At 63.8% G+C, this 55,966-nt stretch carries 62 protein-coding genes (1 of these 62 cut by a window edge); 23 read left to right on the top strand and 39 right to left on the bottom strand.

Translation table 11 applies throughout. The features are described from left to right. The 4 genes from AC1U2B_RS20090 to AC1U2B_RS20075 all read left to right on the top strand — a co-directional run. Positions 1-1,209, top strand: partial view of a TIGR00366 family protein gene (locus AC1U2B_RS20090; protein WP_480218329.1) — the 3' portion only. Its footprint begins 159 nt before the window's first position; 1,209 of the gene's 1,368 nt are visible here — the last part of the coding sequence; the start codon falls outside the window, past its left edge; the stop codon is at positions 1,207-1,209. A gap of 159 nt (positions 1,210-1,368) precedes the next feature. After that, entirely contained in the window at positions 1,369-2,565 is a 1,197-nt protein-coding gene (locus tag AC1U2B_RS20085) for an iron-containing alcohol dehydrogenase (RefSeq protein WP_480218328.1), read from the top strand. Then, positions 2,562-3,944, top strand: coding sequence for a MadS family sensor histidine kinase (locus tag AC1U2B_RS20080; protein ID WP_480218167.1), 1,383 nt, complete (start codon positions 2,562-2,564; stop codon positions 3,942-3,944). The genes AC1U2B_RS20085 and AC1U2B_RS20080 overlap by 4 nt, the downstream gene beginning before the upstream one ends. A 4-nt stretch (positions 3,945-3,948) precedes the next feature. Beyond that, positions 3,949-4,605: a MadR family response regulator transcription factor gene (locus tag AC1U2B_RS20075; RefSeq protein ID WP_480218166.1), complete on the top strand. Its 657-nt coding sequence runs from the start codon at positions 3,949-3,951 to the stop codon at positions 4,603-4,605. 95 nt (positions 4,606-4,700) lie between these two features. Here AC1U2B_RS20075 and adhP read toward each other — a convergent pair whose 3' ends face one another. Beyond that, the gene (adhP, locus tag AC1U2B_RS20070; RefSeq protein ID WP_480218165.1) at positions 4,701-5,768 is read right to left on the bottom strand and encodes an alcohol dehydrogenase AdhP; all 1,068 of its coding nucleotides are present in this window, start codon (positions 5,766-5,768) and stop codon (positions 4,701-4,703) included. Between the two features lie 92 nt (positions 5,769-5,860). On the opposite strand from adhP, the gene AC1U2B_RS20065 reads away from it, so the two are divergent. Then, positions 5,861-7,477, top strand: a complete 1,617-nt coding sequence (locus tag AC1U2B_RS20065) for a PucR family transcriptional regulator (RefSeq protein ID WP_480218164.1) — start codon at positions 5,861-5,863, stop codon at positions 7,475-7,477. Positions 7,478-7,678: 201 nt separating this feature from the next. Further along, on the top strand, positions 7,679-8,005 hold the full coding sequence (locus AC1U2B_RS20060) for a hypothetical protein (protein WP_480218163.1): 327 nt from the start codon (positions 7,679-7,681) through the stop codon (positions 8,003-8,005). A gap of 8 nt (positions 8,006-8,013) precedes the next feature. Here the strand turns inward: AC1U2B_RS20060 and AC1U2B_RS20055 are convergent, their stop codons facing one another. The 12 genes from AC1U2B_RS20055 to AC1U2B_RS20000 form a co-directional block, all read right to left on the bottom strand. Continuing rightward, on the bottom strand, positions 8,014-8,520 hold the full coding sequence (locus AC1U2B_RS20055; protein WP_480218162.1) for a hypothetical protein: 507 nt from the start codon (positions 8,518-8,520) through the stop codon (positions 8,014-8,016). 31 nt (positions 8,521-8,551) lie between these two features. Then, positions 8,552-9,550 carry an alpha/beta hydrolase gene (locus AC1U2B_RS20050; protein ID WP_480218161.1) on the bottom strand — a complete coding sequence of 333 codons (999 nt, stop codon included), beginning with the start codon at positions 9,548-9,550 and terminating at the stop codon, positions 8,552-8,554. A 213-nt stretch (positions 9,551-9,763) separates the two neighbouring features. Beyond that, complete coding sequence (locus AC1U2B_RS20045; protein WP_480218160.1) at positions 9,764-10,279, bottom strand: DUF1707 domain-containing protein; 516 nt, start codon at positions 10,277-10,279, stop codon at positions 9,764-9,766. Positions 10,280-10,355: 76 nt separating this feature from the next. After that, positions 10,356-13,415: a hypothetical protein gene (locus tag AC1U2B_RS20040; RefSeq protein WP_480218159.1), complete on the bottom strand. Its 3,060-nt coding sequence runs from the start codon at positions 13,413-13,415 to the stop codon at positions 10,356-10,358. A gap of 113 nt (positions 13,416-13,528) precedes the next feature. Beyond that, complete coding sequence (locus tag AC1U2B_RS20035; protein ID WP_480218158.1) at positions 13,529-14,008, bottom strand: hypothetical protein; 480 nt, start codon at positions 14,006-14,008, stop codon at positions 13,529-13,531. A 279-nt stretch (positions 14,009-14,287) separates the two neighbouring features. Further along, positions 14,288-15,055, bottom strand: a complete 768-nt coding sequence (locus AC1U2B_RS20030; RefSeq protein ID WP_480218157.1) for a hypothetical protein — start codon at positions 15,053-15,055, stop codon at positions 14,288-14,290. A gap of 12 nt (positions 15,056-15,067) precedes the next feature. Beyond that, entirely contained in the window at positions 15,068-15,637 is a 570-nt protein-coding gene (locus AC1U2B_RS20025) for a hypothetical protein (RefSeq protein WP_480218156.1), read from the bottom strand. Beyond that, a complete protein-coding gene (locus AC1U2B_RS20020; protein ID WP_480218155.1) occupies positions 15,634-16,194 on the bottom strand; it encodes a DUF6286 domain-containing protein in 561 nt (186 codons plus the stop codon). Before AC1U2B_RS20020 ends, AC1U2B_RS20025 begins: the two co-directional genes overlap by 4 nt. Further along, positions 16,194-16,598: an Asp23/Gls24 family envelope stress response protein gene (locus AC1U2B_RS20015; protein WP_480218154.1), complete on the bottom strand. Its 405-nt coding sequence runs from the start codon at positions 16,596-16,598 to the stop codon at positions 16,194-16,196. The genes AC1U2B_RS20020 and AC1U2B_RS20015 overlap by 1 nt, the downstream gene beginning before the upstream one ends. Further along, positions 16,591-16,761 carry a hypothetical protein gene (locus tag AC1U2B_RS20010; protein ID WP_480218153.1) on the bottom strand — a complete coding sequence of 57 codons (171 nt, stop codon included), beginning with the start codon at positions 16,759-16,761 and terminating at the stop codon, positions 16,591-16,593. Before AC1U2B_RS20010 ends, AC1U2B_RS20015 begins: the two co-directional genes overlap by 8 nt. After that, on the bottom strand, positions 16,758-17,075 hold the full coding sequence (locus tag AC1U2B_RS20005; RefSeq protein WP_480218152.1) for an Asp23/Gls24 family envelope stress response protein: 318 nt from the start codon (positions 17,073-17,075) through the stop codon (positions 16,758-16,760). Before AC1U2B_RS20005 ends, AC1U2B_RS20010 begins: the two co-directional genes overlap by 4 nt. Further along, positions 17,065-17,535, bottom strand: coding sequence for an Asp23/Gls24 family envelope stress response protein (locus AC1U2B_RS20000; protein ID WP_377042019.1), 471 nt, complete (start codon positions 17,533-17,535; stop codon positions 17,065-17,067). The genes AC1U2B_RS20005 and AC1U2B_RS20000 overlap by 11 nt, the downstream gene beginning before the upstream one ends. A 196-nt stretch (positions 17,536-17,731) precedes the next feature. Here AC1U2B_RS20000 and AC1U2B_RS19995 point away from each other — a divergent pair, with 196 nt between their 5' ends. Both AC1U2B_RS19995 and AC1U2B_RS19990 read left to right on the top strand, forming a co-directional pair. Beyond that, entirely contained in the window at positions 17,732-18,304 is a 573-nt protein-coding gene (locus AC1U2B_RS19995) for an RNA polymerase sigma factor (RefSeq protein ID WP_260937705.1), read from the top strand. Then, entirely contained in the window at positions 18,301-18,759 is a 459-nt protein-coding gene (locus AC1U2B_RS19990) for a hypothetical protein (RefSeq protein WP_083420380.1), read from the top strand. The genes AC1U2B_RS19995 and AC1U2B_RS19990 overlap by 4 nt, the downstream gene beginning before the upstream one ends. Before the next feature lie 95 nt (positions 18,760-18,854). Here AC1U2B_RS19990 and whiA read toward each other — a convergent pair whose 3' ends face one another. From whiA to AC1U2B_RS19960, 6 genes are all read right to left on the bottom strand, one after another. Continuing rightward, positions 18,855-19,817: a DNA-binding protein WhiA gene (gene whiA, locus AC1U2B_RS19985; protein WP_480218327.1), complete on the bottom strand. Its 963-nt coding sequence runs from the start codon at positions 19,815-19,817 to the stop codon at positions 18,855-18,857. 53 nt (positions 19,818-19,870) lie between these two features. After that, positions 19,871-20,197 carry a hypothetical protein gene (locus tag AC1U2B_RS19980; protein ID WP_480218151.1) on the bottom strand — a complete coding sequence of 109 codons (327 nt, stop codon included), beginning with the start codon at positions 20,195-20,197 and terminating at the stop codon, positions 19,871-19,873. 199 nt (positions 20,198-20,396) lie between these two features. After that, on the bottom strand, positions 20,397-23,294 hold the full coding sequence (locus AC1U2B_RS19975) for an MMPL/RND family transporter (protein WP_480218150.1): 2,898 nt from the start codon (positions 23,292-23,294) through the stop codon (positions 20,397-20,399). Then, complete coding sequence (locus tag AC1U2B_RS19970) at positions 23,291-23,716, bottom strand: MmpS family transport accessory protein (RefSeq protein ID WP_260937701.1); 426 nt, start codon at positions 23,714-23,716, stop codon at positions 23,291-23,293. Before AC1U2B_RS19970 ends, AC1U2B_RS19975 begins: the two co-directional genes overlap by 4 nt. Positions 23,717-23,959: 243 nt before the next feature. Then, positions 23,960-24,394 (bottom strand): DUF5078 domain-containing protein, encoded by a 435-nt coding sequence (locus AC1U2B_RS19965; protein WP_480218326.1) that lies wholly within the window; start codon positions 24,392-24,394, stop codon positions 23,960-23,962. A 32-nt stretch (positions 24,395-24,426) separates the two neighbouring features. Then, a complete protein-coding gene (locus tag AC1U2B_RS19960) occupies positions 24,427-24,798 on the bottom strand; it encodes a DUF732 domain-containing protein (RefSeq protein ID WP_480218149.1) in 372 nt (123 codons plus the stop codon). 132 nt (positions 24,799-24,930) lie between these two features. Between AC1U2B_RS19960 and AC1U2B_RS19955 the strand changes: the two genes are divergently transcribed. From AC1U2B_RS19955 to AC1U2B_RS19945, 3 genes are all read left to right on the top strand, one after another. Then, positions 24,931-25,590, top strand: coding sequence for a TetR/AcrR family transcriptional regulator (locus tag AC1U2B_RS19955; RefSeq protein WP_480218325.1), 660 nt, complete (start codon positions 24,931-24,933; stop codon positions 25,588-25,590). Between the two features lie 67 nt (positions 25,591-25,657). Further along, positions 25,658-26,710 carry an iron-containing redox enzyme family protein gene (locus AC1U2B_RS19950; RefSeq protein WP_480218148.1) on the top strand — a complete coding sequence of 351 codons (1,053 nt, stop codon included), beginning with the start codon at positions 25,658-25,660 and terminating at the stop codon, positions 26,708-26,710. A gap of 86 nt (positions 26,711-26,796) precedes the next feature. Continuing rightward, positions 26,797-27,321, top strand: a complete 525-nt coding sequence (locus AC1U2B_RS19945; RefSeq protein ID WP_480218147.1) for a flavin reductase family protein — start codon at positions 26,797-26,799, stop codon at positions 27,319-27,321. Between the two features lie 26 nt (positions 27,322-27,347). Here the strand turns inward: AC1U2B_RS19945 and AC1U2B_RS19940 are convergent, their stop codons facing one another. Next, positions 27,348-27,734, bottom strand: coding sequence for a hemophore-related protein (locus tag AC1U2B_RS19940; RefSeq protein ID WP_480218146.1), 387 nt, complete (start codon positions 27,732-27,734; stop codon positions 27,348-27,350). 292 nt (positions 27,735-28,026) lie between these two features. Beyond that, complete coding sequence (locus AC1U2B_RS19935) at positions 28,027-28,200, bottom strand: CsbD family protein (RefSeq protein WP_480218145.1); 174 nt, start codon at positions 28,198-28,200, stop codon at positions 28,027-28,029. A gap of 256 nt (positions 28,201-28,456) precedes the next feature. On the opposite strand from AC1U2B_RS19935, the gene AC1U2B_RS19930 reads away from it, so the two are divergent. The 3 genes from AC1U2B_RS19930 (at position 28,457) to AC1U2B_RS19920 (ending at position 29,765) form a co-directional block, all read left to right on the top strand. Continuing rightward, entirely contained in the window at positions 28,457-29,152 is a 696-nt protein-coding gene (locus AC1U2B_RS19930; RefSeq protein WP_480218144.1) for a HemK2/MTQ2 family protein methyltransferase, read from the top strand. Further along, entirely contained in the window at positions 29,149-29,379 is a 231-nt protein-coding gene (locus AC1U2B_RS19925; RefSeq protein ID WP_480218143.1) for a CDGSH iron-sulfur domain-containing protein, read from the top strand. Before AC1U2B_RS19930 ends, AC1U2B_RS19925 begins: the two co-directional genes overlap by 4 nt. 230 nt (positions 29,380-29,609) lie before the next feature. After that, positions 29,610-29,765 (top strand): DUF6131 family protein, encoded by a 156-nt coding sequence (locus AC1U2B_RS19920; protein WP_110789077.1) that lies wholly within the window; start codon positions 29,610-29,612, stop codon positions 29,763-29,765. A gap of 90 nt (positions 29,766-29,855) precedes the next feature. Here AC1U2B_RS19920 and mbp1 read toward each other — a convergent pair whose 3' ends face one another. The 9 genes from mbp1 to AC1U2B_RS19875 all read right to left on the bottom strand — a co-directional run bounded on the left by mbp1 (position 29,856) and on the right by AC1U2B_RS19875 (position 39,026). Beyond that, positions 29,856-30,092 (bottom strand): microaggregate-binding protein 1, encoded by a 237-nt coding sequence (gene mbp1, locus AC1U2B_RS19915; RefSeq protein ID WP_480218142.1) that lies wholly within the window; start codon positions 30,090-30,092, stop codon positions 29,856-29,858. A gap of 142 nt (positions 30,093-30,234) precedes the next feature. Next, positions 30,235-31,836 carry a GMC oxidoreductase gene (locus AC1U2B_RS19910; protein ID WP_480218141.1) on the bottom strand — a complete coding sequence of 534 codons (1,602 nt, stop codon included), beginning with the start codon at positions 31,834-31,836 and terminating at the stop codon, positions 30,235-30,237. Beyond that, positions 31,823-32,842 (bottom strand): NADP-dependent oxidoreductase, encoded by a 1,020-nt coding sequence (locus tag AC1U2B_RS19905; RefSeq protein WP_480218140.1) that lies wholly within the window; start codon positions 32,840-32,842, stop codon positions 31,823-31,825. Before AC1U2B_RS19905 ends, AC1U2B_RS19910 begins: the two co-directional genes overlap by 14 nt. Beyond that, positions 32,839-34,326 carry a class I adenylate-forming enzyme family protein gene (locus AC1U2B_RS19900; RefSeq protein ID WP_480218324.1) on the bottom strand — a complete coding sequence of 496 codons (1,488 nt, stop codon included), beginning with the start codon at positions 34,324-34,326 and terminating at the stop codon, positions 32,839-32,841. Before AC1U2B_RS19900 ends, AC1U2B_RS19905 begins: the two co-directional genes overlap by 4 nt. 26 nt (positions 34,327-34,352) lie before the next feature. Further along, positions 34,353-35,270 (bottom strand): alpha/beta hydrolase, encoded by a 918-nt coding sequence (locus AC1U2B_RS19895; RefSeq protein WP_480218139.1) that lies wholly within the window; start codon positions 35,268-35,270, stop codon positions 34,353-34,355. Next, entirely contained in the window at positions 35,267-36,247 is a 981-nt protein-coding gene (locus tag AC1U2B_RS19890; protein ID WP_480218138.1) for an enoyl-CoA hydratase/isomerase family protein, read from the bottom strand. Before AC1U2B_RS19890 ends, AC1U2B_RS19895 begins: the two co-directional genes overlap by 4 nt. Positions 36,248-36,377: 130 nt before the next feature. Further along, positions 36,378-37,238 carry an SDR family NAD(P)-dependent oxidoreductase gene (locus AC1U2B_RS19885; protein ID WP_480218137.1) on the bottom strand — a complete coding sequence of 287 codons (861 nt, stop codon included), beginning with the start codon at positions 37,236-37,238 and terminating at the stop codon, positions 36,378-36,380. Positions 37,239-37,268: 30 nt separating this feature from the next. Beyond that, entirely contained in the window at positions 37,269-38,132 is an 864-nt protein-coding gene (locus AC1U2B_RS19880) for an alpha/beta fold hydrolase (protein ID WP_480218136.1), read from the bottom strand. A 60-nt stretch (positions 38,133-38,192) separates the two neighbouring features. Then, positions 38,193-39,026 (bottom strand): alpha/beta fold hydrolase, encoded by an 834-nt coding sequence (locus AC1U2B_RS19875; RefSeq protein WP_480218135.1) that lies wholly within the window; start codon positions 39,024-39,026, stop codon positions 38,193-38,195. A 98-nt stretch (positions 39,027-39,124) separates the two neighbouring features. On the opposite strand from AC1U2B_RS19875, the gene AC1U2B_RS19870 reads away from it, so the two are divergent. Further along, positions 39,125-39,709: a TetR/AcrR family transcriptional regulator gene (locus tag AC1U2B_RS19870; RefSeq protein WP_480218134.1), complete on the top strand. Its 585-nt coding sequence runs from the start codon at positions 39,125-39,127 to the stop codon at positions 39,707-39,709. A 56-nt stretch (positions 39,710-39,765) separates the two neighbouring features. Here the strand turns inward: AC1U2B_RS19870 and AC1U2B_RS19865 are convergent, their stop codons facing one another. Beyond that, entirely contained in the window at positions 39,766-40,338 is a 573-nt protein-coding gene (locus AC1U2B_RS19865; protein WP_480218133.1) for a TetR/AcrR family transcriptional regulator, read from the bottom strand. A gap of 126 nt (positions 40,339-40,464) precedes the next feature. Here AC1U2B_RS19865 and AC1U2B_RS19860 point away from each other — a divergent pair, with 126 nt between their 5' ends. After that, positions 40,465-41,199: an SDR family NAD(P)-dependent oxidoreductase gene (locus AC1U2B_RS19860; RefSeq protein ID WP_480218132.1), complete on the top strand. Its 735-nt coding sequence runs from the start codon at positions 40,465-40,467 to the stop codon at positions 41,197-41,199. A gap of 52 nt (positions 41,200-41,251) precedes the next feature. Next, positions 41,252-41,683, top strand: coding sequence for a nuclear transport factor 2 family protein (locus AC1U2B_RS19855; RefSeq protein WP_480218131.1), 432 nt, complete (start codon positions 41,252-41,254; stop codon positions 41,681-41,683). A 12-nt stretch (positions 41,684-41,695) separates the two neighbouring features. Here the strand turns inward: AC1U2B_RS19855 and AC1U2B_RS19850 are convergent, their stop codons facing one another. The 3 genes from AC1U2B_RS19850 to phoU all read right to left on the bottom strand — a co-directional run bounded on the left by AC1U2B_RS19850 (position 41,696) and on the right by phoU (position 43,094). Next, positions 41,696-41,974, bottom strand: a complete 279-nt coding sequence (locus tag AC1U2B_RS19850; RefSeq protein ID WP_480218130.1) for a DUF3349 domain-containing protein — start codon at positions 41,972-41,974, stop codon at positions 41,696-41,698. A gap of 19 nt (positions 41,975-41,993) precedes the next feature. Next, entirely contained in the window at positions 41,994-42,344 is a 351-nt protein-coding gene (locus AC1U2B_RS19845; RefSeq protein ID WP_480218129.1) for a hypothetical protein, read from the bottom strand. Positions 42,345-42,452: 108 nt separating this feature from the next. After that, positions 42,453-43,094, bottom strand: a complete 642-nt coding sequence (gene phoU, locus AC1U2B_RS19840) for a phosphate signaling complex protein PhoU (protein ID WP_260937687.1) — start codon at positions 43,092-43,094, stop codon at positions 42,453-42,455. Between the two features lie 476 nt (positions 43,095-43,570). Here phoU and AC1U2B_RS19835 point away from each other — a divergent pair, with 476 nt between their 5' ends. The 3 genes from AC1U2B_RS19835 (at position 43,571) to AC1U2B_RS19825 (ending at position 47,230) form a co-directional block, all read left to right on the top strand. Next, entirely contained in the window at positions 43,571-45,334 is a 1,764-nt protein-coding gene (locus tag AC1U2B_RS19835) for an ABC transporter ATP-binding protein (protein ID WP_480218128.1), read from the top strand. Positions 45,335-45,468: 134 nt separating this feature from the next. Further along, the gene (locus AC1U2B_RS19830) at positions 45,469-46,131 is read left to right on the top strand and encodes a response regulator (protein WP_480218127.1); all 663 of its coding nucleotides are present in this window, start codon (positions 45,469-45,471) and stop codon (positions 46,129-46,131) included. 115 nt (positions 46,132-46,246) lie between these two features. Beyond that, complete coding sequence (locus tag AC1U2B_RS19825) at positions 46,247-47,230, top strand: sensor histidine kinase (RefSeq protein ID WP_480218126.1); 984 nt, start codon at positions 46,247-46,249, stop codon at positions 47,228-47,230. 560 nt (positions 47,231-47,790) lie between these two features. Here the strand turns inward: AC1U2B_RS19825 and AC1U2B_RS19820 are convergent. Both AC1U2B_RS19820 and AC1U2B_RS19815 read right to left on the bottom strand, forming a co-directional pair. After that, complete coding sequence (locus AC1U2B_RS19820) at positions 47,791-48,294, bottom strand: hypothetical protein (protein WP_480218125.1); 504 nt, start codon at positions 48,292-48,294, stop codon at positions 47,791-47,793. Positions 48,295-48,444: 150 nt separating this feature from the next. Continuing rightward, positions 48,445-48,681 (bottom strand): hypothetical protein, encoded by a 237-nt coding sequence (locus AC1U2B_RS19815; protein WP_480218124.1) that lies wholly within the window; start codon positions 48,679-48,681, stop codon positions 48,445-48,447. A gap of 245 nt (positions 48,682-48,926) precedes the next feature. On the opposite strand from AC1U2B_RS19815, the gene mspA reads away from it, so the two are divergent. Further along, complete coding sequence (mspA, locus tag AC1U2B_RS19810; protein ID WP_480218323.1) at positions 48,927-49,547, top strand: porin MspA; 621 nt, start codon at positions 48,927-48,929, stop codon at positions 49,545-49,547. A 110-nt stretch (positions 49,548-49,657) separates the two neighbouring features. Here mspA and AC1U2B_RS19805 read toward each other — a convergent pair whose 3' ends face one another. Both AC1U2B_RS19805 and AC1U2B_RS19800 read right to left on the bottom strand, forming a co-directional pair. Next, positions 49,658-50,971 carry an alpha/beta hydrolase gene (locus AC1U2B_RS19805; protein WP_480218123.1) on the bottom strand — a complete coding sequence of 438 codons (1,314 nt, stop codon included), beginning with the start codon at positions 50,969-50,971 and terminating at the stop codon, positions 49,658-49,660. Between the two features lie 1,404 nt (positions 50,972-52,375). After that, on the bottom strand, positions 52,376-53,266 hold the full coding sequence (locus tag AC1U2B_RS19800) for a helix-turn-helix domain-containing protein (RefSeq protein WP_480218122.1): 891 nt from the start codon (positions 53,264-53,266) through the stop codon (positions 52,376-52,378). A gap of 128 nt (positions 53,267-53,394) precedes the next feature. On the opposite strand from AC1U2B_RS19800, the gene AC1U2B_RS19795 reads away from it, so the two are divergent. Beyond that, on the top strand, positions 53,395-54,300 hold the full coding sequence (locus tag AC1U2B_RS19795) for an MBL fold metallo-hydrolase (protein ID WP_480218121.1): 906 nt from the start codon (positions 53,395-53,397) through the stop codon (positions 54,298-54,300). 23 nt (positions 54,301-54,323) lie between these two features. Continuing rightward, positions 54,324-55,757 carry a carboxylesterase/lipase family protein gene (locus AC1U2B_RS19790; protein WP_480218120.1) on the top strand — a complete coding sequence of 478 codons (1,434 nt, stop codon included), beginning with the start codon at positions 54,324-54,326 and terminating at the stop codon, positions 55,755-55,757. A 51-nt stretch (positions 55,758-55,808) separates the two neighbouring features. Here AC1U2B_RS19790 and AC1U2B_RS19785 read toward each other — a convergent pair. Beyond that, positions 55,809-55,966: DUF3237 family protein (locus AC1U2B_RS19785; RefSeq protein WP_480218322.1), on the bottom strand; the 158-nt coding region annotated here is incomplete at its 5' end.

The following is a 55,966-nucleotide window of genomic DNA, read 5'->3' as shown; positions in this document are numbered from 1 at the left end:
GTGTGGGGATCGCAGAACATCTTCACGTTCGCGTTCCAGATGGTCCTGATCCTGGTGACGGGCTACACGCTCGCCGAAGCGCCGGTCCTCAAGCGAGCCATCGTCCACATCGCGAGTAAGCCGAACAACCAGGTCCAGGGCGCCCTCCTCTGTTTCAGCGTCAGCGCCGTGCTGTCCCTCCTGAACTGGGGACTCGGACTGGTGGCCGGTGCTCTGGTCGCCCGGCAGGTCGCCAAACGCATGACCGACGCGCATTTCGGCTACCTGATCGCGGCGGCATTCATGGGCTTCATCGTTTGGACACAAGGGCTTTCGTCGTCGATCGCGCTTGCGAACACCGACAGCGGCAGCCCGATCAACGTGATCCACAAACTGACCGGCATCACTGTTCCGTTGAGCCAGACCATCTTCCAGCCCTACAGCTGGCTGTCGGCGATCGTCGTACTGGCGATCCTCGCGCTCGCCGTCTGGCGCATGGCACCGACGCAGAGCCTCGCGCCCGACCCCGCGGTCTTCGAAGACGAGGTACCGCCACCGGCTCCACCCGAAGGCAACAAGACTTTCGCCGAATGGCTGGAGAACCTCTGGATTCTCAATGTCCTCGTGTTCGCCGCGGGCATGGCATATTTCGTGCTCAGCGGTTTCGCCCTGAACATCTCCTCGATGATCATGTTGTTCACGATCACCAGCGCGCTACTGCACCGCACGCCGATCCGTTTCATCCGGGCGTTCACCGGCGCCGCCAAGGTGTCCGGCCCGCTGCTCCTGCAGTACCCCCTGTACGGCGGCCTGGTCGGCCTACTCGGTTACCAAGCGGCGAAGGGCGACAAGCCGCTGCAGACGCTGCTGGCCGAAGCCGTCGTCAACGGCGCGACCGAGCACACGCTGCCGTTCCTGACCTTCATCGGCTCGTTGATCATCAGCCTGTTCGTCCCGTCCGGCGGCGGGCACTGGGCTGTGCAGGGTCCGATCGCGGTCGACTCGGCACTGGCGATCGGCCAGCATTCGCCGGCATATCTGGGGTTGATCTCGATGGCAGTCGCTGTGGGCGAGGGCGTCGCGAACATGATCCAGCCGTTCTGGCTGCTGCCGCTGCTGGCAATCGCGAAACTGAATGTCCGCCAGGTGATGGGCTTTACTGTCGTCGCATTCCTGATCGGGACAGTGGTGTTGGGTGCCACCACCCTCATCGCACCGCACGTGCTCTGACGCCACCTCAACGCAGCACCACAGCCAGACGACTACCTGCCCGATCGGGTAGGTAGTCGGCTATCCACCTGGCCGTTGGTCCAGACGACGGCGCGCCGTAGGCTGGGCGTATTACCTGGATCACAGGGATGAGGGATCGGTCTGGTGAGACTCGATGTGGTGTCCCCCGCGCAGATCGCGGCGACGACGGTGGCGACGGCCCCACCGACCCGGCTGCTGAAGTTCCATGCCCCTGAGATCGTGTTCGGCATCGACTCGATGGCCGAGGCAGCGCACGCTGCCGTTCGCCTCGGTGGCCTGCGGCCGCTGGTGGTCACCGACCCCGGCCTGATCGAGGCGGGGTGGGTAGCCGAACTGATCGGGCATCTACGCAGCCAGTGCGTCGAAGCGCAAGTATGGAGCGGCCTGACCCCGAACCCGAAAGACCACGAAATCACCGCGGGCCACGAGTTCTACCGCTCGCACGGTTGCGACGTGCTCATCGCGTTGGGCGGCGGGTCGGTCATCGATGCCGCAAAGGGCATTGCGATCCTTGCAGCCAACGGCGGCAACATCCTCGATTACGCGGGCGTGGACAAGGCCACCGCACCGATTCCGCCGCTGGTGGTGCTGCCGTCCACGTCGGGCACCGGCGCCGACGTCTCGCAGTTCTGCATCGTCACCGACACCACCCGCAATACCAAGATCACCATCCTGGGCCGTGCCCTGGTGCCCGACATCACCGTCATCGACCCGCGCCTACTCACCACCATGCCCGAATGGCTCAACGCGGCAACGGGATTGGATGCCCTGACACACGGCATTGAGGCGTTCGTGTCGCTGGGACACAATCCGCTGACCGACCACCACGCTCTGCGGTCCGTCGTGATGGTCACCGAAAACTTGGTCACCACCATCGAGCGGCCGCACGACATGCCCGCCCGGGTACTGATGGCGCAAGCCGCGTTGGAAGCCGGCCTGGCGTTCACCAATGCCATCTTGGGTGCCGCGCACGCCATGAGCCACCAAGTCGGCGGGCTGCTCGATTTGCCGCATGGTGTCATCAACGGTGTCCTGCTACCCCATGTGGTGCGGTTCAACGCCGAGGCCGACCCGGCGCCGTTCGCCACCATCGCCGCCTGCCTCGGGCTCGCCGACAAGCGGGCCCCGGAATTGGAATCCGCACTGGCGCTTGCGGATCGCCTCGAAGAGCTGGCCAGACAAGTGGGAGTGCCGCGCGGCCTCGCCGAGCTGGGCGTCCGCGACGCTGACGTGCCGGTGCTTGCCCGCAACGCACTGCAGGACGCGTGCCTGACCACCAACCCTCGCCCCATCGACGATGCGCAGCTGCGCGCGCTGTTCCGGGCGGCGCTATGACCGCGATGCCCGGCAACCCGGTGGTCCCGCCCAGAGCGATGATGCCGGATTTGGACCAACTGACGGGGGTTCGGTCTGGCAAGGGCACCTTCTACCCCGAGTTCCGGGTGGCCGCGCAGCGAACCGAACGGGTGATCGCGGCGCTCGGCGCCATCTCCCGGGCCCTGGTGCAAACCGTCAATGGGCCCGAGAACTTGGTGCGGGCAGTAGCTGAGGCGGCCCGCACCCATCTCGGCGCCGAATGGGTGCTGTTGGCTCTGGCTGACGGTGCATTGCCCGAGGCGCGTCCGCGCCACCTGATCCTCGATGCCGACGGGCATGCTTACTCGTTCGAAGGTCTATCCGGCGCCAAGCATCCGGTACCGCACCTGCCGGACGCCGTCCTGAACCGCCTCAACGACGTCCTGCGCGGGCGGCTCGCTCAGTTCCGGCTACCGGTGATCGAAAGTCACCACTCGCACGTCCCGATAGAACTCGACGGCGGCGTGATCGGGGCATTCGCTGCCTGGACGCCGACGCACCGGCTGCTCGACGAGATTGACGAGACAGTGATGCGAATCCTGGCCAGCCAGACCGCGGTAGCGCTGCAGAACTGTGAACTGTTCCAGCGCTCCCAAACCTTGCTGGCCCAGTCCGAAGCGCGCAACGCACAGCTGCTGGCCACCAGACGCGAACTCGGTGCGGCACAACGCCATCAGGTGTTGGACTCCGAGCGGCAGCGGATTGCGAGGGAACTGCACGACAGTGTCGCGCAAACTGTGCTGTCAGCAGGCATGCAGATCGAGGTGTGCCGCAGCGAGATCGAATCACGTTCCGGTGCAGCAGATCTGGTAGAACGACTGGACACCGCCAAGACCCTGACGCGATCGGCGGTCGAGCAGCTACGGTCGGCCATCTACGCACTCAACCATTCCACCGACTCCGACCGATCCAGCCTCCCCGAGCTACTCGAACAGCTCGCCACGGTGCACATGCCCAAAGACTTGCGCGTGACGCTGCGGGTCAACGGCACTGTCGCCGAATTGCCCAGCGGAGTCGAACGCAGCCTGCTTCGAGTTGCCGGTGAGGCACTGTTCAACACCGCGATGCACGGTCGCGCCTCGCGGGCGATCGTGCGGCTGAGCTACCGCGCCGCCGGAGTGACGCTGTCGATATCTGATGACGGCATCGGCGACCCGGACAAACTTCGATTGATGCTGCGACTGGCCGATGTCGCCGACCTCGACGGGCATCATCGCGGGCTGGCCAACATGCTGGCCCGGTGCCGTGAATACGGCGGGACGTTCACTGTCGGCCGATCACGCATCGGTGGAGTGCGGGTGGTCGCGACCATTCCGCGCACCCCTGAGAGCACAACCGAGTTCCACCCGAAGGAGTGACTCGATGACTGTTGACACCAAGACCAAGGCGATCCGGCTCGCGCTGGTCGACGACCACGCCATCCTCCGGCAGGGCCTGCGTTCGCTGCTGGAACGTGAAGACGATCTCGTCGTGGTCGGCGAAGCGTCCAGCGAGCCGGAGGCCGAGGCCGTCGTCGCCGCCACCCGTCCTGACGTGGTGCTGCTCGATCTCAAACTCTCGGCGGGTTCGGACTTCGAAGGATTATCGTTGTGCACCAAGCTCTCTGGCGCACATCCCGACATCGGATTGCTGGTGCTGACCACGTTCCTGGACGAGGATCTGGTGGTACGCGCGGTGCACGCGGGAGCGCGTGGCTACGTGGTCAAAGACGTCGACACCACCGAGCTGGTACGAGCGATCCGCGCCATCTCCAACGGACAGAGCGCCTTCGACTCGCGCAGCGCCGCCGCCGTGGTCCGCTCCCTCAACGGCGGCAGCCAAGCGCGCGAGAGGCTCACCGACCGGGAAATCGAAGTGTTGCGACTGCTCGCCGCGGGCCTGTCCAACCACAAGATCGGTGAGACCCTGTTCATTTCGGCAACCACCGCCAAGTTCCACGTCAGCAACATCATGCGCAAACTCGATGTCAGCCGGCGCGCCGAGGCGGTGTACGCCGCCAGCAAAAAAGGCCTGATCTAGTCAGTCCACGCGGAAGAGGTACCGCAACGGGTGTTGGCCCGCGCGGTACCTCATCCAGGCGATCGGCGTCGTCCGTCACACGACGCTCCCCGCTGTCAGTCGTTTCGGTAGTCGATGACGACGCGCCCGTCGATCTGTCCTCGTTCCATCCGGGTGAAGACATCGTTGATGTCATCGAGACGCGCGCTGGTGACGGTTGGCTTGATCAGGCCTCGGGCGTAGAAATCCAGAGCCTCGGCCATGTCTTGACGGGTTCCGACGATCGACCCGCGAATTGTGAGTCCCTTGAGAACGATGTCGAAGATCGGTGCCGGGAAATCTCCCGGAGGCAGCCCGTTGAACACGATTGTGCCGCCACGACGGGCCAGCCCGATCGCTTGGCCGAACGCTTGCGGGTGCACGGCGGTGACCAGCACGCCATGGACTCCACCGGTGGCCTGCTGCACCGACTCGACGACGTCAGCGGTCCGTGCATTGACGACGACCTCGGCGCCGAGTCGGGTGGCGAGCGCCAGTTTGGCGTCGTCGACATCGATTGCGACAACACGTAAACCCATCGCGTGCGCGTACTGGACCGCGATATGACCCAGCCCGCCGATGCCTGAGATCGCCACCCATTGGCCGGGCCGGGTGTCGGTGACCTTGAGGCCTTTGTAGACGGTGACGCCTGCGCACAGGATCGGGGCGATTTCCAGCGGATCGGCACCGTCAGGGATGCGCGCGGCGTAGTCGGCGTTGACCAGCATGTACGTGCCGAAGCTCCCGTTGACTGAATATCCGCCGTTGCGCTGACTTTCGCACAGAGTCTCCCACCCGGTCCGGCAGTATTCGCAGCGACCGCAAGCTGACCACAACCAGGCGTTGCCGACCTTGTCTCCGACCGACAGGTCGACCACCCCCTCGCCGAGGGCGACGACCGTGCCATAGCCTTCGTGGCCCGGCACAAACGGTGGCTGCGGCTTGATCGGCCAATCACCGTGTGCTGCATGCAAATCCGTATGGCAGACACCCGAAGTTTCGAGCTTGACCAGGGCTTCACCGTAGCCCGGCGTCGGCAATTGCACATCATGCACCTGCAGCGGCACACCGAAATCGGTGACGACCGCAGCCCGCATGGTGTCGGTGCGCGCGGCGACGGTGTCAGAAGCCAGCATTTGTGTCATTGATCCATTCCATTCATGAGAGTTGTTTCTGCGAACGATCTTTGAGCCGGACCGCTGGGGGTCGAGACTCGGCATATGGGGAACCGGCGGCGGTGCGAACGGCCAAGCAACGCCGAGCCAATCGCGCAATACTCATACCGCACAACGCTATTGACAGCGACGAGCCGGCGCCCGCTCCGATTGGGCGCAATACCAGGCCCGCCGGGCGGGTGCGCAACTGCCCGATTGGACAGGTCCGCAGCCACGGGACGACGTCCGGCGCCCCGTGCCGCCACGCTCATCGCCCCGTACGCGCTCTGACACCGCCGAACGCAACTGAGGACCGACGAGAAAAATCGAGCCCGCTTTTGGTGCCGGAAACAAATCTTGACCCGATTTGTCCCAGCATCTTCCGTTTACCCATTGTGATGGATCACAATCGGCACGTGCCGCCCCCTTCCCAACTGCCGCGGATCCCGGCGGATGCTCCGCTGCGGAAGGTGATCGAGGACCGGATCGACGAGATCGCCACGGACCTTCTCCACGAAGCAGTCCAATCGATCGAGTGGCCCACCGCGATACCGATCGAACACTTCGATGACGAGGTCGTCCCGTACATCGTCGGCGGATTTCTCTACGGGTTCGCCCTGATCACCGAAGGGCGCAGGGTGACCGCGGCGGAAGCAGCCACCTTCGTGCTGCCGGTGGCCGAGCGGCATGCCGAAGATGGCATCCCCCTCCCGTTCTTGTTCACCGCACTGCACGCGGGCATCCGCAAGCTGTGGGAGATCGTGCTGGAAGAGGCGACCGACGGTGACGCCGAAACGATCGCCGCGTTGGGCATGTACCTCGCCGATCTCACCGGAACCATCAGCGTTCTGATGACCGAGGTCTACCAGGATTCAGATTTTGCGCTCCGCGCCAACACCCGCCATCAGTTGAGCGCGCTCTGCGCCGCCCTCATCGCCGGCGAACCCGACCGCGAAACAGTCGCCAAGCAAGTCGGCATCAAGCTGAGCGAGCGCTACGACGTCCTGGTGTTTCGGGTGGATGCCGACGAACCGCGCACCACCCACGAAATCCTGGCGGCACGCAGGCGGTTACGACTGGCCAACCAGGTGTTCTATGGGCGCGGCGCCAGTGAAATCCTCAACACCTTCGACGGTCACACGGGCGTCATCTTGCTGCCCACACCAACTGTCGAACCGAGCGCCGACCCGCGCATTCCCATACACCTCAGCACTCTGATCGACGCACTCACCGAACGACTCGGCGTCGCGTTCTACGCTGCGTACCACGCCGGAGCCACCCAGGACGCCATTCCCACAGCGGTCTCAGAGGCTGACGAAATCACCTCCCTGGCAAGGAAACTCGGCAGGGAACCCGGTGCCTACCAACTGACCGACATCCTGTTCGAGTACCAGTCGACGCGCCCCGGACCGGCCCGCGACCTGCTCGCCCGTCACATCGCACCGCTCAGCGACCACCCGGGGTTACTCCAGGCGCTGCAGGCACACTTGCGGCATGGCGCCGACCGGAAGGCCGCTGCCGCAGAGCTTTTCATTCATCCCAATACGCTGACCTATCGCCTACGCCGCATTCAGGACGTCACCGGCTACGACCCCACCGATCCCCATCAATCCCGATTGCTCGCCGCGGCGATGACCGTCTACGCCATCGACCATGCGGGCAAGCCAACCGCTGCGACAAACCTGGCCAATCCTGGCTAGCCGGATCAGGTATCGGTCGCGCCTTGGCCATCGAACTCGAGTCATGCGTATGCCCAAACCTATTGACCCGATAACACGGAACGAGATGTGAATTCAGCTGTGCAGCATCACGAGTCACTCCGCAGCGCTGCAACACAGTTGCGGCATGCGGCCACCAGGTGCACGAGTCCGACCGAGCGCATTCACTCGTACATCGCGACGATGATCGACCACGTCTACCCACTGGAGCGCTGCGGAAAGGCGTCAGTGCTGACGTCAATCTGGCTCAATCGTTCGGGACAGCACGTCGACCAGATCGATGCACTCGTGGACGAGTTGATCGAGCCGCTGCGCGAGGCGATTCGCGTTGGATGCCGGACAGGCGAGATGTCGTCACCGTGTCCGGACACCGATGCCCAAGCGATCTTTCATCTGGTCACGGGCATGATCCTCACCCAGGGAGCCCCCGGCCGACGCGCCTCTGCGGAGTACATCAAAGGGGTGGTGATGAACGCTGTTGCGGGCTCCCTCAAACTCGCCCGGCCCTGAACACACGACTAGCCGGATTCAGTTGATTTCGGTCGTTTCGCATGGCCGACCGCGGCGTAGGCCAAGCACACGGTAAGCACGGCGAACTTGACCAACGCAGCGCAACGCGCGCGTCGTGCATACATGTCAATCTGACTGCCGCCGAGAACTTTCAACAGCGACACGCCCTCGATCGCGTCACCAGCGACGGCTCCGGCCGCCAACAACGGAAGCGCCGCAGAGTGGCCTTGACGACAGCGCGCCCGCTCCACCAGGAGTGCTGTGTGCGCACCGTAGGTGAGCATGTAGCCGAAATCGAGCCACAGAGACACTCGAGCCAGGCGCCGGCCCCGAGTTCCCCAGCGCGCCATCATCTCTGCGGACCGGTACGCGTTGCCGGCCAGCTCGAACCGGACGATGCCCGGGCCGCCGGTCTGGCGGAGTCGCCGCTCAATTTCCAGCATGACCACGGTGTAGGCGGCATAGGCAACCGTCACGCGACGGAGCAAGCCGGGGCTGCCGATCATTTCGGCCATCAGCGACGCTCCGACGCGATCGGTTGCCGCACTACGCGGACTGCTCCTGCGCCGCGCTGCCGGCGAAGGCCGACTCGACGAACTGCGTCGCCTCGCGCAGCGCACGCGCCGCTTCCGGAACGATCGAGGCCGCGGCCTGGAAGACGTGGACCTGGTCCCGCCACACCTGCAACTGATGCGGCACACCGGCCTTCGTCAGTTCAACGGCAAGCAGCTCGGCGTCAGGGCACAGCAGTTCGGTCGAGCTCACCTGGATCAGGGACGGCGGTAGCCCCTTGAGGTCCGCATCGAGCAACCGGTGATCGTCTTCGGGCGGGCTGTGCCGCATGACGAATTGATGGAACGCGCGGGCAAAGGCCTTCGAGAACAGCACATCGGTTGCTCCCGAGGGCGCATCGATCTTGGCCTGCACGTCAAAGTCGGTCAGCGGCGCCATCGAGACGATCGCGCCGGGCATGGGCAACCCACGTTGGCCCGCGAACAGGGCAGTGATGAACACCAAGTACGCACCGGCCGAGTCACCCATGAACGCGATGTTCTCCGGCGCAATGCCTCGCCCGAGCGCGAATCGATAGGCGTCGATGCAGTCCTCGATGCCGTCGGCAATGCTGTGCCCGGGCAGCTTGCGGTAATCCACCGCAAGGACCTCGCTCTGCAGCGACGCCGCAATCCGCGAGATCATCTGCCGGTGCAGGTGACGGCCACCGACCAGGAAAGCGCCGCCGTGCATGTAGACGACGTAGCGGTCCCCGCGCATCGACGCCGGCCGGGTCGTCTCGGCGGAGCAACGCGCAAGGCTGACGGGCCTTCTGGTGGTTCCCGAGACCGACCGCAGGACGCGACCGACGTGATCAACCGCTCGGTACGGCCACGGCAGCCCAGGCGCCATCGCCCACACCGTCAAGACCGGCTTGACCGTGGCCTTCAACGTCAACGCGAGGATGCGCGACTGGATGCTGCCGCCTTCGAACTCGACACGACGGGAGTTACCCAGGTCCAGCGGGATCAGATTCTCGGGTTTGGCAACCACGTTGTAGCCCTCCTGTATCAACGAGCCCCGTTCGGTGGCTGCGACAGCGCCGATGCTGCCTCGTTGTTCGAATCAGTATCGATGTCCGGTTGGCTGCCGTCTCTACACCGAGGGCAGAAGTATCAGACTCGGCTTTTGTGACGCGTCACAAAAGCCGAGCTCAGCACGGATCCCCGCATTCAGTGCTGAGTGATGGCACTACCTGCACCACTCTCATTGCACCCCATGCGATCTGACCCGTCCGCGGCAGTCGACACGCGCGGTTGCGGCAGGCTTGCCCCGATTGGCCAGGACACCAATTGCTGTGGGAATCGACAAAGCACACCCCCAGGGGACCGCCACCCAGAACGGCCAGAAATAGCCGCCGCCGGTGGAGAGCCAGATCGCGAGGCACATGATGTTCACCGCAACCCATGGCATCCACATGATCACGACCCATCCCGGAATCGCTTGCTTCCGTTGTCGTTTCGGCTCAGGTCGGTAATCCGGTAGGTCAGACACGATCTCCGCGAGCTCGCCGCGGGTTTCCACTTGGTAGAGCCGCTGCAGACGACTGTCGTACTCCGTCAGCGTCAGTCGTCCGTCCGCGACAGCCCGGCTGAGCCTGCGCGAGACGGCGTCGCGGTCGGTGTCGCCGACCCGGATGTGATCGCCGAGGGTATCGATCGCGGTACTGCCGGCCGTGTCGCGCGCCGACTCGGGGAACCGGAAGTTCTCATGGTGGTGCATGGTGCAACTCCATTCGCCATAACGGTGTTATGGATATTCATAACACCGTTATGAGGCGGTGGCAAGGGTCGCGAGCTCATTTCTCCTTGCATCCATCTGGTGGCTGGCCCGTCGCGCCGGTGAACCATTGCGCGACAATCGCCGCGGAACAGCGGTTGTACTTGTTGCCAAGCTGGTGACCCAGCGATTTCTTCGACCGCTCGGAGAGAGTCCAGCCGAGCGGGGCCTCAACACCGGGCTGCGCGACGGGGTAGAAATCGACGACGTCCGGCAACTCCCAGTCCGGGCGCGCGGGGCCAGACGCCACGTCTCCGCCGCATCGGCCCGGCGGGAAGAACTTCTCGAAGTCCAAGGCAGCAGCCTGCCTGGCAGCAGCCGACCGGGCGTTACCCACCGCACCGAACGCTGCGAGCGGGGCGATCAGCCCGGGCGGGCGATTCGGTATCTCGGATTTGGTCGACGTCACGTAGCCGTTGTCGATCAGGATCAGCTTGGGAGAAAAGCACTTTCCGTCCATCTTCTCGACGCGCGCCAGCCACTTGACCACCTCCGGCCACGCCAGCGCCAGCGGGGCGGCCGCAGACGCATCGATCAGTCCACCGTCAAGGTCGAATGTGCGGACGGCTCGGTCCTTGCACCAGTACAACGTGCCGTTCGGTGAGACGTACGGGAACCGCGCGCTGAGCAACGCTGCCGTGGACAGCGACAGATCCTTGGGGTCACCGGGCTGCTTGACGTCCGCCGGACACGTGCTGTCGAACGCGTCTTTGGTGGCAGCCAGCGTCTGCAGCTGGGCATGGGCACCCTCGATCGGCGTCACCACGCGATCTATCGAGAGGCAGTTGTTCGACGACGTGCCTGCGTCGGCCAGCTTGAGCACCGATACCGTCACCCGGCAGCCGTCCGTGACCGAGGTGCCGTTCAGCGCCAAAAGCGGAAAGTCGAGGCGCCCGGGACTCGACCACGCCGTGGCCAAGAAACCGGACTCCAGATCACCGTTTGCCTCGCGAACCGACTTCTCCCAGGATCTTTCCAAGATCGCCGCGCTGTCCTGGCCGTCTGCGCGTACGCGCACAAAGGCGTTGGGCAGATCCCGAAAGGCGACGCCTGCCACCGTCGGTCCGAGAAAGTCATTGCCCAGCGGCTCCGACCACGGATTGTGAGAAACGTCCTTGAACGCCTTGGTCACCGCGAGACCGAGGCTGCCCCCTGAAATTCCACTTGCCAGAAAGATCGAATCCATCGGCATCGGCTGGGCGCACACATTGTCCACATCCATACCGATCGGCTTACGGCCGGAGCTATCCTGGCCCTTGACAAGACAATTCAGCACGATCGTCGTCCAGTAGGCAGCACGGATACCGCCCCCTGCGGAGGCGACGAACACCAGTGGAATCGGCTCACGCTTGGCCGGCCGGTTTGGGGTCACCTCGGTTTGCGATCGGCTCCACTGATCGAGCGCTTCATCGACCGTCACCCGGCTGCCGGCAGCCGCATCCTTCAATCGGACCGAGTGGTACGTGGATTGGCCGTCGGTCAACGACGTTGCCACGGCGCTGATCAGGACGATCGCGATCACCGGTAGGCGCCGTAATCCACTGGCAGCAAGCACATTCCCGGGATAGTAGGCATCGCTGAGCAGCACCAGCGCGGCGAAGCCGAGCGTCAGCGCGAAGACGAGGGCGAACAACACGCCCCAGGGTCCGAGAACACTCCCTGTTATCTGCGGCGAACAGCCAAGGGCCCCAAAAGCTATCAATGACGCAACAGCAAGTGCCAGACGCCGCCACAGGGACGGATCCTTGTTTCGATCAGTGGCGTGGTCACACAGTTTCGGCGACCAGTGGACAACCGCCGTGACCACCAGGATGCAAAGCACCATGCACAACAGCAGCCACCATCCGGTGTCGTCCTTGACCGCGAACAACCGCGCACCGTTGCGCATCGACAGCGCGAACAGCACGGCGAAAGGGGCCACCGACAGCGCGCCGGCAACCCGGGCACCCCATTGAGTATTCATGCGAATCTCGTCCGGCCGCTTGTCGACGGCAGCGTCGCGCTTGAACCCGAACAGCCCGAGCAAGAGTGCGATCGCGCCGGGCACGAACGCCACTTGCCCGGCGGGCCAGTGCAGGGCGATAGCGGCGCCGCCGACGACCATGGCGCCGAATCCAAGAGACAGGATGATCGTGTTGGCCTTCTTGGTCTCTGCAGGGCCCGGCACCGAAGGCTCCGACTGATAGGCATGCAGGACCATGCGGGCAGTGGCCAGGAGCGTGCCGGTGGTGACGATGGCAACGATCGCCGTGGCGATGATCAGATACGCGTGATGCGGTTCGAACAGCAGCAGAAATGCGTCATCGAGCTGCCTGCCCAAGTCAGAACCCAACGCAAGTAGTGCGATCAGGATCAGCGCGAGCCCCAGATGTGCGCGCAGCGCGACCACCGCACGGCGGCGACTCACCTTTTCCTTCGAGTCTTCCTTTGAGGACACCGGTGGCCCCAACGTCCCGGCCAGCCCAGCAGCACAGCCAAGGGCGGCACTGAACAGGAACAGGAGCTTCGCTGCCGACACCACGCCGACGGCCGGGATGGCCCAGCCGACGTGCTGAATCAGCCAGTGGAGCACCCCAAAGGTGTTCGGCCCGGTCGCCAGACCGGGGTTGAGGAGAACCGTGATACCAAGCAACACAACGTCTTCGACGATGTCGAATGCCAGGTAGGCGGCCGTCGCGTAGGAGGCGAAACGTAGCGGCTGCGCGAGGCCGGCCCGCCAGTCCCCAAAGGCCGGGGCGAGGTGGATTTCGGAATACCGCACTGCCCCGAGCAGCAGCAGCACGACGGGAAATGCGATGAAGATGATGTCCACGCCGAGGTACATGAACACCAGGCCGTACGGGGACAGGACACGCTGACCGAAGTGGTCGTTGAAATACGTATTCCAGCCCCACCATTCACTGATCGCCGTCGCGTTGGTGCTGGCATTACTCTGCGCGATCGATGACGGCGAGAGAATGGCAGACGCCGATACCGAAGCGTGGCCGGGCTGGTGCATGAGCGCCAGCGTGTCGTCGATGACCGCCAGGGCGCCGAGGCCTGCGTACAGCAGGAAACACGCCATCAGGGCAGTGCGCACACCTGGTTTCGTGATTCGGGATAGCAGTGTCCGATTGCCCTCGTCGCCCAAATCCGCTGTTGCATCATCGGATTGAGTATCGGATGCTGTAGTGGTCATACCGCGACTCCTGGTCAGAATTTGCACACGCGGGTGTAGGTGGCGCCGTAATCGCGCGTCGCGGACAGCGCCACGGCGACCCGCTCCACGGTCTTGTCGACCACCGCCCGACTCAGGTTTCCGGCGGTCAATGCCGGTGCGGCGGTGTAGATCCGGGATCGCCACTGTTGGGCAGTCGGCTTCGAATCGGTGGACTTACGCATCGCTGTACAGGCCGCGAACTTGACCATTTTCTCCTCCGGATTCCCCTTCTCGAGGCGCGTCAGGAGCTGATCGAGTGATCCGGTCGTCGGCACGACGGGTGGCACGCCAACTTTCGGCATGCCGGGCGGCGCCCCCAGCTTCGGCAGTTCGGGAGGCACTTCGATCTTGGGTAACACCGGCGGCGGATGGACTCCGGCCACTTCCTTGCCGACTACGACAGCTTCCTTGCCGGCAACGACAGCCGTACGAGGCTGACACCCGCCAACCGACGCCGCGACTACCGCAACCACTATCAATAACGTTGTACGAGAACGTATTCGGCTAACCGAACCAGTCATGAGGCGCCTCGCCCTGCTGTGGATGCCTACTGTGGGGCCACCGGCCCCGGATTCAGGACAGCGAGAAGGGTTGCCAGCACCGCACCAGTCCCCCGCCCCGTCGTCCGCCCTGTGAGAATCACTGCAAACGCATCCATCATCGTAGGACTCCCACAGCAACTCCTACGAGAATCCGCAGCAAATTTCATACGTTCGGCGGACACCGTGCTGGTCGCACGCACAGCACCGACGTCAGTCGACGAGCTTGGTCAAGCAGTACACCCGCTGAGGGGACGTGAACACCATCGCCTTTGCCGCAGTGGCACAGGCCGTTTCGTCGACGCTGTCATCGATGCGCTGGGCTACCTTGAACACCCCGGTGTGAGAGTTGGCGATGGTCGGGGCCTGCGCGCAATCAATGTTCGTGACGCTCTTACCGGTGAGATCCAGCGCGTAGCAGTCCCCCTGATGCAGGTTCAGCGCAAAGCACAAGCTCGCGGCCTTGGGGTCATCCTGATTGCTGGTGGCGTAGAAGTACGGACCGTCCGACGGCGCCTTGCCATCCGGGCACAGACCCATCGAGGTCTCGCCCGCCAATTCGTAGACAGCATCTGATGATTCACAGCTGGTCGAGGTGAAATGGAACTTCTCGTAGTCGGCGGTCGTGACGCACTGCCCCGATTTCAGCTGGACACCGAAGGCGGCGGTGGTCCCGCGATGTCCGGTGAGGGCCACACTGGCGATGCCGCCGAGCACAACCAGCGATACCACCGCGCCCACGATCCACACCCACGGCTTGATCGCAGACTTGCGCGGCGGCGGCGGGAAGCCTGACATCGGGTTCGGCGGACCGTAGTTCGTCGGCTGGCCGGCCCAGGGTTGCGGGTTCGGTGCCGGCCAACCCGGCTGCGGCTGCCACCCCGGCTGACCCGGCGTCGACGGGATCGGTTGGCCCGGCTGGCCTACTGGCGGCTGGTGCTGCGGGGCGCCCCACGAGCCGTCCTGCGGTGGTTGAGTCACCGATCGATCATGTCAGCCAGGGCGCTTGATCTTGGCAATCTGCACCACAGCGCGTACCGCCACCGCGTTGTCGCTGGTATCCCCGATGGCTCGAGCGATGTCGGCGCAGGTGCTGTCGATCGCCGAGATGACGCGATGCAGGCCGGCCGGATGGGCAACGGTGACAGTCAGTTCGACGGTGGATGCACGTCGATCGACGACTGTTTTCCCCTTGACGGACTGCACATTCGACTCACGCTCCAGGGCGGCCGCAGCCGCCGATGCAACGCCGTCGAGGTTCACGGTGATGAACCCGGGATCGGTCGTGCCGGCCACACGCAGGACCGGTGCCTTGCGGATCGGCACATGCGAGATCAGCCAAACCAGCGCGATCAGCACCAGTACTGTTCCTGCGCCGGCCAGCCCCCATGCCCACCACGTCGAAGATGTGGCGCGCACGACCGGTCCGGTACTGATGCGTTCCGGCGCGGCGCGCACCCAGTGGGTGGGCCACAGCACCGCCGCCGCGCCGATCGTGGTCACCACGATTCCGGCGACCAAAGTCGCGGCGCGGTCCAGCAGGTCGGTCGGCCTCAGGCTCATGCCGACCCGTTCGTGCCGACGCGCACGGTGATTCGCGGTGTCGGAATGAGGATTTCGGTGGCGCTACCGACCACGGCGGCGATCGCGCCCTTGGCCGCGACTTCGGACTCAACTCCGGTGAGTCCGACGTACAGCGTCACCTTTCGGCGGGTGGCCGCCGAGTTCAGCACCTCGACACCAGGCACGGAGCAGGCCGCGTACGACGCCAGTCGGGCGACATCGCGCGGGCGCATCCACACCGATCCCGCCGCGTCGACGGCAACCACCGTCTTGCGCCGCGGCAGTAACGCCATGACCATCAGCCACACTCCGATGACGAGCACGCCGGCGCCAGCGGGAACCATCCACCACTGGCTATGCAGGCCGTTCAGTGCGGTGGCGGTAGTGCCGATCCATGGTGTGCCTGCCACGAAGCCCAGCACGACTCCGGCGTCGCGCAGCGCCACGAATCCGACGATCAGCAGAATCAGAGCCAGCACCACGGCGATGTATCGCGCGGTGGCAGCGGTGACCGGGGCGCGACCAGGTATCGGCAGCGCAAATGCGTCGGCGGTCATCATTGAATCCTCTTCACATCTTTGGTGGCGGTACTGAATTGTTCGACGGTGACGTCGACGCGGTCGACCTGCAATCCAGCCATGCTCGACAACGTCTGCGCGACATTGCGTTGCACAGCGCGCGCAACGTCCACCGCCGGCGCCGGCCACGCCACTGTGACCTTGAGGTGGGCTGTGACGCGGTTGCCGGTGACGGTCAGCTGCGCTTGCGGCAGCGATCGGCCGGCGATCTTCGTCAGTCCTTCCGAGAAGGGCAGCACATCGGGGGTGTCGAGCGCCGCACGAACCGCGAGCCGATGCGCGACCTTCTCGCGGACGGTCAGGGTGCCGCGCGTGGCGGCACCGTCGTCGTCATCGGATTCGCGTTGCGGCAGTATCGGTTCCGCGGCTGTCGACTCAGTCACGGCCGCGACCTCGCAGCAATGCGGCCAGATTGGCCAGATCGAGTTCGCCGTCGCGGTGGGCGCCGAGCAGGTACCCCGCCACGCCGAGCAGCAACGCGACGATGAAACCCCACAGGCCACCGGCAGCCGCGGCCACGCCGGGGCGCTCCGGGGCGATCCTCAACCGGAAGCTGGTGTCACCGGCAGGAGATCTTCGACGGTGACGTCGACCGGTAGGTCGGTGATCGCGGAGACGGCACGCTGGATGGCGGTAGCCGTCTGCCGCACCGGCGCGTCGAGCGCAAGACTGACGTGCACGTCGACGCGGTCGGCCCCGATCCGAATCCCGGAGACCCGCCGGCCCGGCAGGTAGGTGGCCACCTCGCCGAACATCCCGCCGTGCAACCCCGCCACACCCTTGACCGCAGTCACCGCGGCGGCGATGCGTTCAGCGTCGTCCTCCGGAGCTGCTGCCCGCGTCGGGGCATCACTGGACACGAGCGGGCGCGGCGTCAGCGTCGTCGCCGCCGCCGCCGTCACTGTCAAGGTGCACGTCGTGCACGGTGATGTTGACCTCGGTGACCTCGAGTCCGGTCATGCGTTCGATGGCGGCGATGACGTTTCGCCGGATACCTGCGGCCAGGTCGGCGATCGCCACGCCGTATTCGGCGACGATGTCGATGTCGACGGCGGCCTGCTTCTCGCCGATCTCGACCGACACGCCCTGGCTCTGGTTGACGCTGGCACCCGGGATTCGCTCCCGGAGGGCGCCGACCATCCGCGACGCGCCGCCGCCCAGGTCGTACACGCCGCTCACTTCGCGGGTGGCGATCCCGGCGATCTTCGAGACCACGATGTCCGCGATCGTCGTCTTGCCCTGCGAGCTCACCAACGGCGATCCCTGGTAAGGGCTCATTTCCTTACTGGACGACTCCACTTCGGCCTCCGCACTGGTCATCATCACTCCCCTTTCGACTGCCGACACATGGGTAGTCGCTACCCAGGGCCTGAACCGAACGTGCCCGTCGAGTGATTCAGGACACATTTGACGATTCTCAGCTCAGCATGCCCTCAACGGAACCACAACTCGACTAACTCTTGCAGTGAGGGCCTATATTTCAGGAGCGGCGAAGCGCAGCTGAGAGCGGAGTGTGGTGATAGCGCCAACCGGTGGCGACCTACGCGACGCCGACGACGAGGCTTTACGAGCCGCGGCCGTCATCGGCGATCGCGAGGCGTTTGACGTCATCGTCACCCGGTACGGGCCCGTGCTCTACCGGTATGCCCGGCGAATGCTCGCCTCCGAAGCTGACGTCCCAGATGTCGTGCAGGACACCTTCGTTGCCGCCTGGCAACAGATCGCAGGCTTCCGCGGCAGCTCGTCGCTTCGGACGTGGTTGTTCGCGATCTGCTACCGCAAGATCGCCGACACACACCGGCTCAAGCGGGCAAAACCGGTCGAAGACTGGGTGCTGGAACCCTTGGCCGGACCAGACCCGTCCGCCGACCCTTTCACCGCCGCGTCCAACGCCGCGTTTTTGGCCGCCCTCGAACAAGCGCTTGACGAACTGCCGGTACGCCAGCGCGCGGTGTGGATGATGCGGGAGATCGAGCAGATGACGTTCCCTGAGATCGGCGAAGTGCTACACCTCAGTTCCGATGCAGTGCGCGGACACCACGTTCGGGCGATCAAGACGTTGCGAGTTCTGTTGGGGAGGTGGCAGTGACAGAGCCTGATCCCATCCTGCACCGCGCAGCCTCATACCTGCGGTCGGTGCCCGAACCCGGCTGGGACGCCATCAGCGACCGGGTGCGCGCGGCCATACACAGCGCAACCCGGACCGGTTGGCCCATCCGCGCCTCGCGGGATACCGACGACGGCGTGGTGTACATCAGCGATCACGCGCTGCGCAGCCTGCTGGCCCGGGAGTTGCGGCGGCGATTCGTCTGCCAGCCGACCCGCATCGACTTCACGCTCGACGGTGCCGTGCTGCGCGCAGTCGACATCGACGTCACCGGAAGCTACGGCACGCAACTGCGCGAACTCGGCGACGACATCCGCCGCTTGGTACTGGACACGATCCGCCCCATCCTCGACAACCTCGACGACAACGGCAGCACTCCGGCCGGGCCCATCGACGTGACCGTCACCGACGTCGTCGACGGCGACCCGCTGGGGTAGCCCGGGCACAACGAACGCGCACTACGGCGGATTTGCACCGGTGATTGGATGAAAAATGTTGCCCCGCAATATCTTGCGGGGCACGGCATCGGCGCCTAGCACCTGCCCCGGTCAGCCGCAGTGATGGCGACGGCGGTGCCGGCAATTCCAGCTCGCTCGGCAGCCCGGTCGGCCATCCCCATCAGGCGCCGAAGCCGGCCGGCGACGGCGTTCTTGGTCATCGGGGGCTCGGCGAGGCGGCCCAACTCGTCCAGTGACAGGTCGGGGTGCTGGATGCGCAAACGTGCGATTGCGACGAAATGAGCGGGTGCCGCGTCACCGAGGATCTCCAGGGCGCGTTGCGCCCGGATCGCGGTCACCATGGCCGACTGCTGGGCACGACGTTGGTTGGAGTCCACCAGTGCCGCGTCCACGGTCGGTGTGGTGCCGGTTCGTTGGTGTGATTGCCAGGCCGCCCGGGTCTGTTGGGCGCCAATTCGATTCAACAAGGTGTCGATCGTGTCGGCGTCGCGAACGGTGATCCGCTCGGCACCGCGCAGCTGACGCGCTCGGATGTGCACACCGAATCTGCGCGCAGCCCCGGCCAGGGCCGAGGCGGCTTCGACCCCGGGGCATTCGACCTCAAGCCCCCGTGCGCGACCGGCCAGCGCCAGCGAACCGCGGGCGAGGAACGCGCCCCGCCACACCGCTTCGGCGTCGGCCGTACTACCCGCGACGATCTGCGGCGGCATGCCCCGGACCGGCCGACCCCGACGGTCGATCAGCCCGGTCAACCGGGCCACATCTTCGGCCTCGTGGGCAACGTGCACCACGTATCGGGAGCGGGTGGCGATGCTCGGCAGTGCGCGTATTTCGGCCGCACATCCGTACAAGTCCTTGAGGTCTCTGCAGACACGTGTGGCGATCGGCTCGCGATCGACCTCTGCGTCAATCACGGCGCGTCCCTTGACGATACGCAGCCCGCCGGCGAATTGCAGGAGTGCAGTCACTTCCGCCTTGCGCGCACTGGCCAGATGCACGACCGTACCGGCAAGCTCATCCTTGGCGCTCGGTGTCAACATCATAAGTCCCCCACTGCCTCACCTGATCGAATCCCGTTTGTACAGCTGCCTTATGCGCCGCATCGCGAGTCGCCGTGTTGGCGACACTGTGCGAGCTGGTGCATGAGGCGCTCGGAGACCGGACCGTCGGGATGGTGCAGCGCACGCCAGGTTTCCAGCGTTCCCATCAGGGCTTCTGGGACCGTAAGTTGTTCGCGGACAACGACGGTGATCAACGTTTCGATCACCGTGCCGAATTCTCCGATGCCCAGGTTCACGTAGGCGTTGTTGAGCTCGGAAACTGTCAAGCGAGAACGAATGCTCTCCACCAGTTCCCACGCAACATCGGACTCGCTACTCAACGACATCAATCCCTTCAGCTCGCCCACCATCACCACGCCCCCATTTCCTGCGTTATAGGGGGTAGTCGTGATCCAGCGCCCGAACCGAACGTCGCCGTCGCGTGATCCGGGACACATGATGAGGGGTTCGACTCATTGGCGCAGGCAAGCTGCCGGAAGAATCACCAACGCCGGCCGTAGCTGTATAGCTACGGCCGGCGTTGGTGTCGACGTCGTCAGCAGTGAAGCACTGGCCTCAGACTGACGTCAGCTCGGAATCGCGTTGGATCGGCTTCGGCCAGGGCTGCGGAACCGGACGCTGACGGACGCGCTGCGGCCACCAGAACCAGCGTCCGAGCAGGCTGGCGATCGACGGCGTCATCAGCGACCGCACCACCAGGGTGTCGAACAACAGACCCAGACCGATGGTCGTACCGACCTGGCCGATGATGATCAGCTTGCTCACCGACATCGACATCATGGTGAAGGCGAACACCAGGCCCGCCGAGGTGACCACGGAGCCGGTGCCGACCATGGCGCGGATGATGCCGGTGTTGAGTCCGGCGTGGATTTCCTCCTTGATGCGGGAGACCAGCAGCAGGTTGTAGTCCGCGCCGACCGCCAGCAGGACGATGACCGACATCGGTAACACCATCCAGTGCAACGGAATACCCACGATGTGCTGCCAGAGCAGTACCGAGAGACCAAAGGCCGATGCCAGGCTGAGCACCACGGTGCCGACGATCACCGCCGAAGCGACGACCGCACGGGTGAGCACCAACATGATGATGAAGATCAGGATCAGCGCCGCGGCCGCGACGATCATCAGGTCGTAATCGGCACCGATCTGCATGTCGTTGTACATCGCCGCACTGCCGCCGAGGTAGATCGACGAGCCCTCGAGCGGGGTGCCCTTGATCGCGTCGGCCGCCGCAACCTTGAGCGGTTCGATACGCGAGGTGCCCTCCTGCGTCAACGGGTTGCCCTGGTGAATGATGGTGAACCGCACCGCATGGCCGTCGGGCGACATGAACAGCTTGAGGCCGCGCTGGAAATCTGCGGTCTCGAAGGCTTCCGGCGGGAGGTAGAACGAATCGTCGTTCTTGGCTGCGTCGAAGGCCTCGCTCATCGCGGTGCCGGTCTTCTGCATCGCGATGGTCTGATCCTGCTGGGCCTTCTGCATCTGGTACTGGTTCAGCAGCACCTGCTTCTGATGCTTCATCGACGCGATCTGCTTGGGCATCGTCGCGACCATCTTGGGCATGAGGTCGGCCATGCGCTGCATGTCGGGAACGATGGCCTGGAAGTCATCGGACATCAAGCTGATGCCGTCGATGCTCTCGAAGACCGACCGCATGGACCAGCACACCGGGATGTCGAAGCAGTGCGGCTCCCAGTAGAAGTAGTTGCGCATGGGCCGGAAGAAATCATCGAAGTCCGACAAGTGATCTCGAGTGTCACCCATGTCATCCGAGGTGGTCTTCATCTTGTCGGCCATCCGCTGCGACACGGCTGCCAGATCCTTCTGGACGCTCATCATCTCGGTCATGGCGTCGATGCTGTTCTGCAGATCGTCGGCCTGAGAGAGCAGATTGTTCAGATTGGTCTGCGTGTAATCGTTGTTCATGAGCTGCGTGGAGCCGCTCTGTCCGACGGTGTACGGGATCGTCGAGTGCTTGATCGGGTCACCGTCGGGGCGGGTGATCGTCTGCACCTGGGCGATTCCGTGCACGTTCTTGAGCGCCTTGGCGATCTTGTCGATCACCAGGAAGTCCGCCGGGTTCCGCAGATCGTGATCGGACTCGACCATCATCAGGTCCGGGTTCATCTTGGCCTGCGAAAAGTGCCGGAACGCAGCGTCATAGCCGACGTTGGCGGGGATGTCCTTCGGCAGGTAGATCCGGTCGTCGTAGATGGTGTGATAGCCCGGTAGCGCGATCAGACCGACCAGTGCCGCCACCACGGCGCCGACCAGGATGGCGCCGGGCCAGCGCACCGTCGCGGTGCCGACCCGATGCCAGCCGGCGGTTCTCGTGTTCGTTCGAGGCTCGAGGACCCGGCGGAAGCGGGTTGCGACCGAGATCACCGAGGGCCCGAGGGTCAGCGCCATCGCGACCACCATCACCATGCCGATGGCCAGCGGAAAGCCCATGGTCTGGAAGTACGGCAACCGGGTGAAGTGTAGGCACAGGGTGGCGCCGGCAATGGTCAAGCCCGAGGCCAGCACCACGTGCGCGGTGCCGTGAAACATGGTGTAGTAGGCCGATTCTCGGTCTTCTCCGGCCCGTCGTGCTTCCTGATAGCGCCCGATCAGGAAGATGACGTAGTCCGTCGCCGCGGCGATCGCCAGCGTCACCAGCAGGTTGGTGGCGAAGGTGGTCAGCCCGAAAACGTCGTGGTAGCCCAGGAATGCCACCAGACCGCGCGCCCCGGAGAGTTCGAGCACGACCATCACCAACACGATCAAGGTCGCGATGACGGATCGGTAGACCAGCAAGAGCATGACCGCGATGACGCCGAACGTGACGAGTTCGATCAGCTCCATGCTCTTGTCACCGACGACGTTCTGGTCAGTGCTCGTCGCTGCGGGACCGGTCACATATGCCTTTACCCCTGGCGGAGCAGGGCTTTCGGTGGCGATGTGGCGCACCGCGGCGACCGAATCGTTGGCCAGGGTCTCCCCTTGATCACCGGCGATGTAGACCTGAACGTAGGCCGCCTTGCCGTCGCGGCTCTGGGCGCCCTTGGCGGTCAGCGTGTCGCCCCAGAAGTCCTGCACATGCTGGACGTGGGTGGTGTCGGCGCGGAGGTCAGCGACCATCTTGTCGTAGAACGCGTGCGCGTCGGCTCCCAGTGGATTGTCGCCTTCGAGCACGATCATCACCGAACTGCTGGTGCTGTATTCGTCGAACACCTTGCCGACGCGTTTGGTGGCGATCATCGACGGCGCGTCGTTGGGGCTCATGGACACCGCGCGCAGCTTGCCGACTTCCTCGAGCTGCGGGACAACGGTGTTCAGTGCGGCGATGACCCCGATCCAGGCCAGGATGATCAGCACCGCGAACCGGCGGAGGAACCGCGGTATCCCTTTGTGTCCCTTGTCTTCTACTACCGGGATGGCGTCGGTCTGGGCCTCGTCGGCCGGCGCGCTCATGCGGCCTTCACAAAGCAGAAGGTTTCGGCGTTCATACCGGTGGCGGTCCTCTCTTCTTTGACCACGTCATCGACACTGACCCGGCAGCTGATGCTGTTGCCGTCGCTCTGGGCCAGAATGTTGGGCTGCACCGAGGGCAGGGTGGTCGACAGCGTCAAGGTCCACGGCAACGAAACTCCCGCGGCGCGCTGCGGCTTGCCTTCGAGGTCCATGTAGTTGACGACGGCTGAGCTACCCGTGCCGAAAATCTCGTACTTCACGAATTTCGGGTTGAAGTCCTCGGCGTTGTCCGAGCTCTTCTCTGTGATCACAACGGGATTCGAGCCGAACACCTGGCGCACGTTCGACACGATCACCACGCCGGCGCCAACCGCGACGATCACCAATAGCGGTAGCCATGCCCGCCGAAACACACTCGTCATCGCTGCCTTCTGTAGAAATTGCCGACCGCGCGGTCGTCGGGCATGTGGCGGCACACCACCATTGGTGACCCCCGGGGACATCTAGCTAGGTAACCTAACGGAAAAAATGGATAGAGTCCATCCATTTAAATGTCGTCTTCGTTACAACCCGGCGCAGCCCCACCGCATTCCTGCCACGTCCTCACATGCGCGATCTACCCCGAAAAACGGCTGGTCAGCGCGGGAAATTCGGACGCAAATCACTCAACTATTGGAGGCGAAGTCCCAGACCTGCATGTTGCCGGCCGGGTAGTTCACGCACACGTCGGTGGCCTTCGCGACCACACCCTTGTTGTTGAAGAACACCTTGGCCCAGTTGCCCCAATGAGTGGCCACCTGCTCGTAATAGACGTTGGTGGCGGTGTCCTCGGAGTACTGCCGGCGACCCACCGGATCGAGCGAGAAGAACCAGTGGATGCGATCCTCGGCCATCCGCTGAATGTCAGCGGGCCGGTTGTTCCGGTCGATCATGTAACGCTGGTAGTACACCGGACTGGTATCACGCACCGCCTGCAGATACTGCTCGGCGTCACAGGTGGTGACGATGATCCGATGCGGGATCGGGTAGTCGTCGGTGGCATCGGCCGAGGCCGGGCCTGCCAGCAACAGAGAGGACGATGCCGCAACGCCAAATGCCATGGCCGCCAATCCAATTCGGAGTGATCGAACCGTCATGCGCCGCCTCCTGGTTGCGACTGATGGGCAGCGTCGTCCAACACCGAATGCTTGTCGGGGCAATAGAAATCTATTGCGGCACCGAGGAACTGCCAGTTCTGCTGCGTGACGTTGTGCCGGGACAAGTTGGTGGCGACGAACTTGGCCGACTGATAGGCGTCGTGGTCGACGTTGTTGCTCAACCGCTGGCAGGTGATCTTGCCCAACCAGGCGTTGTAGTCCTTCGGGCCATAGATCCCGTAGGTGTGCAATTGATTGGCGAAGTCCGTATCAGGATCGGCGTATGCGGTCCCCGAATTGGCCACTGCCGCAAGCAGTCCGATACCGGCCGCAGCCAAGGCGTGTCTGGCCCGGTGATGTCGCGTCATACAGCACGTCCCCCTGATCGCAGATCACCACAACCGTCAGCTGATCGCAGTGCTCAGCATGAAGTTATTCAGGTAAGTGGATGGAGTCAATCCACTTACCTGAATAGTGTCTCGCATTACACTGCGGGGGTGATGACCCGCCAGACCACTGATCGACCGCTGCGCAAGGACGCCGTGCGCAATCGTCAGCGAGTGATCGACGCGGCCCGCGACCTGTTCGCCACACGAGGCCTGGGCGCAACGCTCAATGAGGTAGCCCACCACGGCGGGATCGGCGTCGGCACGGTATATCGCCGGTTCCCCACCAAGGACGAGCTGATCGAGGCCATCTTCGAGGACGCGATCGACGAGATCGCCGCCTTCGCCGATTCGGGATTGGAATTCGACGACTCGTGGGCGGGATTCACCTGGTTCGTCGAACAGATGGGTCAGCAGACGGCCACGGATCGTGGCCTGCGAGAAATCCTGTATGGACAGAGTGGTTGCGGTAATCGGGTGGATGCGGCACGTACCCGCCTGGTTCCGAAGCTCGCGAAACTTGTTGAACGGGCCCAAAAAGACGGCTATCTGCGACCGGGTATCTCCGACAGCGACATGCCGATCCTGGGTCTTCTGGCAGGCACGGTCAGCGAGTTCGCCGGGCACGTCAATGCTGACCTGTGGCGACGGTACGTGGCCATCTTCCTGGACGGGCTGCGCGCTCGCGATGGGCAGGACCCGCTGCCGGTCGATGCCCTTGATGAAGACCAGGCCGCGATCGCCATGACTACCAGTCCGCCGTCCGTGTCCTGAATCAGCAAGCCAAACCCTTCTGACTGGCGGCGGTTATCCGGGTACAAAGTCGGGTACCCACCCAGGTATGCGTGCACCCTTCCGTTCAGACCCCTTTGCCCCCGCGGGTCCGCGCCACCATGTGGCGCCGCTATTGCCCCCGTCACGCGGCCCGTTGTCCGACACCGTGATCAAGCTGCTGTGCGAGCGTGCGCCGTGCTCTCATCTGACCCGGATTGAGACACCACTCGGGGATGCCGACCCGTTCGGCCTCGATCTTCAACTGGCACTTTATCTTTGCTACGAGTTGCACTACCGCGGGTTCGTAGACGTTGACCCCCGATGGGAGTGGGACGGCGCCCTGTTGCACTTGCGTGGTCGATTGGAAACTGTCTTCCTCGATGCCGTACGCAGCGAGGCCGGCACCACCACCGCCGACGATGACCCCACGACCGAGATGGACAAGCTGTCCACCGTCCGCCCCGGCAGCCCAAGTGTGTCGGCGTACCTGCGCGATGAGGGCACCTGGGCGCAGATGCAGGAATTCTTCGTGCACCGCTCGCTGTATCACCTCAAAGAGGGTGACCCCCACGCCTGGGTGATCCCCCGACTCACCGGACAGGCCAAGGCGTCATTTGTGGCTGTGGAGTTCGACGAATACGGCGCTGGACACGGCCGCAACGTGCACCAGGAGCTATTCGCCGATCTACTGGAGGCCGCCGGCCTGGACAATGGCTATCTGGCCTACCTCGACGCCAGTGCCGCCGAGACGCTGGCCGTGGTCAACGTGATGTCCCTGTTCAGCCTGCACCGAGGGTTACGGGGCGCCGCCGTGGGCCACTTCGCGGCCACCGAGATCACTTCGCCGCCGGGAGCGTATCGCCTGGTGGAGGCGTTGCGACGCCTACGCGCACCACAACCGTGTGTGCGGTTCTACGCCGAACACGTCGAAGCCGACGCGGTACACGAACAGGTGGTGCGCACCGATGTGATCGACAACCTGTTACTGCACGAGCCACAGTTGGCCGGCGACGTCGTGTTCGGGATGCGTGCGTTCGTCAGCCTCGAGAATCGTCTCGAACACCTCATGTTGGACAGCTGGAACGACGGCCGATCTTCGTTGCAACAGTTGCAGCGATAGGCCAACAATGTCGCGTATGCCGTTGTGGCCATTGGCCTATCAGGTGTCCAGGTGTTGGGTTCCGGCACAGTTGGCAGGTGAGGATGATGGACGGTAACAGCGCATTTGAGGATTTCGTCGGGCTGCTCGACTACCCGATGTTCATCGTCACCGCACACGCCCGCGGCGATATGGGTGGGTGCTTGGTCGGTTTCGCCACCCAGGCCAGCATCACTCCCCCGATCTTTCTCGTCGGCTTGTCCCACCCGAACCACACGCTGTCGGTGGCGCATCAGGCGACTCATCTCGGGGTGCATCTGGTCGCCAGGGAGAATATCGAGTTGTGCCGGCTCTTCGGCGGTCAAACGAATGACGCGGTCAACAAATTCGACTTCTGCGCGTGGCATCTGGGTCCGGAGGGCACCCCGATCTTGGACGCGGCCGAAGCCTGGTTTGTCGGGGCCGTCGTACAGCGACTCGACATGGGCGGCGACCATGTCGGTTATCTGTTGAAGCCGCTGGCCGGGCATCGCTCCGAGAACCCACGTGCCCCAGTGTCATTCAATGATGTCAAAGACCTCGAACCCGGGCATCGGGCTCAAGGACCGTTACCGGAAGCCCAGAACGGATGATCTCCGCCAACACGGCGCAAGGACGGTCAGCCTGCCATGAACTCGTCATAGGCCGAGGCCATCTCGGGCGAGAGCACCGCGACATTGCACGCACGTTGGGTGTCACCGATCGGCGCCAGGATGCCCTTGAGTTCGAAGTACTCCTGCGGGTTGGCCGTGAAGTACGTTCTGATGTTGGCGGCCGCGGCCTCGCGCGGTTGCGTATAGACCGCGGATACGGCCTGGTCTGCGCCCGGGTGCGCGTTCAAATAGCCGCGCGCCACGCCAAGCACCGACTGCACGGTCGCGTTGACGGACTCTCGACTGCAGTCGGTCGGAGCCGCGCCGGCGATCGGTGCCATTGCGGCCGCAATCAACGTTCCTGCGGCAAACGTAGCGAGGACCAATTGGGAATTTGAGTTGAGTTTGAGCATCAGGCGAAATCCTTGAAGTAGTTCCTGCTTGCGATTCCCCGACTTGGATGGGTACCCCGATTCGGGTAGACACAAACATCCGAACCCGTTGGCGGGCAATGTTTTCGAGTGGGTCGGAAGAATCACGACAACAGGAGGCCAGACAGTCAGCGGTTCGGATGTTCCGCGCTGGCGACATGTCAGCTTCTCAAGGTGGCTGAGTAGGGCCGAATAGGTACGAATTGACCTGTGGGCGTTACTGATTGAGATTTGGCATGATGCAATCCGTTACCCAACGGATGACGACGAGTGGTCAGCCTCGAAAGGCGTCCTTGACCTTCTCGCCGGCCTGCTTCAGGTTGCTCTTGGCCTGATCCTTGCGACCCTCGGCCTCGGTGTCCTTGTCTCCGGTCGCCTGCCCGACCTTCTCCTTGACCTTTCCGGCCAGCTCTTCTGCCTTGTTCTTGGCCTTGTCGACGGCGCCCATGTGCTTCTCCTTTGTGAGGCTTGGCCGGCCACGGATTCGCAATGTGGAAATGCCATCGCCACGCGGCCAATTACCGAATACCCCGACTGGCGATGTCTAACCGTTCTCGGCGGATCCAATATCGGCGCTCGCGCCATCGTCCAGCACTCACGTTCTACGCCGCCGGATTGGTTGGGGTTTGACCCGGCCGATTGTAGGGAATCTCAGTCTGAAGTCCTGGAGCTACCAGTACCCATGATTGTCGAGAGGTCCACAGTTGACCATTACGCACCACTCGGTGTTTGACACGGTTGTAGTCGACAAGGGTGTTTATGCGCCGCAGGAGGATTCGCGGTTGCTCATCGATGCACTGAGTTCGGCATCCATCGCCGCGGGGCGGCGGGTGCTGGACCTGTGCACTGGCAGTGGAGTGGTGGCAATCGCAGCCGCCCAACTCGGGGCGGCCAGCGTCACGGCGTTCGACATCTGCCCGAGGGCAGTCAGCTGCTCGCGTGCCAACGCCGACATGGCCGGAGCGGACGTGGGGATTCGTCTCGGCACGCTGGACCACGCGCTGGCCGCGGGGCCTTTCGACCTGGTGGTGTGCAATCCCCCCTACGTTCCGATGGGCCCCGACAGCGACGCCGAATCGATCCCGTCGACGGTCGGTCGCGCCCTTGCGTGGAACGCCGGTCGCGACGGACGCGAGGTGCTCGGTCCGCTCTGCGAATGGGCGCCGACGCTATTGACCGAGGGCGGCACGCTGATGCTGGTGCAGTCAGAGTTCGCCGGAATCGAGGAATCGCTGCAGTCCCTGAGGTCAGCGGGTCTCGACGCAGAAATCGTTGCTCGGCAATGGATTCCATTTGGACCGGTGCTGTCGGCGCGCGCACGCTGGCTCGAACGCACCGGACGGCTGCCGCGCGGCCGCCGACATGAGCAGATCGCGGTGATCCGCGCGGATAAGCAATGAGCGACTCCGAGCGACGCCTCGTCCGGGTGGTGCCGTCCGGCCCGATACTGGTGGAGGGCCCTGTTCGGATCGAGCTGGCCGACGGTCGCATCGTTGAGTCTGACCGGTTCATAGTCGGGATCTGCACGTGCCGCCGCAGCAAGATCTATCCACTGTGTGATACCTCGCACCGCGCCATAGTCGGTAATTCATCACAGCGTTCGGCACCACAAGATTCCACCGACTGACCACCAGCCCGTTGCGTGCTTGGCGAGCCGGCCGTCATGGCGATGTTGGCACCGGCCTTGATGGACTTGCGCGCATGGCTCTCCTAGGGGTCGGACACGGGCCGATCGTTTGCGCTTCATTGCGTTCTAGTGCGTTTGAGCCGGACCCGCGGTTTGGTAGCCCGTCGGTATGGGTATCCCTGTCAGTAGTGATCGCGGTTGGAGCGGTCTACAAACGTTAGGCGGTTGACGTGATCATCTTGGGAGTCATTTTGCTTGTTCTCGGGTACGCACTGGCGGTGCCCATTCTCGAGACCATTGGCACCATCCTGCTGGTTGTGGGTGCTGTGCTGTGGATCCTCGGCGCAGTGGGGCGCCCGGTCGGTGGACGCAAGGTCTGGTTCTAACTCGCCGACCTCCCCCGCGCGCCATCACTGACGAGCGATGACCCGATCTCCTTGCCGGCCAAAGAGATCGGGCCACCGGGCTATTCTGGCCTACTGGTTTGCTCGTTGCCTCTGCTCAGCGACTTCTGCCGCGGCGCGCGCCGATTCAGCCTCGGCTTCCTTCTTTGCCGCATCCCGCTCTGCTTCACCTTTGTCCTGCTGAGCTTGGCCCTCGCGGACAAGGTCGTCGCGACCCGTCACGGTGCCGGCGACCTCTTTGACTTTGCCCTTGACACCCTCGACTACTCCCTTGAGACCCTCTTCAGGACCACTATTGTGTTCACCCACAGCGTTTCTCCTCGGTTGGTAAGCCCCACGTGAAAGATTCGTGCGTCACATTTCATGACGGCGGGCCGGGGACGGCACCCACTACCAATCGGGTTCCCCGTCAGCCCGCGGCGAAACCCGTTGCGCAGAAGAGGTTGCCCCGTCACACGGCGGCGGAAATGCGTGCGGGAATCTGCGCCATGGCGTATTCGGCGAGCGCGGTGATGGTCAGGGCCGGGTTGACGCCGGGGTTGGCCGGCATCGCGGAGCCGTCGCAGATGAGCATGTTGTGATAGCCGTGAACGCGGAGGTTCGCATCGATGACTCCCTCTGCGCGGGTGGCGCTGATGACGGCGCCGCCGAGCAGGTGGGCGGTGGAGGGGATGTTGCCGAGCGCCTCCAGCACGTTGCTCTGGGCGATGCCCCCGGTCCGTTCGGCCAGCCAGCGCGCGGCTTGGTTGCCTTTGTCGATGTAGGTGGGGGCGGGGTTGTCGGCGTTCGCGGCGGTGGACAACCGATAGCCGTTTCCCCACCGGCGTTTTCGGGCGCGAAACGAGATCGCATTGTCGCGTGATTGCATCACCAACAACATCACCATGCGCCGACTCCAGCCCCGTGGCCGCAGCGTCGCCAGCCAGCGTCGCGGATGCCGCACGATGGCGGCAAGCCATTTCAGGGGCCGGGTCACCCGGGTGCCGTCACCGACCAGCACGGTGTAGAGCAGGCTGAGCATGTCGGCGTTCGGCCCATAGGTGAGAAGTTCGATGTGAGTGTCGGCGTCAACGTGGACGCTGCTGCTGGCGGTGACATCACGCCAGCTGCCCTGATCATCGGGCAGCAGCACGGTCAGCACGGATTCGCTGTTGGTGCGCACCAATTCGCCGAGACGGTCGCTCAGGTAGGGCAGTGAGCCACCATGTTTGCAGTTGGCGAGCAGTTCGTTGGTACCCAAGGCCCCGCCGGCGAACACCACGCCGCGTGTCGTGTAGGTCTGCCGGTGGCCGCCGGTGGGATGGATGGTGGTGACGTGATAGCCGTCGCTGCCGTCGGCGCGTCCCGCCGGGGTGACATCGATGGCCTGGTGCTCGGGCAGGATGTGCACGCCGTTGCGCTCGGCGAACCACAGGTAGTTCTGGGTCAAGGAGTTCACTGCCCCGACGCGGCAGCCGACCATGCAGGCACCGCAGCGGGTACAGCCGGTACGGTCAGGGCCGGCGCCGCCGAAGTAGGGGTCGGGCACTGTCTTTCCCGGTTCGCCGAAGAACACCCCGGTCGGTGCGCGGCTGACGGTGCCCTCGGTCCCGAAGTGCCGGCCCATTTCCCGAATCCATTGTTGGTGAACCGAATCGAACGGGACCGGAGCCGCGCCGAGCATTCGTTCCGCGGTGTCGTAGTGCGGCCTGAGGCACTGTTCCCAGTCGCCGAGGTCGCGCCACTGGGCGTCACCGAAGAACTCTTTCTTGGCGCGATAGAGGACGCCGCCGTAGACCAGACTGCCGCCGCCGACACCGCTTTGGGAGGGGAAGAAGATGTGGCGGAATATCGAGGTGCGCATGATGCCCAGCTTGCCCAGCCTCGGCGCCCAGGTGTACTTGTCGGATTGCCACGCCGACCTGGGCAGGTCCTGCGGAGCGTAGCGGCGGCCGCGTTCGAGCACCCCGACGCGAAACCCTTTCTCCGACAGACGTAATGCTGAAACGCTGCCGCCGAAGCCAGATCCGATCACCAGCCAGTCGTAGTCAAAAAGCCCATCACGGGTGGTCATCGTCGCCTCGGACGGTCACGACGACTTTGCCGGTGGCGCGGCCGTTTTCGACGTAGGCCAACGCATCGAGGGTGGCGTCGAATGGATACACCCGATCGATGATGGGGTGTATGGCGCCGGCATCGACGAGGGTAGCCAGTTCGCGCAGCTGATCGCCGTTCGCGGTCATGAACAGGAACGAGTAGTGCACCGAACGTCGTTTGGCTTTGCGACGCACCGAGAAGCTCAGAGCCCGCATCGCTTGAACCAGCAGCCAGTTCGCTCCGAATTCGCGGGCGAAGTCGGGCTCGGGCGGCCCGGCGACCGAGATGACCCTGCCGCCGGGTTTGACGACCTGAAATGACTTGTCGAGAGTCTCGCCACCCTGGGTATCCAGGACGACGTCGTAGTCGCGCAGCTCGGTGGCGAAATCCTGTGTCTTGTAGTCGATCACGATATCGGCGCCGAGTTCCTTCACCCATTCGACGTTCTTGGTGCTGGTCGTGGTCGCGACGGTGGCCCCCAAGTGTTTGGCCAGTTGAATCGCGATGCTGCCCAGGCCGCCGGAGCCGGCGTGGATGAGCACTTTCTGTCCCGGCCGCAATTGCGCCTTGTCGACCAGCGCCTGCCAAGCGGTCAGACTGACCAGTGGCAGCGCGGCGGCTTCGTTCATGTCGATGCTGTCCGGTTTCCTCGCGACGTCGTTCTCGTTGACGGCGAGGTATTCAGCGAAGGTGCCGATGCGGTCCTGGTTGGGTTTGGCGTAGACCGCGTCGCCAGGGGCAAATCGCCGCACCCGTGGGCCGGTCTTGACCACGATGCCCGCCAGATCGTTGCCGAGGACGAGCGGAAGTTTGTAAGGCAGAAGCGGTTTCAGCTCCCCGTTTCTGATCTTGAGGTCCAGTGGATTGATGCTGGTGGCGTGTATCTGCACGAGGACGTCATCGTCGCGGAGGTCGGGGACGGCACGTTCGACGGCGCTGACCGTGTTGTTCTTGCCGTAGCGGGTGAGGGCGAACGCTTTCATGGTGTGGCCTTCTCGGTGCGGTGGTTGGTCGATGCCGCGTGAGCGGCGCGCAAGGGGGCCTTGTCGGTCTTGCCGACAGGGTTTTTGGGGATGGTGTCCAAGATGAGGATTTCGGTGGGGCGTTTGTAGCCGGCGAGACTGAGTGCGCAGAGTGCCTGTAGTGCGTTGATGTCGATGGCGGCTCCTGGGCGTGGCGCGACATAGGCCACCACCACCTCGCCCCATTTCTCGTCGGGTGCCCCGATGACCGCGGCTTCCAGCACATTGGGGTCGCTGGACAGCAGGTCTTCGATCTCGCGGGGGTAGATGTTCTCGCCGCCGCGAATGATCATGTCTTTGGAGCGCCCGGCCAGGGTCAGATACCCCTCGCTGTCGAGGTGACCGACGTCGCCGGTGTGCAGCCAGCCATCGATGACAGTGTCGGCCGTAGCCTCCGGGCGGCCCAGGTAGCCGCGCATGACGTTGGGCCCGGCGATGATGATCTCGCCGGCGGAGCCCGTAGGAACGTCGTCGCCGTTGGCGTCGACGACCCGAATCCGTTGGCCAGGAAACGGCTTGCCCACCGTACCCGCGCGACGTGGGCCGTCGATCGGGTTGATGGTCGAGGCGCAGGTACCCTCGGAAAGCCCGTAGCCCTCGATGAGCGGGAACCCGTAGCGGCTTTCGAAGCGGCTCAACAACTCCGCCGACGCCGGTGCCGCGCCGCAGATCGCAAAACGCAACGACGACGTGTCCGGAGTGACGTCCTCGGGCAGGGCCGCCAGCATGGTGTAGATGGTGGGAACCGCGCTGAAATAGGTGGGGCGCTCGCGTTCGATCACCTCGAAGAAAGTGGGGGGCGCGAAGCGGTCGGCGATGACGACGCTGGCCCCGGCCAACAGTGGCGTGATCACGCTGACGACAATCCCGTTGACGTGAAACAGCGGAAGGATCAGCAGGCATCGGTCGGTCGGTCCGATCTGCAGGGCATGACGGCCCATCTGCGCCATCGCATCGAGGTTGGCATGGTCGAGCATCACACCCTTGGGTGTGCCCGTGGTGCCGCTGGTGTAGATAAGCAGCGCCAGCGCCGCGGCGTCGACATGCGGTGCCTGATCTGCTCCCCCAGGCGCAGTGGCCAACTCAGCGACGCCCAGGGTGGGCACCTCGGTGCGGGTGGTGACGTCATCGTCCATCACCAGCAGTCGTGTCCCGGAGTCGGCGAGCTGGCGATTGACCTCATCGTCGGTGAGGCTCGGGTTGACCGGCGTAATCGCGGCGCCCAGCCGCCAGGCCGCGAACAGCAGCACGACGAACTCGACACGGTTGCGTAGCGCAACGGCCACCACGTCCCCCACGCCGATCCCCTTGTCACGCAACTGGTGTGCCGCAGCCAGTACGCGGTCGTGCAATTGCGCATTCGTCAGTGTGTGGCGAGCGTCGGACACGGCGGGGCCGTATGGATCGTGCTCGGCACGGCGGTCGGTGAGCATGGCTAGTTTCATGGGCAGGCCGCCCAAGGCATCGGCAGTCACGGCGCTACGCGTATCGGGTTCAGGTGACGGATCAGGAAGTCGGTCTGGTCGGTGACCAACTGCTCGAACGGCTCGCCGAGGTAGAACGCGAAATGGCCGGCACTGTAATGCTTGATCTCGCCGCGGGGCGCTGACCGTGCGTAGCGTTCGGTCTCCTCGGGCGGGGTAACCGTGTCGGTATCGCTGATACAGAACAAGATCGGAAACGCGATCTTCTTCGCGGCCCGCCCCGGCCGGTAGGCCATGATCGTCGGTGCCACGCGAGCGGCGACCTCATTGCGGAACGTCGAATTCGCCGGCAGCAGCGCCTGATAGCCGGGTAGCGCGTCCGGGGCGTTCATCAACGCCAGGGTTCCCGGGGCTCCCGCCAGCGGGATCATCGCAGGTTCCCGCCTACTCACCATCGCGGCGTAATCACGGGCGACCAACGGCAGCACTTTGAGTGAACCGACCGGCCCGAGCGCAAGGGCGGACGCCAGACCGTCGGTGAACGGGCATTGGGCCACAGCCGCTTTGAGCTCAGGGTGACGGGAAGCCACCGTGATGGAATGGCCGCCGCCGAAAGAACTGCCCCACACCGCGATGCGGGCGCCGTCGACATCGCGCCGCCCCTTCACGTAGGCGATCGCCGCATCCCAATCGGCGAGCTGGCGCTTGATCGACAGCAGCTGGCGGGGCTGACCCGTACTGTCACCGAAATGCCGGTACGTGAAGGCCAACGCGGCGATGCCGGCCTGCGCGAACCGCTCGGCGAATGCGTCCAGCCGCATCTCCCGGGTGGCGCCCAGGCCATGCCCCAGGATCACCACCGGTGGCGAGGCCACACCCGTGGGCAAGTAGAGCCACCCGGCGCAGGTGTCCTTGCCAGAGGTGAACGAGACGTCCTGTCGCGTAAATGACTGTGGCGAGGTCATTTCCGCGCCGCCCCGGCGCCGATACCGTCGAGTGCAGGTACCGTGCCTGATTCCAGCGCGCGGTCGTAGACGTCATCGTGATACAGCGGCAGCTCACCCGAGGATTCGGTGTCCGCGAGGTACTGCAACATCAGCTGCTGGCCTTCCGGGGATTGATCGGTGCCGAGGAACTCGGTGCGCTCGACGTGCAGGCCCTCCTGCAACGACATGGACCCGCCGAAGTAGACCGACCGCTTGATCGCCTCGACCGATCCCTTCGTCCGCTTGCCGAAATATTCGGCGACCTCGACCGCCCGCGGCACGACGTCCTCGGGGGCCACCACTTCGTCGACGGCGCCGTTGGCCAACGCCTGTGCGGGAGTGAACGGTTTGCCCTCCAAAATGGCGACCAGTGACTTGTGTGTACCGATGAGCCGGGTCAGACGCTGGCTGCCACCGCCGCCCGGCATGATGCCCAGCAGCACTTCGGGTTGGCCGATGAAGAAGTCGCCGTCGGCCATGATCCGCAGATCGCAGGCCCACGCGAATTCAGCACCCAGCCCGAGGGCCGATCCGTTGAGGGCAGCGACAAAGATGACGCCGCTGGCGTTCATCTTCAGGAACGTCGCGTGGAGCCGATCCAGCTGCGCGACACCGCGCAGCGGCGTTTTCTGCACCACCGGATCCAAGACCCGGGCGCGGTCCACGCCGCGGGCCAGACGCAGGGCGGCCGACGCGCTGCGCCGGCCCAACTCGGGCACTGCGGCACCTTCTGCTTGTAGCCAGCGCACATCCGCGTGACTGACGAACCGCCCCGGGCGTGCGCCGGTGAACACCACGGCATGCACACCGGGGTCACGGTCGGCTCGGTCCACCAATGCCTCGAGCTGCCTTGCGATTTGGATCCCGAACAAACTATGCGGGCCACCGTCTACCCGGGCGACGAGCACCCGTCCGTGGTCCTCGATCACCAGATCGCCTCGTACTTGCTGTGTCATCGCCGTCCTTTCGAGCGAACCATCTGTAACGAATTTCTGTTCTGGGCAAGGGTTCCCACTTTCCCGCCGAACCAATAGCTGCCGCCCATCAGAAGCTCTTGCCGAGCGTCAGCACAGTTCCACACGGGGCTCAAACCCCATGCCTTGCATCGAGTTCGGATAGTGCGCGTTGTACGCCGATGTCACGTGCCAGTCGTGCGTCGACCAGGGGGCCGAGGACACCGCGCAACGCCGATACCGGGCGCCAGCGCGCTGGTGCGGAAACGGTGCGTCGGCGCTGTTCGAGGCCGTTGACAATAACTGCTGCCGCCGTGGTCGGCTGGATGCGTTTGAGAATGAACTTCGGCATCGCCGACATCAGCGCTTGCACGTGCGGGTCTTCGTCGATGCCGTGCTGGATCATGCCGGTCTCGATGAGCGAAAAATATGCGGTCATGGCCGTCGCGCCGTGGCTGGCCAGTTCGACGGCGAGCGCGCGACCAGCTTGCTCGACCGCCGCCTTGCTCATCGCATACGGCATTGCTCCTGCGCCATTGATGTAGGCGAAAACCGAACTCAACAAGGCGATCTGGCCACGATTGTGAATGACTGACTCAATCGTCGCCGACACCGTGTTCAGGACGCCGGACACATTGACCGACAGCACGCGGTCGACCTCATCGGTCGCCAGGGTACGGAATGTTCCCCCGCGCCCCATCAGGCCCGCATTGGCGATGGCTACGTCGATGCGCCCGAATCGGTCCTCGACTTTGCGGACTGCGGCATGGACGGAGCCGATCGCCGTGACGTCACAGTCCACGGGCAGGACCTGCCCCGGCGGCAGCGTCCGAGCCGTTCGTTCTGCGGCGCTCAGGTCGATGTCGGCAAGGGCAACCTGTGCGCCGCGGTGAGTCAGCAACGCCGCAGTCGCCGCGCCGAGCCCGCCTCCCGCACCGGTGAGGAATACGACCTTGCGGTCCAGCGAGTAGGTCTGCTGACGAGCACGAGCCATCACGAAACTCTCTCTGCCGTATCGGATTCGCTACTGGCCGTCGGCGGCGAGGAACGACGCGGCGATCGGCGCGAACTGCTCGTGGTACTGGAAGATGCCACCGTGCCCGGAGTTGGGATAGATGATCAGTTCTGATCCCGCGATGCGCCGGTGGAGATCCTCAGATAGCACCGTTGGCACCATTCGGTCGTGGTCACCGTTGGCGATCAACGTCGGCTGAGTGATCTTTGACAGGTCCGACGGCCTGGAACGGCCGTAGGCCTTGATCGCTTTGAGCTGGGTCTGGAGCGCACTGATCGTGATGTCCTTGTCGCGGTCGGTGGTGCGTTCCTTGAGTCGGTTGACGAACTGCTTGCCGGCACGCTTGCCCACGGCGTCGCGGTTGAAGAACAAGAACTCCTTGGGATCGGAACGAGTCAGCGTGGCCCGCAGCATGTCCCAGTAAGTGACGCCCGCCACCTTGTCCATGTCCTTGCCGCCGCGCGGCCCGGTCCCGGTCAGCACCAGCCTGCGCACCAGTTCAGGATGCTTGAGCGCCAAATCCTGAGCGATCATGCCACCCATCGAGAACGAGAACACATCAATCTTCTTGAACCCCAACGCCGTGATGAAGGTGTACGCATCGTCGGCAGCTTCTTCGATGGTGCCCGGCACTTTGCCGCTGGACGCTCCCACGCCCTTGTTGTCGAAGGCGATCACGTGGCGGGTCTTGGCGATCGGGTCGATGATTCGTGGATCCCAATTGTCCAGGGTCGCGGCCAGGTGCACGAAGAACACCACCGGGATGCCGCCTTTGGGACCGAGTTCGCGGTAGGCATAGGTGGTGCCCCCGGCGGTTACAGTGCGCGACGGCGCCTTGGCGTAGGAGGTGATGATGTCACTGATACTGCTCATGAGGTACTCGTTTCTTCAATAGTGCTGCGGTGCATGAGATTTGCGCGACCCGACTGACAATCAGTCAGCGAGGAACCCGAGAGCGTCGGGAATGAAGGTGGTGTGATGCTGGAAGATCCCGCCGTGCCCCGAGCGCGGGTAAATCTTCAACTCCGCGTTGGGGATTCGCCGCGCCATGTCCGCCGACAAGCTGCTTGCCACCATGAGGTCGTCATCGCCGTTGGCGACCAGGACGGGAACCGTGATCCGCGACAGGTCGTCGGGTGTGGCCTTGCCGCCGTTGACGATCGCTTTGAGCTGCGCGAGCCGCGCTTGCATCGAGACCTTCTTGTCCCGATCGTAGGTTCGCTCCTGTAGGCGGGCGAAGTAGTCGGAGGCGGCGCGTTTACCTTCCGCGGTGCGGGGAAAGAACAGGTACTCGCGGGGGTCTTTTCGCGTCAGGAGGGCCTTGATGTAGGCGACGGCGACGATTTTGCGCATCGCGTCGATTCCGCCGCCACCGCGAGGTCCGGTGCCCGCCAAGATCATTCGCCGAACCAGGTCGGGCGCCTTGAGTGCCACCACCTGTGCAACGGCCCCGCCGAGGGAGAACCCGATCAGATCCACCTTGGTCAATCCGAGCGCTCGGATGAACGCAATCGCGTCGTCGGCCATCTGGTCGATGTTGTCCGGTACTGCCGATCCGGTGGCCCCAACGCCTCGGTTGTCGAACGCGACGACACGGTGGTGCGCCGCGATGCCGTCGATCACCCTTGGGTCCCAGTCGTCGAGCACGGCGGTGAAGTGATGCAGGAACACCACGGGCACGTCGGATTCGACGCCGAGCTCCCGGAATGCGAACGGCACTCCGTTGACGTCGATTGTCTTGGTGGGCGTGTCTTCCCAGGTGAGCATGTCAAACCTCTCGGCGCGGCTTTGATATTACGATCATAATATTATGACTGTACTATCATCGTCAAGAGTGGTTCGTGACACAAGCGGAGGTGAGTTCCATGGCCAGATATGGAGCGGAACACAAGACTGAGACGCGTCGGCGCATCATCGCGGCAGCCAGCCGGCGCCTCAAACAAGACGGCATCGACGGTTCGGGGATCGCCGCGGTGATGTCCGATGCCAACCTCACCAACGGCGCGTTCTACGCACACTTCGAATCCAAGAACGATCTCGTCGCGAGCGTCATCACCGATCAACTCGAACAACAGCGGGCCGCCGTCAGCGCCCTAGGGGCTGATCGCGATTCACTGGAAGGCTATATCCGCGAATATCTGTCCACCGGACACCGGGACAACCAGCCCGACGGCTGCCCGACGGCGCCATTGCTGAGTGAAATCGGGCGTTGCGATGACGTCGTCAGGGACGCCTATTCCGCTGGGGCGCAATCGATCGTCCAGGAAATTGCCGCGCACCTCCCGGCCGTGAGATCGCAAGCGAATCGGATGCAGACAGCGTGGGGCCTGTTCAGCATTCTGGTCACGTCGCTGCAACTCGCCCGAGCGATCACCGACCCCGAAGTCTCCGCCCAAGTGCTCGACGCCGGGATCAACAACGCTCTTCAGATTCTCGACAGTCCGGAATGACATCGCCGGCACCGCAAGCTAATTGAGGTTTCCAAAACGGAGGCGTTCAGGCCAAGTCAGACAGTCGCGGGGATAGCGTTGTCGATGAGCACGACCGCGATGGCGGCGGCGGTGGCGAAGGCGTCAGTGTTGAGGACTCGGTTGCGCGCCGAAGCGCCATCCAAGAGCAGCGCCAGTTGTTCGCCGAGTTCTTCGGGGTTGGTGGCGCCGGCCTCGCGCGCGGCTTCGGTGAGCCGCGCGGCGAAGGCCCTCTTGTAATCGGCGGCATGTACGCGTGCCGGGTGCTCCGGGTCGTGGATTTCGACAGCCGCTGCGATGAACGGGCACAGCGGCGCGCGAATGTCGAAGGCAGCGAGGAGCCGTTCGCGGGGCGTGAGGTCGGTGCGCTCGAACACCTCGGGCAGGACTTCGGGATCAAATTGGCGTAGATGTTCGGCAATCAACTGATCCTTGCCGGCGAAGTGCTGGTAGAACGTGCGCTTGGACACCTGAGCCACCGCGCAGAGTTGGTCCAGGCCGGTGCTGTTGATCCCTTGATCGCGAAACAGTTGCCGGGAAGCGCCGACGATGCGCTCTCGTGCGCCCCTGCCGCGGCGCAGGCCTCGCGGCCCCTTCTCCAACTCCGTCATACACCCAGCGTAGCCCAGTTGGGTACGGATCTGTGTACATAGCTTGCGTTCCCTGCGGCCGGTCGCTACGTTAAGTAATCAGATCGGTGTACATAACACCGGCGCTTTCCGATAATGGGAGTAATCGTGGGAAAACTCGATGGCAAGGTCGCGGTAATTACGGGCGGAACAAGTGGCATGGGGCTGGCCGGCGCCAAGTTGTTCGTCGAAGAAGGCGCTCACGTCTTCGTCACGGGCCGACGGAAGGATGCGGTGGACGACGCCGTTGCGCTGATCGGCCGGAACGTGACTGGCGTACAAGGTGATTCGGCCGACCTCGGCGATCTGGACCGTTTGTACGACACCGTCAAACAAGAAAAGGGCTCGATCGACGTGTTGTGGGCTAGCGCCGGAACGGGCGCGCAGGCCAAGCTCGGCGAGATCACCGAGGAGGATTTCGATGCCACCTTCTCGCTGAATGCGCGCGGCACGCTGTTCACAGTCCAGAAGGCGCTGCCACTGTTCAACGATGGCGGCTCGATCTTCATGACCGGGTCAAACGCATCGCTTCGGGGCTACCCCAATTGGAGTGTGTACGCGGCAAGCAAGGCCGTGCTGCCCGCCTACGCACGGGTATGGGTGTCGGAGTTGAGGGACAGGAAGATCCGGGTGAACGTGCTGACCCCCGGCCAGGTCGGCTCGCCGATGTTGGCCAAGGTGATGGATGAGGAGATGAAGGCACAGTTCGAGTCCGTGATCCCGCGGCGCGAGATGGGCCGCCCCGAGGAGATCGCGTCGGCCGCATTGTTCCTCGCCTCGGATGACTCGAGCTATGTCAATGGCATGGAGCTGGTGGTAGACGGCGGCACCACGGTCATCTAGTGCGACAACGGCTCTCACACACCACGAGCAACCAAGCGCACGAGGAGTAACCATGACCACCTTCGCCCCACACCGTGACACCGTGCAGTCCTTCGTCGACTGCATGCACGGCGGCGCAGACAACGACGCCTTGGCCGGAATGCTCGCCGAAGACGTGGTGCTGTACGGCCCGCTCGGCGATGAACCAGTGACCGGCCGAGAAGCAGTCCTGGAAGCAATGCAGACCGTAGGCACGGTGGCGACCAGCCTCACGTACAAGGAGGTCCTCTCCGGTACGACGCACCACGCCGCATACTTTCGGCTGCAGGTCGAAGGCACCGCGGTCGACGGGATGGACTACATCCTGCTCGACGCCAACGGCAAGATCACCGAGGTGACCATCTGGTGGCGCCCGCTGCCATCCGGCGTCCAGATGCAGGGCCGCCTTGCGGGTCTGCTCGGCATGCAGCCCTGGGAACTCCGTACTGAGGCGGCGTCAGGGTGAAGCCCGCCGCTACTACAGACCGAACAGCGATCGCCTGACGCGATCGATATCTGTGCGGGCGGCAAGCGTGTCGGTGATGGCCATGACGGCGACGGCGATCTCGATATCCGATATGGCCGCTCGACGCTGTTGCGCGAAAAGACTTTTCAGCCTGTCGATGTCGCTGTCGGTGAGCCGGCGGGGCATCAGCGCCAACAGGGGGTTGTAGCCGTTGGCGGGGGCCATGGGCGGCTGCCCGAGACGCAAGTAAGCGATCAACGTCGTGATCGCCCTGCCGAATCTGCTGCTCATGTCGGTGCTCGTCTGGTCATCATGCGGTGGGGAAACGCCGGTGGAGCGCGTCGCGCATGGCCTGTACTTCGTTCATGCGTGCGGCCAGCGTGCCGAGGTGTTTGTCGGTGCCGTGCTGGGCGCGGCGCCGCAGCGTGGTCGCCTGCGATTGCAGTTCGGCTAGTTCGTCGTCGAGCAGCTCGATGAAGCGCCGCGCCTGCAGCACGTCGGAATCACGCTGGCCTACCGGCGCCCGTTCGGGGGTGTTGAGCGTCGGCGGCGTGATCGGATCGGCGGGGCGTAGATGATGAATGTGGTGGGCTTCGGTGACTTCGTATGGCGCAGCATCCAGCCGAGCAGCCCGATGGGCGTCGGTGAACTCGGCCGTCATCGACACACGATCGCAAATCCGCAGGCCAGAATCAGTTTCCCTGCGGTATCTGTCCCGTAAGGAGCCGTTCACACTCGGTTCACCCGGGTTGTGAGCTTTATGCCCGCGTCAGTCCCGTGTGCCGGTGCTTCGGTAGATGACATTGTGGGCGATTTCGACGGCGTGGTCGGCGAAGCGTTCGTAATAGCGGCTCAGCAGGGTGACATCAACGGCGGTGGTGGTGCCATGGGACCACTGCGGGTCCATCACCACCACGAACAGGCGCCGGTGGATATCGTCCATGGCTTCATCGTCAGCGTTGAGCTGGGCTGCCTTGTCGGTGTTCCCGTCGAGCACAACACATTTGGTGTCTTGCGCGAGCCGCACGGCGATGCTTCCCATCTCGGCGAAATGGCCACTCACATCGCCCGGCACGGCGGTCTCGGGGTGGCGGCGGCGACTGATCTGAGCGACGTGCGCCGCCAGGGCGCCCATGCGCTGCAGATCAGCGACATTGCGCATGCCGGCGAGGACGGCGCGCAGATCGCGGGCCACCGGGGCTTGGCGGGCCAGGATGGTGAACGTGTCCGCTTCCAAGGCAGCGCACTTGGCGTCGATGTCGTGGCGACGGTCAATGACATGTTCGGCGGCACCGAGGTCGGCGTGCAGCAACGCATCAGTCGCCAGCTGCATCATGGCGGCGGTGCGGTCACACAGGTCGGCGATGCCGTCGTTGAGCGCATCGAGTTGCTCATGGAAGACAGTTCGCATGGGTTACCACCCTACGACGCGCATGGAACTCTGCATGACGTGAAGGTTAATGTCAGCAAACAACCTGTTCGTCGCGAGCTCAATGGAGCGGACGGCTCTCGATACGGTAATCCGAGGCCGTTGGGTGTGTCAGCCGGGATTCTGTCTTGCGCTCTTCCCTCCAGCTGGAGGGAAAGTCTGGCCAGATGGCGGATGGCAGCGGAGCGTCCCGACGCGCAGAGTCGGTTGTGAATGACGTGACGGCATCTCTGGAGGTAATGGCCGGACTGCGATCGGTGTCGCGGACGGACCGCTTCCGGCCCGGGCTGCGACGCGACTTCGGCGCAATGGTGAGGCTCGTTCCCAATTGAGCCGTCCCCGCCGGCAGGGGCGTCTTCTAGCGCATCCGGAGGTAGCGGTTATTCGACTCTGCTCCCGCCACCATACTCACCCGACTTAGACCGTATCGGTCTGCAGCACAATCTATTTGGATAGAGATGTATTCAAACGCTTCACATCGCTTCGCGCGGCTGCGCGTACTCTGGTCGTTCGCCTCCCCGCACCGCACCAAGCTTGCAATCGGCCTTGTATTGGGGCTGTTGGCCTCCGCCGCCGGTTTGGCGAGCCCGATGATCACCAAATTGGTGTTGGATTCACTAGGTGCGAGGACGTCTCTACTACTCCCGGTGGCGGCCCTCGTCGGCCTGCTGATATTCAGCGCCGTCATCGCCTACGTGGAATCGATTCTGCTCGCCGTCGTCGGTGAGCGCATTGTGCTCGACGCTCGTAAGAGCTTGGTACACAGGTTCTTACGAGCGACCGTACCCACGATCAGTAGCCATCGGCCCGGCGAGCTGGTCACCCGCGTGACCTCTGACACCGTGTTGCTTCACGAGGCGTCCGCGAGCATCAGCGGTTTGATCAACGGCACCGTCATGCTGACGGGCACCTTCGTCCTCATGGCTGTACTGGACATCCCGCTGCTTGCCACCACGCTCGTCACAGTCGCCGTCGTTACCGCCCTCTTCGCCGCGCTGATGCCCGGCATCGCCACCGATCAGCAACAAGCGCAGCATCACCTCGGAAAAGTGGGCGGCTTACTTGAAGGCGCCGTGCGCGCCATCCGCACTGTGAAGGCCAGCCGGGCCGAAGAACGCCAGGCCGACCGAATAATCCACGAGGCCAACGCGTCCACCCGTCACGCGATCCGCGCCGCTCGCCGCGAATCCCTTGCCTGGACGTTCGCCTCGGCCGGCGCGAACCTCGCGATCGTGGTCGTCTTGGCAATGGGCGCATGGCGTGTCAGCGAAGGCGCTATGGCGCTATCCAGCCTGATCGCTTTTCTGCTCTACGCATTCGGTCTGATCGATCCCATCACCGAGCTGTCCCACAACGTCACGACGCTTCAGGCCGGCATCGCAGCGGCAGGTCGTATCTGCCAAGCTGAGGCCCTCCCCCTCGAATCCGATTCCGCCACGGTCTCGGCCCAGAACAGCCAGTCCGCTGGTGACGCGCCGGTCCTTGAGTTTCGTTCGGTGACTGCCGGTTACCCAGGGGCATCGGAGATTGTGCGCGACATCGACCTGGTGATCAGGCGGTGCAGCCACACCGCGATCGTCGGACCATCCGGCGCGGGGAAGACGACAATGCTGTCGCTCATCATGCGGTTCCTCGAACCGGCACACGGCCAACTCCTCCTCAACGGCCGTCCCTACCATGGCTACACCCACGCAGAACTCCGTGAACGCACGGCGTTCGTGGAGCAGGACACTCCGATAGTGCCCGGAACAGTTCGCGACAATCTCCTCTACACGTTTCCCGATGCATCGGAGGCAGAACTGCACCACGTGCTGCACGAGGTTCGACTGGCGGAGGAGATCACAGAACTCGAACATGGCCTAGACACCGACCTCAATTCGTCAGCAGTCTCAACCGGGCAACGACAGCGCATCGCACTGGCGCGCGCTCTGCTGCGCCCGTCCGATGTGCTAGTCCTTGACGAGGCGACGGCACACCTCGACGGCTTGACCGAAACCGCAATAGCCGCGTGCATACGTCAGCGTGCACGCAAACAGGCCGTCATCACCGTTGCCCACCGACTCTCCACAGTCATCGATGCGGACACCATCCTGGTCATGGAACGCGGCCGAATACGCGCACACGGCACGCACCGTGACCTTATTGCCGGCGACGAGATGTATCGCAGCCTCGTCAACGCCATGCGCGTTGCAGACCCGACCGATTGCCCGATCGGCGGGTAACAACTCCTCCACCCGGCTGAGCTGCGCATCCAACAGGCCGCAATGCTCCAGGTTGATTCGGCCCGCCGGACAATCGGAGCTACCGTCAAGTGCCGAACCCGTCCGCAGTTGAACGCAGTAGTGAGGAGGCCGCCGTGCCGCGCATTGTCATCGTCGACGACGAAGCACTGCTCCGATCAGGATTCGAGCTGATCTTGTCAGCGGCCGCCGACATTGAGGTGGTCAAGACCTGCGACGGCGTACAGGCTGTGGACGTCATCCGCGAGCAGCGGCCCGACGTGGTGCTGCTCGACATCCGTATGCCCGGCAAGGACGGCCTCACCGTGCTGGCCGAACTTCAGCGGTTGCCCACACCACCGGTAGTAGCGATGCTCACCACATTCGACGCAGACGAGTACATCACTGAGGCACTGCGCGCAGGCGCGTCCGGGTTTCTGCTGAAAGATACCGACCCCGAACAACTTCCGCATATGGTCCGCAGTCTGGCCGCCGGCGGATTGGTTCTTTCGGGAGGCGTCAGCCCCAAGGTGATCTCCGGGTACCTCGACGACCGCATCGACCGTGACGCCGAAGCGAAGCTGCAGGCACTGACCGACCGCGAAACCGAAGTGCTGCAGCTGCTTGCACAAGGCCATTCCAACGGTGAGATTGCGGCCACGCTCTACACCAGTGTCGGAACGGTCAAAGACCAAGTCAGCTCGATTCTGTCGAAGCTCTCGGTCAAGAGCCGCGTGGAGGCAGCCATCATCGCTCAACGGGCCGGCGTTCTCGACGACGACGCACAGCATGACCGCTAGTTGGCAACGAATCTGCCGGCGACTGATCACCGACGGGATGCTGATCGGACTCGCCGCCGCCGATGCCATCCTCAACGGCCTCGACGACAGACCCTCGCCGCGGAATCTGTGCTTCGTGGTCATCGCCGTCGCCGTACTGTTGGTGCGGCGCCGTATCCCCTACCTCAGCTTCGCGGCCACGATTCCGGCACTCGTCGTCGGTTCAACCGTGATCGCCACCCTCGTCGCGTTGTACACGGTCGCCGAGCTGCGGCCTGCGCGCTATAGATTGGCGCTTTGCGCAGCAACGACATTCGTCTGCTACACGAGCTTTTGGGAGATGCCGCGTCTCAACGCCAGCCGACTGCTCGACATCGTTTACGCGATCCTGTTCACCGGCGCGCCCCTGCTGCTGGGCCTGCTGACGCGCGCCCGCGCAGAACTGTCGGCCAAACTTGCCGAAATCGACCGCGCCCGAGAACACGAACAGGAGTTGCTGATCGACAAGGCGTTAGCGCGTGAACGGGCCAACCTGTCCCGAGAAATGCACGACGTGGTGTCGCATCAGGTCAGCTTGATCGCCGTCCAGGCAGGCGCACTACAGGTGACTGCTCCCGATGCCGCCACCGCGCGGACCGCCCGAACCATCAGGACTCTGAGCGTGCAAACGCTCGACGAACTTCGCGACATGGTCGGGGTGCTGCGGGCATCGGGAAGCGAGGCGGTGACGCTCACCCCACAGCCGGGCGTCGACGACGTGCAAGGCCTCGTCGCCAACTCGGGGATCGACACCACCATCACCACCAACTACGACGGCGCCGTCAAGCCGTCTGCGGCCGTGCAGCGTGCCATATATCGGGCCGTCCAAGAAGGCCTCACGAACGTCGCCAAACACGCGCCCGGGGCGACCGCGTCCCTAGAACTGATCATCGACAAGCGCCGGGTCTGCGTCACTCTCACCAATTCCAGACCGACCTACGCAGCCGACAAGTTGCCCAGCGACCGAAACGGTCTACTCGGCCTGCGTGAACGCGCCGAACTTCTCGGCGGCTCTTTACAATCCGAGGCCCTCAGCGACGGCGGCTACCGGCTATCGATGCGCCTTCCCCTGCAACCCTGAACCGTCCCACCAACACCAAAGTGGGGCTCGGGAGCCGGCGTTACCGGTGGGTCGCAGGGGGTGCCGGCGTCGGCTGGACCGAACCTCCTACAGTCCCGCTGTCGTCAGGACGAGTCCACCGACCCCATTCTCCATCTTCGTCAGGATCGCCCGCACTCATATCCCAGCCGGCTTCGTAGCCACCGTCATACCCGCCATCGCCCACGTACATCCCCTGTTGGCTGCCGATGAGCAAACCGAACAGAAAAATGGCAGCCGTGATGAATACACCACCCACCGCGATACCCACACCGGCAGCGATCCGATAGACCCGGGGCGACGATCCAGGCTGTGTCGGCAAGACACCGTCCTGAAGCCTGGCGATTGGTGACTCGGTTCTTGTTTGCGTTATTTCTGACATGACAACAGCTTGACGACGTCAACCGCCTAGGGAAATCCTCCGAACGACGATAACTTTCTACCCAAGTGGATGAGATTTACGGCCAGACGAACTGATTTCTCGATGAATCATGTTGGAGTACAAAGCCTGAGGCCGCGAGCGGCCCGACAGATGGCGCAAACTACTTTATTACCAGGTTCAGGCTCGCCACCACGAGACCGATCGCAGTGTTCGCCAAACCGACACCAAACAGCCCCCACTTGCGGTACCCGCTCTTGAAGGCCGCGATCGCACCGAGACAAAAGAGGACTGCGGCATTCACCGCGAGGGCGCCGGTCGTATAGCCGAGTGAAACCAGTGATCCATCCGGGGTGAAGGTGTCATCACCCCAATGCGCCGCCGAGGCCGCAGCGAGGACCAGCAGGGTCGGAATACAGGCCACCACCATCGGGATACCAGTGAGCATGGACCGCCCCAAGTCCTGCCAGAAAGTAGCCGGTGAATCGACGTGATGTGTCGATACATGCTGTCCGTAGCTCCGCGTAACCGCCGCGGCTACAACCGAAATCAGTACCCACGTAAACACATACCACGGACTCTGCCCCGGTGGGATCGCCGCGAGCACCACACTTACGAGCACGGTTCCGACGACCCACCCGTATATCGTGTTCGTATCCAGTTTCACATCGCGAATAGTAGCTTCGTCCAAATCTTTGCGGAGATCGTGACGCGGTTGGAATCAGAGTCGTGCAGTGTGGAAGTTCGGTTTTCGACGGTTGCCATAGCCCGCGCACACGAATGTTCCCCTCGGATGCTTCTGAAGAGGGCAGGTGCATTACCTGGCCGAATCGGCGGCCAGCCCTGCACACTGCGGTGTTTCGATCGGACCAAGGAAGAGCGCGTCCGGACGCAGCCATTCCGCCGCCGCTGCAACACCTCCCGCTAAGAGGAGAGAGATGACCACGAAGATCATCACGGTCGTCAGGACCTCCGCCCGGTCGAGGCCCTGCAGTGATTCGCCTGGTATGCAACCGAATCCATCGACTCGCGTGCCGCTGGTTGTCTTTTCCACCGGAGCAATTCTGCAGCCACTGTCTCCAGTGCTCAATCGCCCCACCGGCTGTCATCGCCATCCAGGTGACTGAACTCCAGCAGACACGGCTGCTGCGTGCATTCGCGCTCGACGACCCGGATGTTCGGTCACATCCCGCCGGGTGGATGCCGGATATCGCCACGTGGCGGATTCCGCCCAGCCGATACCCGAGACAGGCTGATACCGGCCGTAGCCGGCTGTTGCCCAGTTTGTCGAGGGAGCAAATGAAAATCCTGCATCGCGCGCTAGCCGTCACTGCCTCCGTAGCGACGCTGTTGTCTACCGGCACGGCAATCTCGCGCGCAGCACTGGACAACCAACTTGCCGTGGTTGATGGCAAGGACCGAACATTGACCATCCAGCAGTGGGACACCTTCCTCAACGGGGTAGCACCTTTGGACCGCAATCGACTGACCCGTGAGTGGTTCCAATCAGGCAGAGCAAAGTACGTCGTCGACGGCCCGGGATCTGATGACTTCGTAGGCAAGATCGAGCTGGGCTATCAGATCGGCTTCCCGTGGTCGCTCGGAGTGGGTATCAAGTTCAGCTACACCACCCCGAACGTCTTGCTCGACAAGAGCACCTTCAGGCGTCCGCAGATCATCACCCCGAACTTGTTCCCCGGGGTGTCCATCAGCGCAAACTTGGGCAATGGGCCTGGCATCCAGGAGGTCGCCACCTTCGCTGTCGCCGTCGAAGGCCCGGCGGGAGCCGTAGCGGTATCAAACGCCCACGGCACGCTGACGGGAGCCGCCGGCGGCGTTCTCCTTCGTCCGTTCGCGCGTCTCATCAGCAAGTCCGGTGACAGCGTGACCACCTACGGCGATTCCTGGAATATGAACTAGCACAACCGGCTACCCGATCCGCCTTCCGGCATACGCTGTGTACGTTCGCGGCCACGCCGACGCGGACAGACGGACCACCGCACGTCACGCCACCAATGAGGACCAAACCCCTAGTCGATCAGCCTGAGGTGTCTTGCAAGCCATGGCAATTCAATCTCAAGGGCAACTGAGAACACGCGCCAGTCGTGCGATCCGGGAAGTTCGGTGTAGTGGCTTTTCATTCCCGCAGCTTTCGTTGCGTCGAACACCGCTTTCGCGTCAGCTTTCGTTGCGCCGTCTGCAGCGCCGATCACGATGGCGCCGGCACTGAACGGATAGCGTTGCATCCGAAGGAGATCCAGTGGATTCACTCGGCGAAATGCGGCCTCGTCCCCGGCAAAGGCTTCGGCAACGGTTCGTCGTCGATCGCCCAGGCTGGGCTCTGCAGAGCCGGCGATGTCGATGAACGTCGGGTACACATCGGCATGGTTGGTGGCAAGCTGCAGGGCGCAAGTACCTCCGTAGGAAGCTCCGGCGATCGCCCAGGCGTCCGGCCGTGTGTCGACGGACAGGTTGGCCCGGATCCACGCTGGCACATCGAAGGCAAGGTAGGCGTCGACGTTGCCGCGGGCAGAGTTGAGACAAAGCGGATCGGCGAATTGACTTCCTGTCGCGTCGGGCACTACTACAACTGGGGCTAAGCCGTGATGCGCCTTGACAAATCGGTCCATCGTGCGCGCCAGTTTCCCCGCACTCAGCCAATCCTGCGGCATTCCAGGCTGGCCGCTCACCAGCACCAAGACGGGCAGTCGGGGCGGCAGCTGAGCGAAATACGCCGGCGGCAGATAGATCTTCGCCGCACGAGCCGAGAAGCCGGATATGCGCCCCGGAATGATCGCTGAGGTGAGCTTGCCGCTCATCATCAGATCCGGCGGCAATCTCCAATGCGATTCCAACGTACCCGTCACAGGTCGCGGTAGCGAGTGGGCTTGCTTGGGAGGCAACACAATATCGTCCTTCAGCGCCAGCCCGAGCGCGTCGCGAGATGTTGGATACGCGGCATAAACGCCGTTGACCTGATTCGCACACGCCACACAAATGAGCAAAGCCGCGATCACGGCCGTCCCGCCTGGCCGCCAACGGCGACAAGACGTCACCACACTCACCGCCAGAGCCGCCGCGAAGAAGGCCGTCCCCACCCACAGATGGACGACAAACGGCAACCGGTCGGGAAAAAGTAGCCACACATCGCGTGCCAGGTACACGCTCGTGGCCGTGACAGTAACTGCCACGACAAGAGTTATCGCGCAGCGCAGTGCTTTTGCCCATACGCTGCCCACCGCCAACATAAGTCGGAGCAACAGCCATGTTCCCGCCGCCGCAGCACCAAGACGCAAAACCACTGGAACAGGTCCGGTCAGCAGTTGCCAATCCAGCGGGCTCAACACTTCCCCTCGTCTCGGCACAGAGATGACGACATTCCAGACGCGACATGCACCGCTGGTCACCGACGCATGTCTCGCACAGAATCCGTTGTTCGGTTGGGCACGGCTTGCCCTCGTTTGGGACGCAAGTCAAAGGCTCAAAAGGCCTCAAATGCCGTGGCCGAAACTCGTGTCGGTAAATAGTTGCTGCCTTCGGTACGGCGAGTCAGCGGGCGCCGCAAAGAACGCGCCCCAGCTACCAGGGCTGCGACCAATCCCAAGCCCGCGGAGCGCGTACATCGGGCGAGGTATAGATCTGGCTGTGACCAAGACGTTCACATTGGGTGGTAGTCGGCCCCGTATTGGCGCAGTCCGAATCGGCACTGGCGAGCGCCGGTTCCATGAGCCCCACAGCGATGAGAACCAACGCAGCGACGAAGGCTCGCGCGGTAACTCGCCTCGCCCTCGTTAGGCCCGCATCGGTAGTCGCTTTGCCGCCGAAACTTCGCCGTTCGCTCGCATCGAGATCACCACCGCGGTTCCGAGCTGCGCGAGTTGCATTTGCCTGAAACATGTTTCGATCATGAGCAGAACACCTCTGCCGATCAAGGGGCCGATCGGCCGTACTTGGCGCCGACCGGCTGGAATTTCTCCCGCCTAGATCGACGCGGACGGCACGTGCGGCGCGCGGGGTGTGGTGACATGAAGGAGACCTCCATTTACGACGGCGATACGTCAGGAGAAGGTGACAAGGCAAGTGTCCGTCTGGCGGACATCCCAACTACGTCGAACCACGGTTCACGCTAGACGGGACATTTCAGAATCACATTCCAGCTGGCAGATCCGCCAAACTGCGTCGCGCCGAATTACCACCGGTTACGGAGAAGACCTCCTCCACTGTAGGTTGCATTTCTCCGTGTCATATCCCACTCCCCTGACCTGCGACTTCGCAGGAGTGCATCAGGTTTGGCGGGGCGGGTTTGCATAGTAGATGGCGAATCCTAGAACGGTACGGTGGTACCCAAATGGGTCAACCCTCGCGGACAGGCGCGGGCTCCGTCGCTGCACAGTTCGGGCACCGAAGTAGCCGGCGACCTCGACTCCGTGGCCGCTCCCACGTGTGGTTACATTTGAGGACACTCGAGAGTCTGAATCTTCGGAGGCTGCTGAGCTACAACAGGTTTCACGCGAAATGTCGGTTAACGACGCTCCACACGAGAGGTGCCCGGAGCCGGCGAAATACCTCAGCCAATTGCATACGCAAAGCGCTGTCGTCAAAGCCTGGCGCCTCAGCCAACGTCGACGACGAGCCACGAATTCATGTCGGCCCGCGGTCACGGTGCAGTTGATCGAAGTGCCTAGGCGCAACTGACGACGGAATTCGCCCCAGAGGCGTTGGCGCTTTCGGACTTCTTCCCATGAGCCTCAGCGGCGCAACTTCTCCGGCAGCTCACGGTCATCCACGGATGTGCCCAGCGTTCGCAGCAGCGCCAGCGCCCGCTCCGAGGGGGACCCCGCAACGGTTGTGGCCACGATCAGGCTCTGACCAGGCGAGCGCGCGATGGTCAACGTCTGCTGAGTGACAGTCAGGGCGCCTACCACCGGATGGTGTAGGTCATAGGACGCGGCATCACAGGGCGTGATCCGATGATCGCCCCACATCGCGACGAACTCCGAGCTCTTCATCGTCAGCTCACCGATGAGAGCGGCGAGGTCACGATCGTCGGGATACCGGCCGACGGCGATACGCAGATTGCCCACCACTGCCCTGGCCTTGCGCCGCCAGTCCGTGTAGAGCTCGCGCTTGTGTCCGTCCAAGAACACCATTCGGCTCATGTTGGGCCGGTTCACCACATCGTCCACGGCGGTCCGGTCGACGTGTCCCGCCAGCAGCGCGTGCCCCAGCTGATTCCACGCCAGCACATCGGTGCGCCGGCCCAGAACCAGCGCCGGAACACCGTCGAGGGCGCGAAGCAGATCCCGCGTCTCGTCACTGATCTTTTCTGGCCGCGTGCGCCGCGGCCCAGATGCCCGCCGCGCGGCCCCCGCCAACCGTTCGAGGTGCTCACGTTCGTGCGTATCGAGTTGCAGCGCAGCGGCAATCGCTTCCAGAACCTCGGGTGACGCGCCGCGGGAGATCCCCTGCTCGAGCCGCGTGTAATAGGACACGCTGACTCCCGCCAGGTGCGCCACCTCGTCGCGACGCAGACCCTGTACCCGTCGTCGCCCACCGAAGTCCGGCAAACCGATGTCCTCGGGTCGGGTACGTGCACGCCGCGCCTGCAGAAACTCTCCGAGCGGCCCTGGTCCGTCCATCTCTTCAGTATCCGCGCGCTGTTGGGATCCCAGCCTCACCCTGACAGGGGTAGGACCGACGAGGTGTGGCTGCCCGCGGCGCACATCGACAGGCTCGTGTGAGCACCGCCGATGACCGAGGGAGTCAGATGGATCAGATCGAGTTGGGCGACGTCACCGTCACCCGTGTCAAGGAGTACTACGGCTCCGTGCGGATGGGGCCCGCAGACTTCTTCCCAGACAGCACCAAGCATGACTGGGAAGCCAACAAACACTGGCTGGCGCCTGATTTCTGGGATCCCGGCACCGATCAGTGCATCTCGGCGATCCAGACCTGGGTGCTGCGCAGCTCGGGACGCATCATCCTGGTCGACACCGGTGTCGGCAACCACAAGGAACGCCCACATGTCCCGGTGTGGAACCACCTCGACACGGCGTTCCTCGACAACCTCGCCGCTGCCGGTGTTTCGCCCGAGGACGTCGACGTGGTGATCAACACCCACCTGCACATCGACCACGTGGGCTGGAACACCCGTCTGGACGGTTCGACGTGGGTGCCCACCTTCCCGAACGCGACCTACCTGATGCCACAACGCGATTTCGACTTCTGGAACCCGGCCAATGCCCACGAACCCGCCGCCAGTCGCGGGAGTCTGAATGTTTTCGAAGACAGCGTCACCCCGGTGCATCGAGCCGGGTTGACCCATCTGTGGGACGAGACCTACCAGATCGACAAAAATCTGCGGCTGGATCTCGCGGCCGGACATACCCCCGGCTCGTCGGTCCTGACATTGGAATCCGGTGGAGATCGCGCGATGTTCGTCGGCGATCTCATCCACACCCCGCTCCAGATTGTCACGCCGCATACCAACAGTTGCTTCTGCGAGGACCCAGTGGAATCACGCAACACCAGGCACAAGCTGTTGGGCCGCGCCAGCGAAGACAATGCGCTCCTGTTCCCCGCGCATCTCGGCGGACATGGCGCTGTCGAAGTGGTCCGGGACGGCTCAAGTTTCGCCATCAAGCGCTGGGCCGGTTTCGCCCGTATCAGCTGAGACCAATCACCAGAGGAGAACCCTTGTCTCAGAACAATGTTCCTGTCGTCAGAACCCCTTACGGCGCGGTGCGCGGAGTCCGCCGCCATGGCGGTGAGCGGTACCGCGCGATCCCCTATGCCACCACCCCGACGGGAGCGGCCCGGTTCGCTCCGCCGGCACCGCACCCGGGCTGGGACGGCGTACGCGACGCGACGGGTCCCGGGGCGACCGCGCCACAACCCGTCCGAGAGTTCGGTGCTCTCGACATGGGACCGTACTTCGGTCCCGGATGGGTGCGCGGCGCGGACTATCTGACGCTCGACGTGCACACTCCCGCCGCCGACGATGCCTCAAGACCAGTCATGGTGTTCGTCCACGGCGGCGGATTCGTCACGGGATCGTCGCAGGCCGCGCTGTACGACGGTCGGGCATTCACCCGCGACGGCGTCGTACTGGTCACCCTCAACTACCGCCTGGGCATCTCAGGTTTCCTCGACGTTCCCGGTGCGCCGCGCAACCGCGGGTTGCTCGACGTGCTGGCCGCGCTGCGGTGGGTCCGCGACACGATCAGCGCCTTTGGTGGTGACCCGACCAATGTCACCCTGTTCGGCCAGTCCGCCGGCGCCACCTTGGTGGGCGCGCTGCTCGCCACGACGGAGGCCGCCGGGCTGTTCCAGCGGGCCATCATGCAGAGTGGCAGCGGCACAGGCGCTTTCACGCCGGAGCAGGCTGCCCGAGTCACCCGCGCTGCGGCCGCCGAGCTTGCTACAGATCCCACCACCGACGGGCTCGCAGACATCCCCGATGAACAGTTCGTCGCCGTACTGCCTGCACTGGCGGGTCTCGACCTGCGCACCGCTACTGCCAACGACCCGCTGGTGGGCCTCAGCCCGTTCAGCCTCGTCTTGGACCAACAGCCCGCCGACGCGCTGGCGCACGGCCCGGCGGCCGACGTCGCTCTGCTCATCGGCACCAACACCGAAGAGGGCAACCTGTATCTCGTTCCCCAGGGCACCTTCGATACGTCGCAGCACGATGATGTCGTGGCCGTTGCGGCACAAACACATTCGGATCCAGCTGCGGCGGCAGCAGTGGCCGCCAACCATCCACATGCCACGCACGGCGAAGTACGCTCGGCCCTGCTCGGCGACGCGCTCTTCGGTGCCGGCTCGGCCCGGATGGCGCAAGCCCACTCATCGATCTCTCAGCGCGGCACCTACGTCTACCGCTTCGGCTTCCGCTCGACGGCGGTCGACGGCAAGCTCGGCTCTGCGCACACCGTGGAGCTTCCATTCGTCTTCGACATCACCGATTCGCCGTGGCTGCATGGGAAGACAGGTCTGCTCGGGCCCGATCCGGTTCCGGAGGGTCTGGCCCGACGGATGCACCGTTCTTGGGTAGCGTTCGCCCGCAACGGTTCTCCTGACTGGAGCCGCTATCGTGGCGATGACGATTCCGTGCAGCACTTCGAGTAGTGAGATCGCCGCCCGTAAGTGCACGCGTCCGACAACGTTGCAGTCGACCGATCAGACGACGACGCGGAAGACTTGGAATTCGACGACGGGTCCGGGTTGGACGCGTCCTTGTCCGACGAAGATGGTTTGGTTGACCCAGGCGTATCGGGGGTCTCCGGATTCCAGGCGTGGGGTGGTGACGAAGTAGTGGTCTCCGTAGTTGGTGCCGG

Source organism: Mycolicibacterium sp. P4_G11 (genome assembly GCF_056555145.1).
The sequence above is the reverse complement of the archived record's forward strand: the minus strand, read 5'-3'. Positions and strand labels throughout refer to the sequence as shown.

Bases quoted from the DNA above. Each gene is read 5' to 3' on its own strand.
- AC1U2B_RS20080 (WP_480218167.1), top strand. From the start codon at position 2,562: ATGACCGCGATGCCCGGCAACCCGGTGGTCCCGCCCAGAGCGATGATG.
- AC1U2B_RS20075 (WP_480218166.1), top strand. From the start codon at position 3,949: ATGACTGTTGACACCAAGACCAAGGCGATCCGGCTCGCGCTGGTCGAC.
- adhP (WP_480218165.1), bottom strand. From the start codon at position 5,768: ATGACACAAATGCTGGCTTCTGACACCGTCGCCGCGCGCACCGACACC.
- AC1U2B_RS20060 (WP_480218163.1), top strand. From the start codon at position 7,679: ATGATCGACCACGTCTACCCACTGGAGCGCTGCGGAAAGGCGTCAGTG.
- AC1U2B_RS20055 (WP_480218162.1), bottom strand. From the start codon at position 8,520: ATGGCCGAAATGATCGGCAGCCCCGGCTTGCTCCGTCGCGTGACGGTT.
- AC1U2B_RS20045 (WP_480218160.1), bottom strand. From the start codon at position 10,279: ATGCACCACCATGAGAACTTCCGGTTCCCCGAGTCGGCGCGCGACACG.
- AC1U2B_RS20025 (WP_480218156.1), bottom strand. From the start codon at position 15,637: ATGAGCCTGAGGCCGACCGACCTGCTGGACCGCGCCGCGACTTTGGTC.
- AC1U2B_RS20020 (WP_480218155.1), bottom strand. From the start codon at position 16,194: ATGACCGCCGACGCATTTGCGCTGCCGATACCTGGTCGCGCCCCGGTC.
- AC1U2B_RS20000 (WP_377042019.1), bottom strand. From the start codon at position 17,535: ATGACCAGTGCGGAGGCCGAAGTGGAGTCGTCCAGTAAGGAAATGAGC.
- AC1U2B_RS19975 (WP_480218150.1), bottom strand. From the start codon at position 23,294: ATGAGCGCGCCGGCCGACGAGGCCCAGACCGACGCCATCCCGGTAGTA.
- AC1U2B_RS19970 (WP_260937701.1), bottom strand. From the start codon at position 23,716: ATGACGAGTGTGTTTCGGCGGGCATGGCTACCGCTATTGGTGATCGTC.
- AC1U2B_RS19965 (WP_480218326.1), bottom strand. From the start codon at position 24,394: ATGGCATTTGGCGTTGCGGCATCGTCCTCTCTGTTGCTGGCAGGCCCG.
- AC1U2B_RS19960 (WP_480218149.1), bottom strand. From the start codon at position 24,798: ATGACGCGACATCACCGGGCCAGACACGCCTTGGCTGCGGCCGGTATC.
- AC1U2B_RS19955 (WP_480218325.1), top strand. From the start codon at position 24,931: ATGACCCGCCAGACCACTGATCGACCGCTGCGCAAGGACGCCGTGCGC.
- AC1U2B_RS19950 (WP_480218148.1), top strand. From the start codon at position 25,658: ATGCGTGCACCCTTCCGTTCAGACCCCTTTGCCCCCGCGGGTCCGCGC.
- AC1U2B_RS19945 (WP_480218147.1), top strand. From the start codon at position 26,797: ATGGACGGTAACAGCGCATTTGAGGATTTCGTCGGGCTGCTCGACTAC.
- AC1U2B_RS19940 (WP_480218146.1), bottom strand. From the start codon at position 27,734: ATGCTCAAACTCAACTCAAATTCCCAATTGGTCCTCGCTACGTTTGCC.
- AC1U2B_RS19935 (WP_480218145.1), bottom strand. From the start codon at position 28,200: ATGGGCGCCGTCGACAAGGCCAAGAACAAGGCAGAAGAGCTGGCCGGA.
- AC1U2B_RS19925 (WP_480218143.1), top strand. From the start codon at position 29,149: ATGAGCGACTCCGAGCGACGCCTCGTCCGGGTGGTGCCGTCCGGCCCG.
- AC1U2B_RS19910 (WP_480218141.1), bottom strand. From the start codon at position 31,836: ATGACCACCCGTGATGGGCTTTTTGACTACGACTGGCTGGTGATCGGA.
- AC1U2B_RS19905 (WP_480218140.1), bottom strand. From the start codon at position 32,842: ATGAAAGCGTTCGCCCTCACCCGCTACGGCAAGAACAACACGGTCAGC.
- AC1U2B_RS19900 (WP_480218324.1), bottom strand. From the start codon at position 34,326: ATGAAACTAGCCATGCTCACCGACCGCCGTGCCGAGCACGATCCATAC.
- AC1U2B_RS19895 (WP_480218139.1), bottom strand. From the start codon at position 35,270: ATGACCTCGCCACAGTCATTTACGCGACAGGACGTCTCGTTCACCTCT.
- AC1U2B_RS19890 (WP_480218138.1), bottom strand. From the start codon at position 36,247: ATGACACAGCAAGTACGAGGCGATCTGGTGATCGAGGACCACGGACGG.
- AC1U2B_RS19885 (WP_480218137.1), bottom strand. From the start codon at position 37,238: ATGGCTCGTGCTCGTCAGCAGACCTACTCGCTGGACCGCAAGGTCGTA.
- AC1U2B_RS19880 (WP_480218136.1), bottom strand. From the start codon at position 38,132: ATGAGCAGTATCAGTGACATCATCACCTCCTACGCCAAGGCGCCGTCG.
- AC1U2B_RS19875 (WP_480218135.1), bottom strand. From the start codon at position 39,026: ATGCTCACCTGGGAAGACACGCCCACCAAGACAATCGACGTCAACGGA.
- AC1U2B_RS19870 (WP_480218134.1), top strand. From the start codon at position 39,125: ATGGCCAGATATGGAGCGGAACACAAGACTGAGACGCGTCGGCGCATC.
- AC1U2B_RS19865 (WP_480218133.1), bottom strand. From the start codon at position 40,338: ATGACGGAGTTGGAGAAGGGGCCGCGAGGCCTGCGCCGCGGCAGGGGC.
- AC1U2B_RS19855 (WP_480218131.1), top strand. From the start codon at position 41,252: ATGACCACCTTCGCCCCACACCGTGACACCGTGCAGTCCTTCGTCGAC.
- AC1U2B_RS19850 (WP_480218130.1), bottom strand. From the start codon at position 41,974: ATGAGCAGCAGATTCGGCAGGGCGATCACGACGTTGATCGCTTACTTG.
- AC1U2B_RS19845 (WP_480218129.1), bottom strand. From the start codon at position 42,344: ATGACGGCCGAGTTCACCGACGCCCATCGGGCTGCTCGGCTGGATGCT.
- phoU (WP_260937687.1), bottom strand. From the start codon at position 43,094: ATGCGAACTGTCTTCCATGAGCAACTCGATGCGCTCAACGACGGCATC.
- AC1U2B_RS19835 (WP_480218128.1), top strand. From the start codon at position 43,571: ATGTATTCAAACGCTTCACATCGCTTCGCGCGGCTGCGCGTACTCTGG.
- mspA (WP_480218323.1), top strand. From the start codon at position 48,927: ATGAAAATCCTGCATCGCGCGCTAGCCGTCACTGCCTCCGTAGCGACG.
- AC1U2B_RS19800 (WP_480218122.1), bottom strand. From the start codon at position 53,266: ATGGACGGACCAGGGCCGCTCGGAGAGTTTCTGCAGGCGCGGCGTGCA.
- AC1U2B_RS19795 (WP_480218121.1), top strand. From the start codon at position 53,395: ATGGATCAGATCGAGTTGGGCGACGTCACCGTCACCCGTGTCAAGGAG.